Source organism: Paramesorhizobium endophyticum (assembly GCF_014640615.1).
Classification (GTDB): domain Bacteria; phylum Pseudomonadota; class Alphaproteobacteria; order Rhizobiales; family Rhizobiaceae; genus Paramesorhizobium; species Paramesorhizobium endophyticum.
In genome coordinates, this window is the sequence record NZ_BMHH01000025.1 from 1 (window position 1) to 57,671 (window position 57,671).

At 62.5% G+C, this 57,671-nt stretch carries 48 protein-coding genes, 1 tRNA gene and 1 pseudogene (1 of these 50 running past the window's edge); 21 read left to right on the forward strand and 29 right to left on the reverse strand.

What is annotated here, in order from left to right; genetic code table 11:
• Positions 1-137: 137 nt before the first annotated feature.
• Positions 138-1,043, reverse strand: a complete 906-nt coding sequence (locus IEX53_RS20395; RefSeq protein ID WP_188826028.1) for an MBL fold metallo-hydrolase — start codon at positions 1,041-1,043, stop codon at positions 138-140.
• A gap of 134 nt (positions 1,044-1,177) precedes the next feature.
• On the opposite strand from IEX53_RS20395, the gene IEX53_RS20400 reads away from it, so the two are divergent.
• From IEX53_RS20400 to IEX53_RS20415, 4 genes are all read left to right on the forward strand, one after another.
• Complete coding sequence (locus IEX53_RS20400; RefSeq protein WP_188826029.1) at positions 1,178-1,777, forward strand: biotin transporter BioY; 600 nt, start codon at positions 1,178-1,180, stop codon at positions 1,775-1,777.
• A gap of 127 nt (positions 1,778-1,904) precedes the next feature.
• Positions 1,905-3,260 carry a DUF2793 domain-containing protein gene (locus IEX53_RS20405; RefSeq protein WP_188826030.1) on the forward strand — a complete coding sequence of 452 codons (1,356 nt, stop codon included), beginning with the start codon at positions 1,905-1,907 and terminating at the stop codon, positions 3,258-3,260.
• 171 nt (positions 3,261-3,431) lie between these two features.
• Positions 3,432-3,506: transfer RNA gene (locus IEX53_RS20410), tRNA-Gln, on the forward strand.
• A 281-nt stretch (positions 3,507-3,787) separates the two neighbouring features.
• Entirely contained in the window at positions 3,788-4,243 is a 456-nt protein-coding gene (locus IEX53_RS20415) for a translation initiation factor 2 (RefSeq protein ID WP_188826031.1), read from the forward strand.
• A 51-nt stretch (positions 4,244-4,294) separates the two neighbouring features.
• Here the strand turns inward: IEX53_RS20415 and IEX53_RS24190 are convergent, their stop codons facing one another.
• Complete coding sequence (locus IEX53_RS24190; RefSeq protein WP_188826069.1) at positions 4,295-4,600, reverse strand: DUF2293 domain-containing protein; 306 nt, start codon at positions 4,598-4,600, stop codon at positions 4,295-4,297.
• Positions 4,601-4,793: 193 nt separating this feature from the next.
• On the opposite strand from IEX53_RS24190, the gene IEX53_RS20425 reads away from it, so the two are divergent.
• Both IEX53_RS20425 and pbpC read left to right on the forward strand, forming a co-directional pair.
• Positions 4,794-10,319 (forward strand): alpha-2-macroglobulin family protein, encoded by a 5,526-nt coding sequence (locus tag IEX53_RS20425; protein ID WP_188826032.1) that lies wholly within the window; start codon positions 4,794-4,796, stop codon positions 10,317-10,319.
• A gap of 193 nt (positions 10,320-10,512) precedes the next feature.
• Positions 10,513-12,816 (forward strand): penicillin-binding protein 1C, encoded by a 2,304-nt coding sequence (pbpC, locus tag IEX53_RS20430; RefSeq protein WP_188826033.1) that lies wholly within the window; start codon positions 10,513-10,515, stop codon positions 12,814-12,816.
• 294 nt (positions 12,817-13,110) lie between these two features.
• Here the strand turns inward: pbpC and betB are convergent, their stop codons facing one another.
• From betB to betI, 3 genes are all read right to left on the reverse strand, one after another.
• The gene (gene betB / locus IEX53_RS20435) at positions 13,111-14,574 is read right to left on the reverse strand and encodes a betaine-aldehyde dehydrogenase (RefSeq protein WP_188826034.1); all 1,464 of its coding nucleotides are present in this window, start codon (positions 14,572-14,574) and stop codon (positions 13,111-13,113) included.
• Between the two features lie 217 nt (positions 14,575-14,791).
• Complete coding sequence (gene betA, locus IEX53_RS20440; protein WP_188826070.1) at positions 14,792-16,441, reverse strand: choline dehydrogenase; 1,650 nt, start codon at positions 16,439-16,441, stop codon at positions 14,792-14,794.
• Positions 16,442-16,446: 5 nt separating this feature from the next.
• Entirely contained in the window at positions 16,447-17,025 is a 579-nt protein-coding gene (gene betI / locus IEX53_RS20445) for a transcriptional regulator BetI (RefSeq protein WP_188826035.1), read from the reverse strand.
• Between the two features lie 241 nt (positions 17,026-17,266).
• Between betI and IEX53_RS20450 the strand changes: the two genes are divergently transcribed.
• Together IEX53_RS20450 and IEX53_RS20455 are read left to right on the forward strand one after the other, a co-directional pair.
• Positions 17,267-18,289 carry an asparaginase gene (locus tag IEX53_RS20450; protein ID WP_188826071.1) on the forward strand — a complete coding sequence of 341 codons (1,023 nt, stop codon included), beginning with the start codon at positions 17,267-17,269 and terminating at the stop codon, positions 18,287-18,289.
• A 105-nt stretch (positions 18,290-18,394) separates the two neighbouring features.
• On the forward strand, positions 18,395-21,751 hold the full coding sequence (locus tag IEX53_RS20455) for a DEAD/DEAH box helicase (RefSeq protein ID WP_188826036.1): 3,357 nt from the start codon (positions 18,395-18,397) through the stop codon (positions 21,749-21,751).
• A 574-nt stretch (positions 21,752-22,325) separates the two neighbouring features.
• Here IEX53_RS20455 and IEX53_RS20460 read toward each other — a convergent pair.
• From IEX53_RS20460 to IEX53_RS23680, 11 genes are all read right to left on the reverse strand, one after another.
• Positions 22,326-22,706, reverse strand: coding sequence for a type II toxin-antitoxin system death-on-curing family toxin (locus IEX53_RS20460; RefSeq protein ID WP_188826037.1), 381 nt, complete (start codon positions 22,704-22,706; stop codon positions 22,326-22,328).
• A complete protein-coding gene (locus IEX53_RS20465) occupies positions 22,703-22,933 on the reverse strand; it encodes an AbrB/MazE/SpoVT family DNA-binding domain-containing protein (protein ID WP_188826038.1) in 231 nt (76 codons plus the stop codon). Before IEX53_RS20465 ends, IEX53_RS20460 begins: the two co-directional genes overlap by 4 nt.
• Positions 22,934-23,099: 166 nt before the next feature.
• Positions 23,100-23,510 carry a GFA family protein gene (locus IEX53_RS20470; protein ID WP_188826039.1) on the reverse strand — a complete coding sequence of 137 codons (411 nt, stop codon included), beginning with the start codon at positions 23,508-23,510 and terminating at the stop codon, positions 23,100-23,102.
• A 39-nt stretch (positions 23,511-23,549) separates the two neighbouring features.
• Positions 23,550-23,825: a DUF4282 domain-containing protein gene (locus tag IEX53_RS20475; RefSeq protein ID WP_188826040.1), complete on the reverse strand. Its 276-nt coding sequence runs from the start codon at positions 23,823-23,825 to the stop codon at positions 23,550-23,552.
• Between the two features lie 108 nt (positions 23,826-23,933).
• Positions 23,934-24,926, reverse strand: coding sequence for a magnesium transporter CorA family protein (locus IEX53_RS20480; protein WP_188826041.1), 993 nt, complete (start codon positions 24,924-24,926; stop codon positions 23,934-23,936).
• 106 nt (positions 24,927-25,032) lie between these two features.
• A complete protein-coding gene (scpA, locus tag IEX53_RS20485; protein ID WP_188826042.1) occupies positions 25,033-27,174 on the reverse strand; it encodes a methylmalonyl-CoA mutase in 2,142 nt (713 codons plus the stop codon).
• Between the two features lie 235 nt (positions 27,175-27,409).
• Positions 27,410-28,846 carry a methylmalonyl-CoA mutase family protein gene (locus IEX53_RS20490; RefSeq protein ID WP_188826043.1) on the reverse strand — a complete coding sequence of 479 codons (1,437 nt, stop codon included), beginning with the start codon at positions 28,844-28,846 and terminating at the stop codon, positions 27,410-27,412.
• 50 nt (positions 28,847-28,896) lie between these two features.
• Complete coding sequence (locus IEX53_RS20495; RefSeq protein ID WP_188826044.1) at positions 28,897-29,715, reverse strand: hypothetical protein; 819 nt, start codon at positions 29,713-29,715, stop codon at positions 28,897-28,899.
• A 403-nt stretch (positions 29,716-30,118) separates the two neighbouring features.
• Positions 30,119-30,490: a DUF2267 domain-containing protein gene (locus tag IEX53_RS20500; protein WP_188826045.1), complete on the reverse strand. Its 372-nt coding sequence runs from the start codon at positions 30,488-30,490 to the stop codon at positions 30,119-30,121.
• A 95-nt stretch (positions 30,491-30,585) separates the two neighbouring features.
• Positions 30,586-30,681 carry a type II toxin-antitoxin system YafQ family toxin gene (locus tag IEX53_RS20505; RefSeq protein WP_188826072.1) on the reverse strand — a complete coding sequence of 32 codons (96 nt, stop codon included), beginning with the start codon at positions 30,679-30,681 and terminating at the stop codon, positions 30,586-30,588.
• A 44-nt stretch (positions 30,682-30,725) separates the two neighbouring features.
• Positions 30,726-30,953: a hypothetical protein gene (locus IEX53_RS23680; RefSeq protein WP_210311677.1), complete on the reverse strand. Its 228-nt coding sequence runs from the start codon at positions 30,951-30,953 to the stop codon at positions 30,726-30,728.
• A 504-nt stretch (positions 30,954-31,457) separates the two neighbouring features.
• Between IEX53_RS23680 and IEX53_RS20515 the strand changes: the two genes are divergently transcribed.
• On the forward strand, positions 31,458-32,963 hold the full coding sequence (locus tag IEX53_RS20515) for a helicase HerA-like C-terminal domain-containing protein (RefSeq protein WP_188826046.1): 1,506 nt from the start codon (positions 31,458-31,460) through the stop codon (positions 32,961-32,963).
• A gap of 62 nt (positions 32,964-33,025) precedes the next feature.
• Here IEX53_RS20515 and IEX53_RS20520 read toward each other — a convergent pair whose 3' ends face one another.
• Positions 33,026-33,760: a L,D-transpeptidase gene (locus IEX53_RS20520; protein ID WP_188826047.1), complete on the reverse strand. Its 735-nt coding sequence runs from the start codon at positions 33,758-33,760 to the stop codon at positions 33,026-33,028.
• Positions 33,761-34,108: 348 nt separating this feature from the next.
• Between IEX53_RS20520 and IEX53_RS20525 the strand changes: the two genes are divergently transcribed.
• The 3 genes from IEX53_RS20525 (at position 34,109) to IEX53_RS20535 (ending at position 36,519) form a co-directional block, all read left to right on the forward strand.
• Positions 34,109-34,711 (forward strand): superoxide dismutase, encoded by a 603-nt coding sequence (locus tag IEX53_RS20525; protein WP_188826048.1) that lies wholly within the window; start codon positions 34,109-34,111, stop codon positions 34,709-34,711.
• Between the two features lie 179 nt (positions 34,712-34,890).
• Positions 34,891-35,328, forward strand: coding sequence for a c-type cytochrome (locus IEX53_RS20530; protein ID WP_188826049.1), 438 nt, complete (start codon positions 34,891-34,893; stop codon positions 35,326-35,328).
• 252 nt (positions 35,329-35,580) lie between these two features.
• Positions 35,581-36,519, forward strand: coding sequence for a cytochrome c (locus tag IEX53_RS20535; RefSeq protein ID WP_188826050.1), 939 nt, complete (start codon positions 35,581-35,583; stop codon positions 36,517-36,519).
• A gap of 229 nt (positions 36,520-36,748) precedes the next feature.
• Here IEX53_RS20535 and IEX53_RS20540 read toward each other — a convergent pair whose 3' ends face one another.
• The 3 genes from IEX53_RS20540 to msrB form a co-directional block, all read right to left on the reverse strand.
• Positions 36,749-37,075 (reverse strand): metallophosphoesterase, encoded by a 327-nt coding sequence (locus IEX53_RS20540; RefSeq protein ID WP_188826051.1) that lies wholly within the window; start codon positions 37,073-37,075, stop codon positions 36,749-36,751.
• A 375-nt stretch (positions 37,076-37,450) separates the two neighbouring features.
• Positions 37,451-39,571: a S9 family peptidase gene (locus IEX53_RS20545; protein ID WP_188826052.1), complete on the reverse strand. Its 2,121-nt coding sequence runs from the start codon at positions 39,569-39,571 to the stop codon at positions 37,451-37,453.
• 272 nt (positions 39,572-39,843) lie between these two features.
• On the reverse strand, positions 39,844-40,263 hold the full coding sequence (gene msrB / locus IEX53_RS20550) for a peptide-methionine (R)-S-oxide reductase MsrB (protein ID WP_188826053.1): 420 nt from the start codon (positions 40,261-40,263) through the stop codon (positions 39,844-39,846).
• A gap of 563 nt (positions 40,264-40,826) precedes the next feature.
• Here msrB and IEX53_RS20555 point away from each other — a divergent pair.
• Positions 40,827-41,255: a Ros/MucR family transcriptional regulator gene (locus IEX53_RS20555; protein ID WP_188826054.1), complete on the forward strand. Its 429-nt coding sequence runs from the start codon at positions 40,827-40,829 to the stop codon at positions 41,253-41,255.
• 139 nt (positions 41,256-41,394) lie between these two features.
• Here IEX53_RS20555 and IEX53_RS20560 read toward each other — a convergent pair whose 3' ends face one another.
• On the reverse strand, positions 41,395-41,670 hold the full coding sequence (locus tag IEX53_RS20560; protein WP_188826055.1) for a cytoplasmic protein: 276 nt from the start codon (positions 41,668-41,670) through the stop codon (positions 41,395-41,397).
• 271 nt (positions 41,671-41,941) lie between these two features.
• Here IEX53_RS20560 and IEX53_RS20565 point away from each other — a divergent pair, with 271 nt between their 5' ends.
• The gene (locus IEX53_RS20565; RefSeq protein WP_188826073.1) at positions 41,942-42,400 is read left to right on the forward strand and encodes a helix-turn-helix domain-containing protein; all 459 of its coding nucleotides are present in this window, start codon (positions 41,942-41,944) and stop codon (positions 42,398-42,400) included.
• A gap of 23 nt (positions 42,401-42,423) precedes the next feature.
• Positions 42,424-42,942, forward strand: a pseudogene (locus IEX53_RS20570) (DUF6456 domain-containing protein); the annotation flags it as partial.
• 119 nt (positions 42,943-43,061) lie between these two features.
• Here the strand turns inward: IEX53_RS20570 and IEX53_RS20575 are convergent.
• From IEX53_RS20575 to IEX53_RS20585, 3 genes are all read right to left on the reverse strand, one after another.
• Entirely contained in the window at positions 43,062-43,499 is a 438-nt protein-coding gene (locus IEX53_RS20575; RefSeq protein WP_188826057.1) for a SufE family protein, read from the reverse strand.
• Positions 43,500-43,698: 199 nt separating this feature from the next.
• Positions 43,699-44,058 carry a DUF5330 domain-containing protein gene (locus IEX53_RS20580; RefSeq protein ID WP_188826058.1) on the reverse strand — a complete coding sequence of 120 codons (360 nt, stop codon included), beginning with the start codon at positions 44,056-44,058 and terminating at the stop codon, positions 43,699-43,701.
• 98 nt (positions 44,059-44,156) lie between these two features.
• Complete coding sequence (locus IEX53_RS20585; protein WP_188826059.1) at positions 44,157-44,444, reverse strand: hypothetical protein; 288 nt, start codon at positions 44,442-44,444, stop codon at positions 44,157-44,159.
• Positions 44,445-44,480: 36 nt separating this feature from the next.
• On the opposite strand from IEX53_RS20585, the gene IEX53_RS20590 reads away from it, so the two are divergent.
• The 5 genes from IEX53_RS20590 to IEX53_RS20610 all read left to right on the forward strand — a co-directional run bounded on the left by IEX53_RS20590 (position 44,481) and on the right by IEX53_RS20610 (position 50,414).
• Positions 44,481-46,262 (forward strand): ATP-binding protein, encoded by a 1,782-nt coding sequence (locus tag IEX53_RS20590; protein WP_188826060.1) that lies wholly within the window; start codon positions 44,481-44,483, stop codon positions 46,260-46,262.
• Complete coding sequence (locus IEX53_RS20595) at positions 46,237-47,145, forward strand: peptidoglycan-binding domain-containing protein (protein ID WP_188826061.1); 909 nt, start codon at positions 46,237-46,239, stop codon at positions 47,143-47,145. The genes IEX53_RS20590 and IEX53_RS20595 overlap by 26 nt, the downstream gene beginning before the upstream one ends.
• A gap of 406 nt (positions 47,146-47,551) precedes the next feature.
• Positions 47,552-48,766: a multidrug effflux MFS transporter gene (locus IEX53_RS20600; protein WP_188826062.1), complete on the forward strand. Its 1,215-nt coding sequence runs from the start codon at positions 47,552-47,554 to the stop codon at positions 48,764-48,766.
• Positions 48,767-48,969: 203 nt separating this feature from the next.
• The gene (locus IEX53_RS20605) at positions 48,970-49,314 is read left to right on the forward strand and encodes a DUF1491 family protein (protein WP_188826063.1); all 345 of its coding nucleotides are present in this window, start codon (positions 48,970-48,972) and stop codon (positions 49,312-49,314) included.
• Positions 49,315-49,517: 203 nt separating this feature from the next.
• The gene (locus IEX53_RS20610) at positions 49,518-50,414 is read left to right on the forward strand and encodes a DMT family transporter (protein ID WP_188826064.1); all 897 of its coding nucleotides are present in this window, start codon (positions 49,518-49,520) and stop codon (positions 50,412-50,414) included.
• On the opposite strand, the gene IEX53_RS20615 is transcribed toward IEX53_RS20610, so the two are convergent.
• The 5 genes from IEX53_RS20615 to IEX53_RS20640 form a co-directional block, all read right to left on the reverse strand.
• The gene (locus tag IEX53_RS20615; RefSeq protein ID WP_188826065.1) at positions 50,411-51,688 is read right to left on the reverse strand and encodes a serine hydrolase domain-containing protein; all 1,278 of its coding nucleotides are present in this window, start codon (positions 51,686-51,688) and stop codon (positions 50,411-50,413) included. The two genes, IEX53_RS20610 and IEX53_RS20615, sit on opposite strands and share 4 nt — an antisense overlap.
• A gap of 212 nt (positions 51,689-51,900) precedes the next feature.
• On the reverse strand, positions 51,901-53,019 hold the full coding sequence (locus IEX53_RS24305; protein ID WP_308429162.1) for a DUF2336 domain-containing protein: 1,119 nt from the start codon (positions 53,017-53,019) through the stop codon (positions 51,901-51,903).
• A 372-nt stretch (positions 53,020-53,391) separates the two neighbouring features.
• On the reverse strand, positions 53,392-53,928 hold the full coding sequence (locus IEX53_RS20630) for a DUF1254 domain-containing protein (RefSeq protein WP_188826066.1): 537 nt from the start codon (positions 53,926-53,928) through the stop codon (positions 53,392-53,394).
• Entirely contained in the window at positions 53,921-54,517 is a 597-nt protein-coding gene (locus IEX53_RS20635) for a DUF1214 domain-containing protein (protein ID WP_188826067.1), read from the reverse strand. The genes IEX53_RS20630 and IEX53_RS20635 overlap by 8 nt, the downstream gene beginning before the upstream one ends.
• Positions 54,518-54,743: 226 nt before the next feature.
• The gene (locus IEX53_RS20640; RefSeq protein WP_188826074.1) at positions 54,744-56,903 is read right to left on the reverse strand and encodes a transglycosylase domain-containing protein; all 2,160 of its coding nucleotides are present in this window, start codon (positions 56,901-56,903) and stop codon (positions 54,744-54,746) included.
• 326 nt (positions 56,904-57,229) lie between these two features.
• Between IEX53_RS20640 and IEX53_RS20645 the strand changes: the two genes are divergently transcribed.
• Positions 57,230-57,671: the 5' portion of a hypothetical protein gene (locus tag IEX53_RS20645; RefSeq protein ID WP_188826068.1), read on the forward strand. The gene runs 20 nt beyond the window's last position; only the first 442 of its 462 coding nucleotides appear in the window; it begins with the start codon at positions 57,230-57,232; the stop codon falls past the right edge of the window.

Below are 57,671 nucleotides of genomic sequence, written 5' to 3' on the forward strand. Positions count from 1 at the left end.
TCAGGGCAGACCCCGAAAATATTCCCCTCAGCCACAAACGGCTCAAGGCAAGATGGGCCGACCAGGATTTCCTCACCCTCATTACTCATATGCGATAGCCCTACCGCAAGGGGGAGGGAGGGCGCCAAGCGGCCCCATCACCCCACCCAGAACACCCCATCCAGCGCCACCACTCCCTGCGTCGCCACCAGCCCGCGCGCGACAAGATCTTCCAGATGCGCCAGCACCGAAAGCCCCGCTGCCCCATGCAGGCGCGGGTCGGTGTCGCGGTAGATGGCCTTCACCATATCCGGAATCGTCCGGTCGCCACTCCGCACGCGCTCCAATATCGCCCGCTCGCGCATGCGGCGGTGGGTGCGCAGGCCGTGCAGGAAGGCTTGCGGGTTTGTCACCGGCCCGCCATGGCCGGGGAGATAGATTTCGTCGTCGCGTTCGAGCAGCCGGTCGAGCGAGGCCATGTAATCCGCCATCGCCCCATCGGGCGGCGCGACGATGGTGGTCGCCCAGGCCATGACATGGTCGGCGGAAAAGACGATGCCGGTGCCCTCGAGCGCTAAGGCCATGTGGTTGGCCGTATGCCCCGGCGTGTGGATGCCCCGGAGCGTCCAGCCGTCGCCATCGATGACCTCGCCATCGGCAAGGCGGATGTCCGGCGCAAATTCCGTGTCAGCGCTGGCGTCGAGCGCGTTGACCTCGCCGACATGCAGCGGGCGGGCAGGGCGGTGCGGGCCTTCCGCGGCGATTGTCCCGCCGGTCGCCTGCTTCAGCCGCGCGGCGAGGGGGGAATGGTCGCGATGGGTGTGGCTGACGAAGATATGGCTGACCGGCCGTCCGGCGATGGCCTTGAGCAGCGCCGCCAGATGGGCCTCGTCCTCCGGCCCCGGATCGATCACCGCCAGCGTCTCCCGCCCCACGATATAGCTGTTGGTGCCGTGGAAGGTGAACGGCCCCGGATTGTTGACCGTCAGCCGCTTCACGCCGGGCGCGACGTCCACTGCATGGCCGTATTGGGGGATAAACGAATTGTCGAAAACGAGCGTCATGGGATGAGTACTCTTTACCGCAGGGCTATTTCCCTAATATACCTTTAGCGAAATGAAGCCGCATGATCTTGTCCAAAAAGTCTGCAACTTTTTGGGATCATGCTTATGCTAACAGCCCTCTGGAGAACGAGCCCATGAATCCTGCCCGCACCCCCGCCGCGACCGCCTCCCTGGCGGAACGCTTTCTTCCCGAGGGCCAGCTTGCCCGCGCCTTCACGCTCGTCTCGATGGCGCTCGTCGGCACGGCGCTCCTGACGCTCGCGGCCAAGACCAAGGTCGATCTGGTCTATGTCAATGTGACGATGCAGACCCTCGCCCTCTTCGCCATATCGGCCGCCTATGGCTCGCGCCTCGCGGTTGCCACCGTGGCGCTCTACCTGCTGGAAGGCGCCCTCGGCCTGCCGGTCTTCACCGGAACGCCCGAAAAGGGCATCGGCCTTGCCTACATGGTCGGCCCGACGGGCGGCTATCTCCTCGGCTATCTCGCCGCCGCCTGGATCGTCGGCCGCGCCGCGGATAGGGGCTTTTCGCGTAATCCCTTCGCGCTTTCCGGCTTCATGCTGGCGGGCGAAGCGGTACTGCTCGGACTGGGTGCGCTGTGGATGGTCTATCTCTTCGGCCTCGAAAAGGGCCTGACCTACGGCTTCGGCATGTTCATCGTCGGCGACCTCGTCAAGCTGGCGCTCGCCGCCTGCCTCATCCCGGCGCTGGGCGCGCTCTTCAAGCGCCGCTGAGCCCCATCAAGACCAAACAAAAAAACCGGGCCTCGCGCCCGGTTTTTTGTATGGGGCATGGAGTTATCCCACAGCACATCAGTTCTCTTAATTTTCCAGGGCGCAATCACGCGAAAGGAGCGCCCCGATGGAAAACACCCCCAATCTCAAACTCCCCTACATCCTGCCGAGCCAGGCACAGAAGCATGTGACGCATAATGAGGCGCTGCAGCGTCTCGACACGGTCGTGCAGCTTGCCGTTCTCGATCGGGATATCGCCACGCCGCCGGCAAGCCCGGCCGAGGGCGCACGCTATATCGTCGCCGCGGGCGCGGCCAGCGACTGGGCCGGGCACGAAGGCAAGATCGCCTGCCTTCTCGACGGGGCCTGGGAATTTACCGCCCCGGCGGAAGGCTGGATCGCCTGGGTTGCCGACGAGGGCGTGCTTCTGGCCTGGGACGGCTCGGCCTGGAGGGCTGTGTCGAGCGGCGACGGCGTCACGCTTGAAGAGCTGGCCGACGGCACGGTCAAGGAAATAGGTATCAACACGGCGACGGACGTGAACAACCGTCTCGCGGTCAAGGCTGATGGCGTCCTGTTCAGCCATGATGACGTGACGCCCGGCACCGGCCATATGTGCGCAACGCTCAACAAGGCGGATGCCGCGAAGGATGCCGGTTTCGTGTTCCAGACGAACTGGTCGACGCGGGCGCTGTTCGGCACGCTTGGCGACAACAGCTTCAGTCTCAAGGTTTCCCCTGATGGCAACAGCTTCAATACGGGTTTCAATGTCCGGCCCGATGATGGCCATGTCGGGCTTGCAGGTTATACCGCCGACGCCAACAACGATCTTGGTGTCAAGGGCACGAATGTTCTGTTCGACCGCCGAGCCAACCATATGCGCATCAATATCAACAAGAACGCATCCGCCAACGATGCTTCTATCGGCTTCCAAAGCGGATATTCGGCCCGCGCGCTTGCCGGGCTTCTGGGCAATAATAATTTCACGGTGAAAGTATCCCCCGATGGAACGAATTATTTCACCGGCCTGACGGTCGACGGCACCAATGGCGTTGTTTCGCAAAACAACCTGCCCAGGGCGGTGGCTGGGATGAATTTCAATCAAACCGTTCCACCCGGCGATGCGCACCTGATCTCGCTCAATAGCTCTATCAGCAACCCGATGAATATGTTCGATCCTTCCAGGAGTCGCATTACAGTTCCCGTGACAGGACTGTATCTGGTAAACTATACGGGTTACTTTTACGTCGAGGCCGGAACCACCATACAAACTCTGCAATTATATAAAAATGGTGCTCCGACTTCGCCAAATGCCGCCGCGATTGGAGGGGGGGTCTACATAACGTTGGCATCTTCGATGGGAATACCTCTCAACGCCGGAGACTTTCTCGAATTGCATGGTGGAAGCAGCGGCGTTCAGTCCGTCGCGATGGGGAGTAATTTTTGCTTTTCGGTAATATATGTAGGGCCGTCGGCGGTGTGAGGAATAATAGGAAGGGGCGGGCATGCGGCCCCTTCCTATTTCAAAGGCATGAGCGTCTGTGGGAAACCGCGGATCATGGTGTTGGACAAAGCAAGACCTCCATTGCGCGAATCCATGTGAGCGGTTATAAGCCGCCCACCGCTGCGGTGATAACATCCTGGCAGCGGCCGTTGGGGCGTAGCCAAGCGGTAAGGCAGCGGTTTTTGGTACCGCCATTCCCTGGTTCGAATCCAGGCGCCCCAGCCATGCCTGTTTTCCCTTATTTTTCAATGACTTAGCAAGCATTAGAAAATGCTGAGTGTTACGGTCTTGTGGATGATCCACATGGGGCGGATGCGCCCGATATGGCGACGTTCGCTACCATTGCGAATCACGCGCTGTGCCGGGCGTCCGGCCGGTGATCTTCAGGCGCGTGAGAAAGCATGTTGTTAATATCCCCTTCTGTTTGTGTTTCCCCTCTGGACAGCCTTGGGTTGCTCATATTGTTAGCCGCTCGTAAGAAAACTTCTGGGCAATTTGGGGCCAACATGAAACTGAGAATATTGATGGCAGTTGCTGCCATGTCTGTCCTGTCGGGCTGCGGGTCGATCACGCGTGGAACGACGGAAAACGTAACCATTACATCCAGGCCGGACGATGCAAAAATCAGCACGTCCACCGGGCAGTCCTGCCCGCGTTCTCCGTGCACGATCGAAGTCAAGCGGCGCACCGAGTTCACGGCATTTGCCGAGAAAGAGGGCTACAAGAAAGGCTCCGTCGAGATCAAGACGAAGGTAGCCGGCGGCGGTGCGGCAGGTCTTGCCGGAAACGTTCTGGTTGGCGGCGTCATCGGAGTGGGCGTCGATGCGGCAACCGGCGCGGCATTGGATCATTATCCGAACCCGGCCCATATCGAACTGGTCCCGCTTGAAAAAAGCGCCCCTGCAAAGGCAACCAAGCCGAAAAAGAAAAAGAGCGCGAGCAAGGCAAAGCCGTCCGTGTAACTCTGGTTGCGATAGAAAAACCCGCCGGTGAAGACCGGCGGGCTTTGTGCTTCAGGTGGGACGCTTCTTCCATGCCGCTATCACAGCATCCAATATCGGTTGCACTCTATGGCGAGCCTCTTTTCGCCGAACGCCAACCAACAGCATTTGGTCGTATTCGGTGAATTGGTGGCGAATGGTGTTCTGCATTGACTGGTCAACAGCCTCTTCTATCGACACGCCTCGCCAGTTCTTCGGCGGGGTGCAGACATAGAGCGCGAGATAACGAACGGCAAGTTCAGGACACGCGGGAAGCGGTATTCGTCGGTGCCTCCATCGACAAGCAGGCGGTTCTGCTGAGAGACGCCGGTCACGCATATCCTGAAAATCATGCGTGTCGCGCCAGTCTTTTCCCTGCTTTTCTTCATGATGCCGCCCCAATTTCTCCCTATACTTCGACAATTACCACAATAACTCGCGATTGACATCCATGCCCCGCTGGTTTCCTATCGGGGCGGCAACTTTCGCCGGGGTGTGGAAGCTCAAAGATTGATTGCCTGGGAGGGATGGCATGCCGGTTCGCGTCGCTAGTCGGTTGGCCCTGAGTATCGCGGCTGCGTTCATGATCGCCACCGGCTCGCTTGCGGCTGAGCGGCAGGTCATCACCACGAAGGATTCAGACTATATCGGCGCGGACCTCCGCACGGTCCAGAATGTCACGCTGGAACAGTGCGAAGCGGCTTGCCTTGGCGAGAAGGCCTGCCGCGCCTTCACCTATAACACCAAGGCCCAATGGTGCTTCCTCAAGTCCGACTTTTCGAAGCTGAACCCTTTTCCGGGCGCGATTGCCGGGAAGGTGGTCGAAGCAGGGGCAGGGGCGGCGCCGGATATTGGCGCGCCGCCGGCCCTGACTTTCCTGCCCGCCATGGTGACGGACGAGGCGCGGCAGGACCGGCAGCGCATCGTGGCGCTCGATACTTCGGGTTCCCCGAGCCCCGTTCTCCCGGACCGGACGCAGCCGCGCGTGCTGCCCCGGCCGGGCGAAGTGCATCCGGCGCCGCTTGAGCCGCGCCTTCCCGGCCTTCCGCTGGGCGGCCCGCTCGACGGCTATATCAACTCCGTTTCGAAGGCTCCTGATAATGTCGCCCTGTGGTTGGCGCTGGCCAGTGAGGCGCTAACAGTCCAGCCCCCGGCGGGAACGCCGCCCGTCTCCTATCAACGGCTCGCCACCTCCGCCGCCTATAATGCCTATCAGCTGTCGCGAACGGCGCTTTCGCGGGCGAGGGCGCTCGCCTTTCTGGCCGATGGGCTGCAAAAGCGCGAGTTCTACCGTCCCGCGCTTGAAGCCTATAAGGCGAGCCTTGCATTGTCGCCTTCGCCCCAGGTGCAGGCCAGCTATGACGATTTGAAAGCCCGGCAGGGTTTCCGCGTGCTCGACAACACTATCGATTCCGATAGTGCAAGCCCCCGCGCCTGCGTCCAGTTTTCCGAGCCGCTGGCGAAGGCGGGCGTCGATTATTCCCAGTTCGTCACGCTCGACAACGCCGCGCCAAAGGCGGTGGATGCGGGCGACCGGCAGATCTGCATCGAGGGCTTGCAGCACGGCCAGCGCTATGCCGTCACCTTCCGCGCCGGCCTGCCGGATGCGGCTGGCGACAAGCTGGAAAAGCCGGTCACGCTGAATCTCTATATCCGAGATCGCGCGCCGTCCGTCCGCTTCACCGGCGAGAATTTTGTGCTGCCGTCCTCCATGCGGCGCGGCATTCCGCTCGTCTCGGTCAACACGCCGGCGGCTGATTTGAAGCTCTACCGCGTCAATGACCGCTCGCTGGCCGAGCTGATGACCGGCTCGCAATTCCTGAAGCAATTGAGCAGCTACCAGATCCAGAACATCGAGGACCAACTCGGCGAGCCGGTCTGGCAGGGCAAGCTCGACATTGCTGAGGACCGCAACAAGGATGTGGTGACGAGCATCCCCATCGATACGGCGCTGCCGCAAAGAAAGCCCGGCGTCTATGTGCTGACCGCTCTGCCCGATGGTGCGCGCGACGATGGCGGTGCGCGTGCAACGCAATGGTTCGTGGTGTCGAACATCGGCCTTGCCACCTATGCCGGTGAGGACGGCCTTACCGTCTTCGCCCGCTCGCTGGCGAGCGCCAAGCCGCTGCAGGGGCTGGCGCTCACCCTGCTTGCCCGCAACAATGAGGTGCTGGGGTCAGGCACGACGGATGCGGATGGCCGCGTCACTTTCGCCCCCGGCCTCACGCGAGGCAGCGCCGGGCTTGCTCCCGCCGTGCTCACCGCCAAGGATGGCGAGAGCGATTATGTCTTTCTCGACCTGACCCGCACGGGCTTCGACCTCTCCGACCGCGGTGTGGCGGGCAGGCCCGTGCCGGGGCCCATCGACGTGGTGGCCTGGACCGAGCGCGGCATCTACCGCCCCGGCGAAACCGTCCATGCCACGGCGCTCGCCCGCGACCACGCGGCGATGGCGGTGGAGAATTTGCCGCTGACCTTCATCTTCGCCCGGCCCGATGGCGTCGAGGATCGGCGCATGGTGAGCCCCGGCGCTGCGCTGGGCGGCCATGTGGTGGAACTGCCATTGCCGAAAAATGCCATGCGCGGCACCTGGCACATGCGCATCCATACCGACCCCAAGGCCGCGCCTATCGCCGACATTGCCTTTCTGGTGCAGGATTTCGTGCCTGATCGCATCGAGTTCGACCTGTCGAGCGCCGAGCCGGAAATCGCCATTGGAAAGCCTGCGCGGGTGAGCGTCGATGGCCGCTATCTCTACGGCGCGCCCGCCGCCGGTCTGGCGCTGGAAGGGGAGGTGCGGCTGAAAACATCGCGCGAGCGCGCGGGCTATCCGAACTATCTCTTCGGCCTTGCCGATGACGAGTCGGAGGAGGCAAGCCGCATCGACCTGCCTGACCTGCCGGTGCTGGACGCCGGGGGCAAGGCAAGCTTCGACGTCAATATCGACGACGCGCCTTCCACCACCCGCCCGCTCATCGCCGATGTGGTGGTGCGCATGCGCGAGATGGGCGGCCGCGCCGTCGAGCGCACGCTTGAACTGCCCGTAGTGCCGCAGTCGCCGCAGATCGGCATCCGCCCGGAATTTGCCGGGCAGCAGGTTCCGGAAAATTCCACTGCCGCCTTCAAGGTGATCGCCATCGACCCCACGGGCAAGCGCGAAGGCCTCGCCGGGGCGAAATGGTCGCTCGTCCGGCTGGAGACGAATTACCAATGGTACCGCAATGGCGACCAGTGGAAATATGAGCCGGTGACCTACACCAAACAGGTCGCCAACGGCACGCTGGCGCTCGATCCGGAAGGCGATGGCGCGCCGATTTCCTTCCCCGTCACCTGGGGTCGCTACCGGCTGGAGGTCAACACCGACGACGCGGCAGGCCCGGCGAGCAGCGTCGAGTTCGACGCGGGTTGGTATGTCGCCGCGCGCTCCACCGAGACGCCCGACGGCCTCGAAATCGCCCTCGATAAGGAGAGCTATGCCCCCGGTGATGTTGCAAAGCTTCAAATCTCGCCGCGCTTCGCCGGAGAGGCGCTGATAACAATCGGCGCGGACCGGCTGCGGATGGTGAAGACCGTCAGCGTGCCGCAGGGTGGCGCGACCGTCGATATACCGGTCGGCAATGATTGGGGCGCGGGGGCCTATGTGACCGCGACGCTCTTCCGCCCCGGCGACGCGCAGGCAACCCGCATGCCGATGCGCGCCATCGGCATCAAATGGCTGAAAATCGATCCGGGCGCGCGCAAGCTCGCCGTAAACCTGGGTACGCCAGAGAAGACGCAACCGCGCCAGCCTTTGGCTATCCCTATCGAGGTGCCCGGATTGAAAGCAGGCGACACGGCCTATGTCACCGTCGCCGCCGTCGATGTCGGTATTTTGAACCTGACCAAATATCAGGCCCCGGACCCGGACGGCTGGTATTTCGGCCAGCGCCAGCTGGGGCTGGAAATCCGCGATCTCTATGGCCGGTTGATCGACGGCTCGCTCGGCGCCATGGGCAAGATCCGCACCGGCGGCGATGGCGGCGGCATGCTGGCCGAGGGCAGCCCGCCGACCCAGAAGCTGGTCGCCTTCTTCTCCGGCCCGGTCAAGCTGGACGCCCAAGGCAAGGCCAATGTCAGCTTCGACATGCCGGAATTCAACGGCACGGTCCGCGTCATGACCACGGCGTGGACAAAAAGCGGCGTCGGCCATGCGGTGAAGGACGTGATCGTCCGCGATCCGGTGGTCGTCACCGCGAGCTTGCCGGAATTCCTCGCCCCCGGCGACAAATCGCAATTGCGCCTCGACATAGCCAACACGGACGGCCCTGCGGGCGATTATGTGCTGGGCGTGGATGCGCAAGGCCCGGTCTCGGTGGATATGGCGAATGCGCCGAAGAGTGTGCAACTGGCGCAAGGCGGCAAGGCGAGCCTCACCATTCCCCTGGCCGCGAGCGCGGTGGGCGCGGGAAGCCTCGCCGTGCGGCTCACCAATGCCGATGGCGTCCATGTCGGGCAGACGCTGAACCTGCCCGTCCGCCCCGCGACCATGCCCGTGGCGACCCGGCGCGAGGTGACGTTGAAACCCAATGGCGGCAGTCTCACCATCAACCGCGAGCTCCTGGCGTCGAGCCTCTTGGAGGGCGCTTCGGTGGGTGTCAGCGTCTCGCGCTATCCCGGCTTCAATATTCCGGCATTGCTCGCCGCGCTCGACCGCTACCCCTATGGCTGCGCCGAGCAGGTGACGAGCCGCGCCATGCCGCTGCTCTACCTCAACCAATTGTCCGCCATCGCAGGGATGGCCCGGACGCCTGACGTGAAAAAGCGCATCGACGACGCGATAGCGAGCGTGCTTTCCTACCAATCCTCCACCGGCAGCTTCGGCCTCTGGAGCCCCGGCTCCGGCGACCTGTGGCTCGACGCCTATATCACCGATTTCCTCACCCGCGCGCGGGAGGAGGGCTATACGGTGCCGGACGAGGCGATGGGGCAGGCGCTCGACAACCTCCAGAACGCGCTCGCCTACGATACCAATGTGAAGGACCAGGGCAGCGGCATCGCCTATGCGCTCTATGTGCTGGCGCGCAACCGCCGCGCCAATGTGGGCGATCTGCGCTATTACGCCGATACGCAATTGAACAATTTCCGCTCGCCGCTCGCCCGCGCGCAACTGGCCGCCGCCCTGTCGCTCTACGGCGATGCGCCGCTTGCGCAGAGCACTTTCAGTTCCGCCTATCAGCTGGCGCTTTCCACCCCCTCCGACCCGGCCCGCGCCGATTACGGGTCCGCCCTGCGCGACAGCGCAGGCATGCTGGCGCTCGCGGCGGAGAGCCGCCCCGTGCCGAACCAGGTGCCGCAGATGATCAATCTCGTCCAGTCGCTCCGCAACCAGACAACGGCCCTGAGCACGCAGGACGACGCGTGGATGCTGCTTGCCGCCCGCGCATTAAAAGGCAACGACAAGACGATCTCCATGCAAGTCAACGGCCGGAAGCAAACCGGCAATTTCGCCGAATCATTGTCCGGGCAGGACGTGCTCGATGCGCCGCAGACCATCGTCAACAGGGGCACGAAACCGGTGCAGGCGGTGGTGACGACGCTTGCCGCGCCGAAAGACCCGCTCCCCGCCGGCGGCAATGGCTTCTCCATCACGCGCAGCTTTTACACGCTCGACGGCAAGGAGGCGGACGTGATGCAGGCGAAGCAGAACGAGCGCTTCGTCGTGGTGCTGAAGGTAACGGAGAACAATGCTTGGTCTTCGCGCGTGCTTGTCACCGACCTCCTTCCGGCAGGCTTCGAGATCGACAATCCGAGCCTTGTCTCGAGCGCCGATTTGCAGAATTTCGAATGGCTGGGTCAAACCGACACCGCCCACAGCGAATTCCGCACCGACCGCTTCGTCGCCGCCTTCGACCGCACGAACTACAGCCCCCGGGAGTTCACGGTGGCCTATGTGGTGCGGGGGGTGAGGCCGGGGACCTATGCGCTGCCTGCGGCGAGCGTGGAGGATATGTACAGGCCGGAGCTTTCAGCGCGGACGGCGGCGGGGATGATGGAGGTGGGGGGCGCGCCACAGCCATGAGAGCGATGCGCCAAGCCACCCCCCTCTGCCCTGCCAGGCATCTCCCCCACAAGGGGGGAGATTACGCCTTCATGACCGCTCGGCACCAATCGCGAACGATGAAAGATGAGAGGCGTGGCGCATGTCAGCCGATCTCCCCCCTTGTGGGGGAGATGTCCGGCAGGACAGAGGGGGGTGGCCTGGCGCCACGACCATGAAAAAAGCTACCCTCCTCACCGCCGCGACGTTCCTGACCCTCGCCGCGCTCCTCCTCGCAGCCCTCACCTTCGACCGCCTCCACCCCCCACCACTCACCCCCGCCCTCTCCACCGAAGTGCTCGACCGCAACGGCCATCTCCTGCGCGCCTTCGCCACCAAGGACGGCCGCTGGCGGCTGAAAACCACGCTTGACGATGTCGACCCGCGCCTCGTCAAAATGCTCGTCGCCTATGAGGACCGCCGCTTCTGGTCGCACCACGGCATCGACCCGCTGGCGCTCCTCCGCGCGGCGGGGCAGCTCGTCACCCATGGCCGCGTCGTCTCCGGCGGCTCGACGCTTTCCATGCAACTCGCCCGCCTCATAGAGCCGCGCCCGGAGCGCAGCCTCACCGCCAAGCTGCGGCAGATGGCGCGGGCGCTCCAGATCGAGCGGCGGCTCACGAAGCGCGAAATCCTCGAACTTTACCTCACCCTCGCGCCCTATGGCGGCAATCTCGAGGGGGTGCGGGCGGCGAGCCTTGCCTGGTTCGGCAAGGAGCCGCGCCGTCTCACCATCGCCGAGGCGGCGCTCTTGGTCGCCCTGCCGCAATTGCCGGAAAAGCGCCGCCCCGACCGCAATCTCCCCGGCGCCCGCGCCGCCCGCGAGCGGGTGCTAAAGCAAGTCCAGGAAAAGTGTGAAGCGGTTTTCCGTCCGGACTTGCGCACGAATAAATGCATGGCCGCAACCGGCCTGATAGACGCGCGTGAGATCGAACGCGCCTCGGCGGAAACAATCCCCTCCACCCGCCGCGCTTTGCCTGCGCTTGCCGCCCATCTGGCAAATGACGCGGTGCGCGCCAACCCGGCGCCCCGCGTACACAAGGTCACGCTCGACCGCCGCGTTCAGGAGGGCCTCGAAAGCCTGGCGAAAAACGCCGCCGCCAGCCTCGGCCCGAAGCTCTCCATCGCCATGGTGCTGGCCGACGCCGCCACTGGCGATATATTGGGACACGTCGGCTCGGCGGATTATTTCGACGATAGCAGCTGGGGCTGGATCGACATGACCAAAGTGCCGCGCTCGCCCGGCTCGACGCTGAAGCCCTTCATCTACGGTCTCGCCTTCGAGGACGGCCTTGTGCGGCAGGAGACGATCATCGAAGACCGCCCCGCCAGCTTCTCCGGCTACCGCCCGCACAATTTCGACATGAGCTATCAGGGCGATGTGACGATCCGCGAGGCGCTGCAACTATCTCTAAACGTCCCCGCCATCCGCCTGCTCGACGCGGTCGGGCCGGCGCGGCTGATGGTCAGGTTCAGGCGGGCGGGCGTCGAGGCGCAATTGCCGAAGGGAGAAGCACCGGGGCTGGCGATAGGGCTGGGCGGCGTAGGGCTGACATTGCGGGATTTGGTGCAGCTTTATGCCGGGCTCGCCAATGAGGGGAGGGTGGTGCGGTTGCGGGATGGGGTGGAGGATGAATGTCGGCGCGAGACACCCCCCTCTGCCCTGCCGGGCATCTCCCCCACAAGGGGGGAGATTGGCCTTCATGGACGTTCCCGCCAATCGCAAACGTTGAAGGTTGGCGGCATGGCCCATGCCAGCCAATCTCCCCCCTTGTGGGGGAGATGCCCGGCAGGGCAGAGGGGGGTGCCTGACGGCTCCGCCAACCTACAATCTCTCTCGCCCCTCCTGACCCCCGCCGCCGCATGGACCGTCGCCGACATCCTCTCCGGCGTGCTCCCGCCCAAGGGCAGCCCGAAGCGTGGCATCGCCTATAAGACCGGCACGAGCTATGGCTACCGCGATGCGTGGTCGGTGGGCTATGACGGAAGGCATGTGCTGGGCGTTTGGGTTGGCCGGGCCGACAACGCCGCGACACCTGATATCACCGGTTACGCCACCGCCGCGCCGATCCTGTTCGAGGGCTTCGCCAAATCCGGCCGCGCCCCCGTGCCGTTCCCCCGCCCGCCCGCGGGCGCTGTCCGCATGGCGCGCGACGAACTGCCTGTCAGCCTGCGCCGTTTCTCCCCCGACGGGCTCGTCGCCGCCGGTGCCCGCGAGGCCGCGCCGCAGATCGTCTACCCACCGGAAGGCGCGCGGGTTGAGCTTCTCTCCGGTCAATCCGGCGAGCCCGCGCCCCTGATGCTGAAACTGCAAGGCGGCCGCGCCCCGTTCCGCTGGCTCGCCAATGGCCGCCCGCTGCCCGAGCCCTCCCGCCGCCGCACCACCGCCTGGACGCCGGATGGCGCGGGATATTCGACGCTGACGGTGATCGATGCGGCGGGGAGGGCGGCTACTGTGAAGGTGTGGATCAGTAAGTGAGATAGTGAGTAGTGATTTCATTATCATTTTAAGATCGAATGAGCGGCACGTTCAATATCGTAGCGGCAGTGTCGTTGTAGAGGCATGGATCCCAGTGACAAGCACTGGGATGACGGGGTGGAGATGTTTTTCCACTATCGGATATGCTTCTGCCAAGCGGAGCAGCGAAGAGTTTGTCGCCAACAGCAAAAGCAACCCGTCATCCCAGTGCTTGTCACTGGGATCCATTCCTCAACCGCTCATGACAACAACGATTTCAAAACCGTGTAGGCGGTTCCGTCAGGGATGAACCGCTCAATACGGGCTCTCCACCCTTCCCATCTCCACATACACCGTCTTGATCTGGCTATAATGCTCCAGCGCGGCGATGCCGTTTTCGCGGCCGATGCCGGATTGCTTGTAGCCGCCGAAGGGGACTTCCACAGGCGTCAGGTTATAGGCGTTGATCCAGCAGGTGCCGGCCTTGATCTGGCTGATCGCGCGATGACCGCGGGCGATGTCGGCGGTAAAGACGCCCGCCGCGAGGCCGAATTCGGTATCGTTCGCCCGCGCGATCACCTCATCCTCATCATCGAAGTCGAGGATGCTCATGACCGGCCCGAAGATTTCCTCGCGCGCGATGGTCATTTCATCGGTGACATCGGTAAAGATCGTCGGCTCGATGAAGAAACCCTTCTCTAAGCCCTGCAGATGCGGCACGCCGCCACCGCAGGCAAGCGCGGCACCTTCGGTCTTGCCCATTGCGATATAGCCCAGCACCTTCTCCCGCTGGGCGGCGCTGATGAGCGGGCCCATTTGCGTTGCCTCGTCCATGGGGTCGCCGATGCGAATGGCGCGGGTGCGCTCGAGGAGCCGAGCGACAAACCGCTCGCGGATGCTCTTATGCACGAAAACGCGCGTGCCGTTCGAGCACACTTGCCCGGTGGAATAAAAATTGCCGAGCATCGCGCCGCCGATGGCGCTCTCAATGTCGGCATCCTCGAAGACGATCAGCGGTGACTTGCCGCCGAGCTCCATCGTCACATGCTTGAGGCTGGCTCCGGCCTGCGCCATGATGCGCTTGCCTGTCGGCACCGAGCCGGTGAGCGACACCTTGGCCAGCAGCGGATGGTCTACCAACGCCGCCCCGACATCGCCGAAGCCCTGCACCACATTGAACAGCCCGTCCGGCAGTCCCGCTTCCTTGTAGGCTTCCGCCAGCGCCAGCGCCGAGAGCGGCGTGTTCTCGGACGGCTTGAAGATGAAGGCATTACCCATGGCAAGCGCGGGAGCGGATTTCCACGCCGCGATCTGGATCGGATAGTTCCACGCGCCGATCCCGACGCACACGCCCAGCGCCTCGCGCCGTGTATAGGCGAAGGAGCCGCCGAGATCGACATATTCGCCATTGAACCCGGCGATGATGCCGCCAAGGAATTCCAGCGCATCCGCCGCCGAAGCCGCATCCGCCACCAGCGTTTCCTGCAGGGCCTTGCCGGTATCGAGCGTTTCGAGCTCGGAAAGCTCCCGGTTCTTGGCGCGCAGGATCTCCGCCGTGCGCCGCAGAATGCGCCCGCGCTCGACGGGCTTCAACGCCGCCCATGCGGGTTGGGCCTTAGCCGCAGCGTTGACCGCCTGCTCGATGATATCAGGGGTGGCGGAGTGGAGCCGCGCGATGGTTTCGCCGGTCGCGGGGTAGATGACGGGGAGTTCCTTGCCGGATTTGTCCTCCACGAATTCGCCGTTGATGAAGTGCGAGGCTTTCGGTTGTGCGCGCATGAAAAGGCTCCTGATATTGAAAACATAGCGGCTGCGATACCCCCCTCTGTCCTGCCGGACATCTCTCCCACAAGGGGGGAGATTGGCTGTGAGAGCTGCTTTCGCTAATCACGAACGCAGCAGAATAAAGTACCGTCACCCATGCAGGCCAATCTCCCCCCTTGTGGGAGAGATGCCCGGCAGGGCAGAGGGGGGTGTCCTGGCACCGCCGCCGGCCTCACCGATCCGACACCCGCCACCGCGGATTATCCCATGGCTCCTGGTTCGACCGCGGCAATGGATCGACCCCCAGAATATGGTCCGCCGCCTTCTCGCCGGTCATGATCGAAGGCGCGTTCAGATTCCCATTGGTGATGCGCGGGAAGATGGAGGAATCCGCGACGCGCAAGCCTTCCACCCCGATCACCCGGCATTCCGGATCGACCACGCTCATTGGATCATCAGCCGCCCCCATCTTGCACGTGCCGCAGGGGTGAAAGGCGCTTTCCGCGTGCTCACGGATGAAATCGTCGATCTCCTCGTCGCTCTCAACATGCGCGCCCGGCTGGATCTCCCGGCCCCGATAGGGATCGAATGCCGCTTGCCCGAAAATCTCCCGCGTCAGCCGCACACAATGGCGGAAATCGCTCCAGTCGTCCGGATGCGACATGTAGTTGAAGCGGATGACGGGTTTTTCCATCGGGTCGGCGGAGCGCAGGGTGACGGAGCCGCGCGATTTCGACCGCATCGGCCCGACATGCGCCTGGAAGCCGTGCCCGTCCGCCGCTGCCTTGCCGTCATAGCGGATGGCGACGGGCAGGAAATGATACTGAATGTCAGGATATTCCACCCCCGGCTTCGAGCGCACGAAGGCGGCGGATTCGAAATGGTTGGTCGCGCCGTGACCGTTCTTGAAGAACAGCCACTGCGCCCCGATCAGCGCCTTGGAGAACAGGTTGAGCCGGGAATAGAGCGTGATCGGCTCTAAGCATTCCTGCTGGATATAGACCTCCAGATGGTCCTGCAAATTCTGCCCCACGCCCGGACGGTCGGCGACCACCTCTAGGCCATGCTGCCGCAAATGCGCGGCGGGGCCGATGCCCGACAGCATCAGCAGCTTCGGCGAGTTGATGGACGAGGCCGAGACGATCACCTCGCGCCGCGCCTTGACGATCTGGATTTTCCCGCCGCTCTGCACCTCGACGCCGGTGGCGCGCCCGTTCTCGATCACGATCTTCCGCGCCAGCCCCCTGATGAGATTGACATTCGGCCGCTTCAGCGCCGGGCGCAGATAGGCATTGGCCGCGGACCAGCGCCGCCCCTTGTAGATCGTCTGCTCCATGGCCCCGAAGCCTTCCTGCTTCGCGCCATTATAATCCTGTGTCACCTCGAAGCCCGCCTGCCGCCCCGCTTCGACAAAGGCATGGAACAGCGGGTTGCGTCGGCTGCCGCGCTGCACATGAAGCGGCCCATCCGCACCGCGCCAGCCTTCCTCGCCGCCATGCGAATGTTCCATCCGCTTGAAATAGGGCAGCACATCCGCATACGCCCAGCCGCGCGCGCCCGCCTCCGCCCAATGGTCGAAATCACGGGCATGGCCGCGCACATAGACCATGCCGTTGATGGAAGAGGAGCCGCCGATCACCTTGCCGCGCGGCGTGACGAGACTGCGCCCGCCAAGGTGAGGCTCCGGCTCCGAGGCGAAGCCCCAATCATAGGCCGCCATGTTCATGGGGAATGAGAGAGCGGCGGGCATCTGGATGAGCGGCCCCATATCCGTCCCGCCATATTCGATGACGATGACGGAGTGCCTGCCATTGTCAGACAGGCGATAGGCCAGCGCCGAACCTGCCGATCCGGAACCGATAATGACGAAATCCGCTTCCATCCGGCTCATGCCTTCAACTGAACAATGATGTAATCTTCGACAAGCGCCACCGCCGACGCCGCATCCGGCGCGCCATCCCCCAGCGCGTGGCGGATATAGAGCCCGTCGATCATCGCGCCCGCGCCTTCGGCGATGCGCGTGGCCTTCTCCCGCCCGCAAAGCTGAGCGAGCGCGTCGGCGAGGTTGGAATGCAGCCGCCTGGCATAGACCCGCAACAGCCGCCGCGTTTCATCCGATTGCTGCGCGTGGACATAGAAGGTGAGCCAGGCCGCGACGGTATGCGGCGCGAATTGCTTGGGCGAGAAATTGACCGCTATGATGGCCGACACCCGTTCGCGTGGGCCGGACGCCTCCCGCAGCGCCGCGCGCAAATCCTGCCCGAGTTCGGCAAGGAGATGCCGCATCGTGGCGAGCAGCAATTGCTCCTTGCCGCCGAAATAATGATGCGCCAGCGCCGGCGAAACGCCCGCCTCATGGGCAATCTGCGCTACTGTCACATCGAGCGAGCCGCGCTCCCCGATCGTGCGTATCGCCGCATCGATCAGCTCCCGCCGCCGCATGGGCTCCATTCCGATCTTGGGCATAGGTTGGGTCCAGATTGTTGTGCTGGCGGCAATTTAGGTTTGATTGACTAATCAATCAATAAAAAAGCTGGGAAATGTCAGCGGGACAGAGGGGGGCGACGTAGAGCGCCAGCGTTTCCATTCATCGTTGAATGCTTTCAAGCGCAACATACAATAGTGCCAGTGCTTGTCCCTTATTCCCCTCCACCCCCATCGCCGCTATACAGTTCCCCGAACAAACTCCGAAAATACGAAAGCGCGCATTATGAGCAATCCTGAACTCGTCGAGGTTTATCGTGGACCCGTGGTGGAAAGCCGCCATCGCGGGGCGGTCGCGGTGGTCGATGGCGACGGGCGCACGGTGTTTTCGCTGGGCGATGTCGAGCGGCCCGTCTTCCCGCGCTCGGCGATCAAGGCGATTCAGGCGCTGCCGCTGGTCGAGAGCGGCGCGGCGGATGTCTTCGGCTTCGACAACAAGGACCTCGCCATGGCCTGCGCCTCGCATTCCGGCGAGCCGGAGCATGTGGCGCGTGCCGCGTCGATGCTCGAGCGAGCCGGGCTGGATGCCTCGGCGCTCGAATGCGGCGTCCATTGGCCGTTCGAACTGCCGGTGACCTTGAAGCTCGCCAAAAGCGGGCAGGAGCCGACGCCGCTTCACAACAATTGCTCCGGCAAGCATTCCGGCTTCCTCGCCACCTGCATGCATTGCGGCTTCGAGACGAAGGGCTATGTCGCGCTGGGGTCTCAGATTCAGGAACTGGTGCGCGAGACCATGGAGTCCGTCACCGGCGCGCCCCATGCCGTCGATCTCTGCGGCACCGATGGCTGCTCGATCCCGACCTATGCCATCCCGCTCGTCGCGCAGGCGCGGGGCTTTGCCCGTATGGCGACCGGCAACGGCCTCGCCCCCGAACGGGCGAAGGCGGCGCGGCGGCTGGTGGAAGCTTGCATGGCCGAGCCATTCTATGTGGCCGGCTCGAAGCGCGCCTGCACGGCCATGATGAACATGGCCCCCGGCCGCGTCTTCGTGAAGACGGGCGCGGAAGGCGTCTTCACCGGCGCGGTGCCGGAACTCGGCCTCGCCTTCGCGCTCAAATGCGATGACGGCGCGACGCGGGCTTCCGAATCCATGGTTGCAAGCGTCCTCTCTCGCATCTTCGCCGCCGAACCGGACTTGAGCGCAAAGTTCGACCGCTTCGCCACCCGCGAGTTGAAGAACTGGAACGGCATTCCGCTTGGCACCGTCGCTTCCACGGAAGCATTGACGGGCGCGCGGATCGGGTAAAGGCGCTTTTTCCAGACGTCCTTCTCGGGACAAGCCCGAGAATGACGGCGAGGGGTTGTTTCATGCTGGTTCTAGCAACTCTGGGATGAGAGAGGGATGGTCTGAATGAGCGGTGAGACGATCGATCGGGAGCGGCTGCTGGCCATTCTGGAATACTGGCACCGGATAGAATTCTTTATTCCGTTCGATTTGTCCGCCTGCGCCGAACCGCGGGACGGGCGTGCTCCCTTCTGGATGCATGCCGAAACGCTTGAAAATGATACAGCCTATCTGCGACGGCCGAATATCCCCGAGGGCAAGGAACTCACGGGGATAAGGCTCTTCTTCGGGGTGTTCGACAAGTCGCAGATGACGGATTCTATTCTGCGTTATTGTGCGCCGGCGAGCGGACTGGCCGCGTTCGAGGACGTGGAGCGCGGCGACCTCGAAGGCGATACATGCTTTGCCAGCCTTGATCTCGATGCCAACGGTGTTCCGCTTTTCGACCGGTTTTCCATTTCGACCTTGCCATGGGCGCTGGGGCGTATAGCGAAGGGCGGGCTCATGGCGCTTTCGCTCGGCGCCTTTGCCGAAAGCATGAAGAAGCTGAAGGAGCTACTGGAGAATTTCAGGGCGCAGCGCCATCTCGATCGATCCGGAGAGGCGGACGGTGCAGAGGCGATCACCCCGGCGGAGATACTTGCCCTGAATGACCTCCTGCAGGACTGGGCGGGTTTCAAGCCGGAACCTGGCCGTCCGGTCGCCCTGGCTGAAATCCGGTTTCGCGAGAAGCTGGAGACATCCGTCAGGCAATTGGAGGCGCCTCAGATTATTGACATGATCCCCGCCGAGGGCGATGAGGACGAGGAGGATGACGAGCCGGAGGTCGAGCAGGAAATAGGCATCCTCAACAGTTTCTATCTCGAGGACATCGAAAAGGCGATTGCCTGCGTCCGTGACGGCGTCGTGCCGGAGGCCATCAGGCAATATCTGACGCCGCTCGAGGCGAATGAACGTCTCGATCTTTATTCCGATGCGGGACGCCTCGCGATACTGGAAAAGCTCCATCCGAGCCGTGTCAATCGCGGCCGGTGGCCGAGCGACCCCAGCCATGCCATGAGCCTCATGCAGCAATTCGCCATCAATGCGGCTGGCGAGCTTGGCGGCAAAGACGGCCTATTTTCTGTCAACGGGCCTCCCGGCACCGGTAAAACGACATTGCTGCGGGATGTGATCGCCGACAACATCGTCAAGCGCGCCCGCGTCCTCGCCGCGCTCCCATCGCCCCGGGACGCCTTCACGGGACGCGGCAAGAAGATGGAGTTCGCCGACGGCGCCACGGCGACCATTTCAATCTTGAAGCCGGAATTGACCGGTTTCGAGATGGTGGTGGCGTCCTCGAACAACACGGCTGTCGAGAACATTTCCAAGGATTTGCCGAAACGCAAGTCCATTTGGGACCTGTCGTCGGTCGATTATCTGCAACCGGTTGCCCACAAGGTCGCCGCACAAACGAAGAAAGGCGGCTTTCAACCTTGCAAGGGGGAGGAGCAGCCTTGGGGCCTCATCTCCTGCGTCCTCGGAAATTTCGCGAACCGCAGGTCATTCGGCAACAAATTCGCCTTCAAGCCCAGGATGAATGGGGAACACACGACGTGGAAGGACGGCCATGTGTTCCAGAGCATTTACGGTTGGCTGGACAATTATGAGGGGCCATCCTTTGCCGAGGCCGTCGAAGCGTTCAGGCGCGCGGAGGCGGAGGTCGATGCCGGTATCGCGCGCCACGCACGATATGCGGATCTGTTCGGCGAAGTGGGACTACGGTCGCAAGACGACTATTGCCGGGCGGCGTCGGCGCAAGCGAAGTCTGCCGCCGAGGCGTTGGAAACCAGCGGGCGCGCGCATGACGGCATCGGGTTTGAGCTGCAGGCGACCGAAGCCAGGCTTTCCGGACTGAAGGAAGAGGAGCGTCTCCTCGATCGGACCAGCCCCGCATGGTGGCATCGATTGTTCCGGACCAGGGCGGGGCAGGAATACCGGGCGAGCATGGTGGAGAACGCGAAGGCGCAGCTCTCCGTCCGAGGCCGGCAGTCCCTGTTGCGCGAAACGCTGGCAAGCCATGCCGCCGAGATGCAGCGGGCGAGCGCGCGGCTTCAGCAATGCGAAGCCGCCCTTGCCGCCCGGCAGCATGAATGGAAGCAGAAGCGGGCGGAGCTGGAGCAATTGGGGGAGGCTCTGGGAAACCCCGCAATTCCCGGGTCATTGAGCGATCTCGAAACCGACCGGTTCCAGATTTCCGGCCTGTGGCATACCGAAGCGATGGCCACCCTGCGGTCCGCTCTCTTCGAGGCTGCCTTGCGCCTGCACGCCGCATGGCTTGCCGAGGCGGGGCGCAGCGGTGGAGGTTTCCGCGGCAACATACCCGCAATCAGCAAGCTGCTTTCGGGCAATTTGCCGGTCGAAAAGGCAGCCATCGCCAGTATCTGGCAAAGCCTGTTCATGATCGTGCCCGTGATATCGACGACCTTTGCGTCCTTCACCCGCCTGTTCAACGGGGTCGAAGCAGGCGGGATCGGCTGGCTTTTCATCGATGAAGCGGGGCAGGCGGTGCCGCAGGCGGCAGTGGGCGGGCTGATGCGGGCGCGGCGCGTCATGGCCATCGGCGATCCGCTCCAGATCGAGCCCGTCTTCACCCTGCCGGCGGCCTTCATCAAGGCGCTTGGCGAACTCTCGCCCCACACGGCCGGCGGAGATTACTCACCGGCGCGCACCTCGGTCCAGACCCTTGCCGACGCCGCCAACCGCTTCGGCACGGCGGTGGCTACCGACGCAGACGACGATCCACTTTGGATCGGCAGCCCCTTGCGCGTGCATCGCCGCTGCATCGACCCGATGTTCAGCCTCGCCAACCGGATCGCCTATCACGGCAAGATGGTGTTCGCGGCGAGGGGACCTTCAGAGGATTTCGCGCCACTTCACGACAGCGCCTGGATTGATATCCGCGGGCGGGTTACGGGCAAGCAGACGGTGCGGGAACAGGTGGAGTTCATGGTGCGCGTCCTCCTTGCGACTTACCGCAGCGAGGGCCGTCTGCCGGGCGTCTATATCATTTCCCCTTTCAAGGAAACCAAGGCTGCCCTCAGGCAGGCGATTGAAAAGGCGTACTGGATCAATCCAGACGGTCGCCACGAGCAACCGAAGGGGCTGGATGATTGGTTGAAAAACCGGATCGGCACGGTCCACACCTTCCAGGGCAAGGAAGAAGACACCGTCTTCATGGTTCTGGGAACCGATGCCGAGCACCGCGGCGCCGCCGTCTGGGCCGCATCGAAGCCGAACCTGCTTAACGTCGCGGCGACGCGGGCGCGCTACCGGCTGTTCATCATCGGCGACAGCACGCTCTGGAGCGGCCTGCCCTATTTCAGCGACGCCGCCGACATGCTGCCGGTTGTGCAGGAGGAGGATTTTCTGGCGCGGCTATGAGCATTTCTATTGAGACGGAACCAACTGTGCGCCGAAAATTGAGCACTTCACGGTTTGATGGAAACTGTGCGATGGCGATCCCCTTACCCCCGTCCTTCGAGGCTCGCTTCGCGAGCGCCTCAGGACGAGGGTAAGGGGCGTTGCGCTTCAGGTAAGGGGAGGAGCACAGCGTCTCGGGAGCCCTCATGGTGAGGTGCGAATGGAGCGCAGCGGAATTCGCCTCGAACCACGAGGGCGCTTGGCGCTGATTCCAGCAAAACAAGAATTGCTGTAGCCCATCAGGTCAGTTGTTGAGGATGAAGGGATGTTGCGGCCAAACAAGTGCATGCCGTGGAATGCCCCTCACCCTTACCCTCTCCCCGCACGCGGGGCGAGGGGGACATCCGCGTTGCTGCCTCTCCCTTGTTCCCTGCACCTGGCAGAAAGATTAGGCGAGAACGGTCGTGTCCCCCTCTCCCCGTAAATCACGGGGAGAGGGTAAGGGTGAGGGGCTATCCATGACATTCCAGCAACCCTCATCCTGAGCTTGTCGAAGGGCGAGGCGGCTTGGCGATTCCATCAAAACAGGAACTACTCAGATTTTGACTGTGAAATCCCGAAAGAAAGCCGCCGCGCCGTCCTCATCGATCTCACCGGCGGCAACCATGGTGATGAGGAGGATCACATCCTCATTGGTCGCTTCCAGGCTCAGCCCGTTGAAATAAAGGAAAAGATCGGCTGCGGCAAAACCGGTCCGCTTGTTGCCGTCAATGAAGGGATGGTTTTTTACGATCTTATAAAGATAGGCTGCGGCGAGTTCATAAAGGTCCGGCGCTTCATAAGCATGCTTGTTCAGCGGCCTGCCTAGTGCGGATTCGAGCGCATCTTCGTCCCGCAAGCCAGCTGCGCCGCCGTGGAGGCGCAACTGCTCGTTATGCATAGCCTCCACGAACTCCCGCGAGTGGAATTCGATCATTTGGCGAGAACGCGATAGGCTGCCTCGTATTTCTTCATGCGCTCGCGGGCGATCTGCATTTTCTTTACGAATTCTTCCGGATTTTCCGTGAGCGGGCGCAGCTTCAGCCCGTCGGCCTCCTCGATGAGAAGCACCGTGTCGCCAGCATGGATATTATGCCGGTCGAGCACTTCCTTCGGCAGGATAACACCTTCCGAATTGCCGATTTTGCGAACAGTAAGGTTCATGGCGATGTCCCCGTTTCGGCAAGCTTTTGCAGTGCGGCCCTGTATTGGTCCATGACCTCACGCGCGGCCTGCATCTGCCGCTCGAAATCATCGGGGCGTTTCAGGGCAGCGACCATGTCGACCTCACTTGTTATAACGCATGATATAACATGGGAAGCGGCAGGTTTCAATCGTTGGTATCATTCCCCGGCAACCCCTCGAAAGCCTTCGCCGCCCAAGGCGCCGCCGAGCGGCACCAGATCTGCCGCTTCGGTGCGAATTCCCGGCGCTGGTCGATGCTGCCCCAGCGGATGCCCCAGGGCGCGTTTTCGGTGTCCTCGCCGCTGGTGAAGAGGGGCGAGCCGCACTCCGGACAGAAATATTGCAAGCGTTTTTTCCCGCTTGTCCCCGTCTTCAGATAAACCTTGGGCGCGTTGCCGGTCAGCCGGATGCCGCCGGGAGAGGCTCGCACCGTTACGCGATAGGGCGACCCGGTCAGCCGCTGGCAATCGGTGCAATGGCAGATGGTGATCCGCTCCGGATCGATCTCCGCCTCATAAGTGACATGCCCGCAATGGCATTGCCCAGTAATTTTCATCGTCGGCACCTTTCAGGACGCGCTGCTGCGGGAGCCCGACTACTGCTTCGGCAGGCCCTGATCGCGGATTTCAGTCAACCGGTCGTAGATTTTGAATAGCAGGATCAGGCTCTCGCAGAAAACGCGCCATGCTATCAGGGTCCCGACGAGCATAAGGAGGCTCCCGACGATATTGGGAAGCGTGGCGTCCGAAAAACTCCTTTGGTAAGCGAATATGGGTACAAGCACGACGCCAGCCACGCCGACCCAGAAGACGATCTTGACCAGTACGGGCGTCAGGAATTTTTCAAAGACAAAGAAATCCTTGATTGCCATGGAGCTACCCTCCGCAAAAACAATCGCAACCTGCAATATAGGTCAGGAAAATGGCAGGTCCATGCAAAACATGATCGAGAGTTGCAGGCCTTGGGAATTATGCGGCGATTAAAGCCATCCCTTCTTGCGGAAATAGACGAGCGGAAGGATGGCGGAGATTACCATCAAGATGAGGGCCATCGGATAGCCCCATGTTTCCTTGAGCTCCGGCATGAAATGGAAGTTCATCCCGTAGATCGAGGCGATCAGCGTCGGAGGCATGAAGCCGACCGCAGCCACCGAGAATATCTTGATGATCGCGTTCTGTTCGACCGAGATGAGGCCGACCACCGTATCGAGCAGGAAATTGATCTTGTTCGAGAGGAAATCGACATAGTTTTCCAGCGATTGCGCGTCCCGCTCCAGCGACTTGATCCAGGCTCTCTTGTCCTTGTCCGCGCCGCTCGCCGGCAAATTGGTGGTGACATAGACTAGCAGGCGGCCGATGCCGGCCAGGCTCTCGCGCACCTTGGAGAGAAACGCCCCCTGGCCGCCGATATGCGTCAGGAGCAGGCGGAAATCCTTGTTGGTCATCGGGCGCTCATGGGCGCGTATGTGAAAGATCGACTGCGATTCCTCCTCGATCTTCTCCGACACCGCCTCCAATATGTCGGCCAGCCGGTCCGTCGCCGCTTCCAGAAGGCCGAGCAGGATCGCAAGGCCGGAACATTTCGCATCGATCAGCCCATTGCCCGGCTTCATCGCGCGCTCGATATAGAGCCCGAACGCCCTGGGTTCACTATAGCGGGCCGTGACCAGCAGCTTGCCCGAAAGCACGAAGGAGATCGGCGCGGTTTTACGATGATCCTTGCCCACGGTATAAAGAATGGGCGCGGTCAGATATTGCGCGCCGTTCTCCATGTAGAACCGGCTCGATTCGGCGATATCTACCATGTCCGCATGGGTCGGAATATCGGCCCCGATCCATGTTTCGACCGTCTTTTCCTCGTCCGGCGTCGGATTGAGCAGGTCGATCCACACGGCATTGATGGGCAGCGAGCTTCCCGCTTCCTCCTCGACCAGTATCAGATGGTCGGTATCCAGGCAGTAGATTCGGATCATGGTTTCTCGCGAATGATGGAAGCGGGAGTCTATGCCTGCAACGCTTTAAAATGGAATAATGGCGAGATCATCGAAGGCAGTGGCGAGGCGGCCGGCAAAATTCCAGCTATTTGCGGTCAGGAATCCCCTCCAGCAGCGCATCCATCAGCCTCTCCGCCGCCTCGCCGAGGACAGTGCCCGGCGGGAAGATGTCAGTGGCGCCGGCTTGTCTCACCGCCTCGTGGTCCTGCGGCGGGATGACGCCGCCCACGACAATAAGGATATGATCGCCGCCGCGTCCCTTAAGCGCCGCCTTCAGCTCCGGCACCAGCGTCAGGTGGCCCGCCGCAAGGGAGGAGACGCCGAGAATATGCGCGCGGGATTTGACCGCGAGATCCGCCACCTCCTCCGGTGTCTGGAACATCGCGCCCACGGTCACGTCGAAGCCAAGGTCACCGAAGGCGGTGGCGATTACCTTCTGCCCTCGGTCGTGCCCGTCCTGCCCCATCTTGGCGATGAGGAGGCGCGGGCGCTCTCCGGCACGCTTCTCGAATGCCGCCACCTTTTCAAGCACCCGCTCCGCCGCCTTGTTCGGCCCCAGCGCCTTGCGGTAGACGCCGGAGATGGTGCGCACCTCGGCCACATGCCGGCCGAACGCCTTTTCGAGCGCCAGGGAGATTTCGCCCACTGTCGCCTTGGCGCGCGCCGCATGGATGGCGAATTCGAGGAGGTTGCCTTCGCCCGATTGTGCCGCCGCCGTCAGCCGGTCAAGGGCGGCCTCCACCGCGCCCACATCGCGCGTGCCCTTCAACGTCTGCAATTTGGCGAGCTGGCGGGCGCGCACTTCCGCATTGTCGATCTTGAGCACGTCCACGGCAATGTCCTCAGCCGGTCGGAACATATTGACGCCGATGACGGGCTGCTCACCGCTGTCGATGCGCGCCTGCGTCCGCGCAGCCGCTTCCTCGATACGCATTTTCGGAATGCCGCGCTCGATGGCCTTGGCCATGCCGCCGAGCTTTTCAACCTCCTCGATATGCTGGAGCGCCCGGACGGCTAGATCATGCGTCAGCCGCTCCACATAGGCCGAGCCGCCCCAGGGATCGATAATGTCAGTCGTGCCGGATTCTTTCTGCAGCAGAAGCTGCGTGTTGCGGGCGATCCGCGCCGAATGGTCCGATGGCAGCGCCAGCGCTTCGTCGAAGGCGTTGGTGTGCAGCGATTGCGTGCCGCCGCCCGTCGCCGCCATCGCCTCCACCATCGTGCGGATGATATTGTTGTGCGGGTCCTGTGCGGTGAGCGACCAGCCCGAGGTCTGGCAATGCGCCCGCAAGGCCAGCGAGCGCTCGTCCCTTGGGTCGAAATTCTTCTTCATGAGCAGCGCCCAGAGCAGCCGCGCCGCCCGGAGCTTCGCCACCTCCATGTAGAAATTCATGCCGATGGCCCAGAAGAAGGACAGCCGCGGCGCAAACTTATCGATATCGAGCCCCGCCGCCAGCCCCGCCCGCGCATATTCGATGCCGTCGGCGAGCGTGTAGGCCAGTTCCAGATCGGCGGACGCCCCCGCCTCCTGCATGTGATAGCCGGAAATGGAGATGGAGTTGAATTTCGGCATATGCTTCGCCGTATAGGCGAAAATGTCCGACACGATCCGCATCGAGGGCGCGGGCGGATAGATATAGGTGTTGCGGACCATGAACTCCTTGAGAATGTCGTTCTGGATGGTCCCGACCAGTTGCTCCTGCCCGACGCCCTGTTCCTCCGCCGCCACGATGAAAAGCGCCAGGACAGGCAGCACCGCGCCGTTCATGGTCATGGAAACGGTCATCTCACCGAGCGGAATGCCGTCGAAGAGCTGGCGCATGTCGAGAATGGAGTCGATCGCCACCCCCGCCATGCCGACATCGCCCGCCACGCGCGGATGATCGCTGTCATAGCCGCGATGGGTGGCAAGATCGAAGGCCACCGACAGGCCCTTCTGTCCCGCCGCGAGGTTGCGCCGGTAGAACGCGTTCGATTCCTCCGCCGTCGAAAACCCCGCATATTGCCGGATCGTCCACGGCTGCTGCACATACATGGTGGGGTAGGGGCCCCGGATGAAGGGCGGCATCCCCGGATAGGTGTCGAGATAGGGCAGGGATTTGAGATCGGCCTGCGTATAGGCGCGCTTGATCCTGATACCCTCGGGCGTTTTCCACCTGTCCGCGCCGGGTTTGGGCGCTTTGGCTTTCGGGTCGGCCCAGGGGATTTGGGTGAAATCGGGGATCATGGTGCCTCCTCCATGAGCCGGAGTATTTTATTCTCAACGGAAATGCCGGCTCCAGGCACCCCCCTCTGCCCTGCCGGGCATCTCCCCCTCAAGGGGGGAGATTGGCTGTCAGTTCCGCTTTCGCTAATCGCCAACGCAGAAAAATAGAGTGCCGTCATCGATAAAGGCCAATCTCCCCCCTTGTGGGGGAGATGTCCGGCAGGACAGAGGGGGGTGAAATCGAAGAGCGCCTTCATCAATCGCTTCCCACCATCTCATCCAGCCGCGTAAAAACCAGCGGCTCGCAATGCACCGCTCCATCATCCGGCAATGTCCTGCGCTCCGCATCGAGCACCGTCACCGGGTAATCCTCCTTGAGCGCATGCACGGTCGTGCCGACGATTTCGCGCTCGCCGCTGCGATAGGCCTCGGCCCGCTTTTCCCGGCATTCGGCGATCCGCGCCTGAAAATGGCCGTTGACGAGGCTTTTCAAAATGCCGCCCTCGCGCTCAAGCGCCTGGAACGCATTCCATGCCGCCTCGCAAAGGCATTCGGTCAGCATCTCGACCCCGCCCGACCCACTGGCGGGATCGCCGACGAAGCCGAGATTGGATTCCCGGGAGAGGATCAGTTGCGTGTTGCGGGCAAGCCGCCGCGCGGCCGGATCGGGCAGGCCATGCGTGATGGTGTGCGGCAGGATGGAGATGCCGTCCGCTCCGCCGATCGCCGCGGCAAAGCCGGCAATGGTGGTGCGCAGGATGTTGGTTTCGACGTCCCGCGCGCTCATCATCCGCATCGAGGTTTCCGCGTGGATCGCGGCAGGCGAGGGCGGGATGCCGCATGCCTCCTGCAGCCGCGCCCACAGCCGCCGCAAGGCGCGCAGCTTGGCGATGGTGACGAACTGGTCCTGGTCGGCCGAGATGGCAAAGCCGATATGCGGCGTTGCATAGACGACCGGCTGGCGCGCCTCCTCGAACATCCTGAGATAGCTGACAGCGACGGACAGCATCGCGCCCAATTCCTGCGCCTCGCTCGCGCCCGCATTATGATAGGGCCGCCCATCGGCCTCCAGCACGATGCCGGGCAGGCCGGTGGCGAAGAAATTGCCGAGCGCCTGCGGCAGCGACGCCTTCAGCGCCTCAACGCTCATGCGCAGCCATCCGCATGAGGCAAGCGTCGCGGTAGGGTCGATGCCTAGGGAAAAGCTCGTGCGGGCCGGATCGATGCGCCGGAAGCGCAGATAATCCGCCAGCCACTCCGCGCAGGCGCGGCTGTTGGGATGCGCATCCATCCGCAGATGCAGGCCATCGAGCTCGATATCCTCGAACAGGCGGTCGATCGTATCGGGACCGGGGGGAAGGCCGAAGCCGAACGCATTCTGCGCGCCCTCGAACACCAGCGCCACGCCATTGGCGCCGTTCTCGATATCGTCCCTGAGCTGCCGGTTGGCGCGGGCCGGATCGGGATCGTCCGCCCGCTGGATGATGCGCCATGGCCGGTCCGGTGCCGCGCGGAGAAGAGGCTGCGCATTCCTGTCCCGCTCATAAAGCGGCTCGATGACAATGCCGTCACCGGTTTGCGAGGTCAGCGCCTCCTCGAAGCTTTCGCCCTTCAACGCCTTTTCGGCGAGCCTGACCCAGCGGTCGTAATCTTCAGGCGGGAAGAGACCTTCCTTCAATATGCTCGGATCCATGTCTACACCTCCGTAGCGTTTGGTCCCCCAGCCATTTGGCCGCCAGAGTATCAGAAGCTGAGCGCAGGGGAAGCCCATGCCGGGCCGCGGCGTTCTTCTTCCTTCAAGCTGTTCGATCCGAAATGCACCCGAAGCCCGGTGAGGACGCGGTGGGCGGTCAGCGGATTTGAGTCTTCCACCGTGGCCCTGTCATAGCGATAGCCCGCGAAAGCCGTGACGGGCGTGCCGGTAAAGCGATAATTGGCGATGGCAGAGAGCGAATAGAGATCGGCGTCTACGCCATAGGCCGACAGCCGGTTGAACGCGCCCTCGAAATCATAGCGCGTGTCGTCATTGGCATAGACGCGCGCCCCAAGCGCCGCCGTCAGATGATCCGCTTCGATATCCGAATAGGACACCCGGCCATAGCCGGCCCGTCCGTAAAGGGTGGCGTCGCTGGTATAGACCGCGCCTTCGAGGCCGCCGATGAGGTCGGTCGCATATTTGTCGGCATCGAGATAGTCATGCAGCAGGTTGAACGCGGTCGAGCCGAACCGCGAGGCGGAGACGAAACCGCCAAACGCGAAGGCGTCCGGTTCGCGGTAATAGGCGTGAAGCGTGCCGCCCAGCGTGTTGGCCTGCCCGAGATCGCTGATGTCGCCCCTGTTATACCCGGCATCCACCTGCGTGTTGAACCCGGTGCCGAGATCCGCATTGACCGAGCCGCGCAAGGCCCAGGACCGGATGTTCGCGCTATCGTCCCCTGCGCTTGCCCGGCCATAGGAGAAGCTGCCTTCGGCAAACCCCGAAACGCCGGAAATGCCCGCCGCCGGTTCCTCGGGCATGTAGACGATATCCTCCGCCGGCTGCCCGAAGATCGGGCTGTCCATATCGGCAGCGCTGGCGCCGGAAGAGACTAATACAGTTGTCGCTAATAATAGAAGATAAGACTGACGATACGTCATGATGCCCGCTACCCCCACTTGGTAAATCAGCATATGTGTAAAAACACATAGTTAACCGTAGGTTTAAGAGGGATGGTTTTTCTCAACCCGGTTTGGGGGAAGTACATTCGGCTGTCGGCGGAAACAGTATTTCTCTCTATCTCTGCCGAAGAAAGGCTCGCGCCTTCCCTCCCCCTTGCGGGGAGGGTGGCCCGAAGGGTCGGGTGGGGGTGGTGACGTTTACGCCATTGTCTCCAGCAAAAGCGCAAACGTCACCACCCCCATCCGCCCGCTGACGCGGGCACCTTCCCCGCAAGGGGGAAGGAGGGGCGCTAAACCGTCCTGCTGATCAGACGAACTGCCCCAGCCCGGGGATCGAATTCACCACATCGTCCACCGGACCCGCGCCGGCCTTCTCCCGCGCATAACCGATGGTCTGCTTGGAGACGCCGGAAATCTCGCTCATGCCGAGGCCCATGCCCATCAGTTGCGAGCCGAGGCCCATGACGCCGCCCATCATGCTGGAGAGGAACCCGCCACCGCCTTCAGCCTGCGCGGCGGCAACCGCCTCGCGCGCGCCGGGAATGGCGTCGATGAGGGCGGAAACCTTGTCCGCCGGGCCTTCCTTTTCCAGGAAAGCGAGAATAAGCCCGACCGCCTTGGTGGCCGTGGCAGGGTCGATGCCGACATTCGAGCTGATGCGCGCGATGAGTTCGTCCATGGGGAATCCTCCAGAATTTGACGTTTACGTAATATGCATTTGGGGCGATGGAATGCAAGCGGGTCTGAGAGGGGCTTTTCGGTTGCCGTTAACACTCAACGGAACAGATTGGAATGCGTGCCGGTGCGCTCGAAATGGACGCTCCTGCCATCCAGTTTGTAAATCAGCAGCCAATCCGGCTCTATGTGCAGATCGCATCACGGCGGAACTCGCTGGAATAGGACGGCTCGCGCACTCAGATGCTCAATTGTCTGAACAAATCTTCGGCGTCGCTGGCTTTGTGGACGTCCCCGCCACACGCTGTCTTCTCCATGGTCTCCACAGTCAAGGTATTAAGCACCTTCACCAGCGGGGGAAGGTCGCTGTAGTCGATTTCGCTATCCGGCCTTTCCGCCAACGCCCTGAGTTCCGCCTTGCGTTCTTCCGTCAGCGGAGGCAACTCGCTTCTTTTATATCTAACCATGCTCATAGCGTCTCCGTTCCTTTCGGTCATCCCACTCGGAATATCGCTCCATTCGATTATTGTAGCACTCTTTTGAAGCCGTAGGCGCAATGCTTTTGTTGCACTGGCGATTCACGTTATTGCATTTAATTTTATATGGAAACGCTGGCGGGACAGCGCCCCCCTCTGCCCTGCCGGGCATCTCCCCCGCATGGGGGGAGATTGGCTGGCACCGCTTGCTCCGCCCATTCTGCAACGGTGGCGATTGGCGCCGCGGGTCGATGAAGACGCAATCTCCCCCCTTGCGGGGGAGATGTCCGGCAGGACAGAGGGGGGCGCCTCGCGATTATATCAAAACATGAGCCGCTATAGCGTTAAGGGTGTCAAAGCCGGATTGGTTCGCCGATTGGCGGCTTGCACGACGGGCGCGCGCCTATCGCGGAAGCAGAATATTCTTCATTGTCCGCATCCCCGGCTCCCACTATACCATCCCCATGGCCCTGCGATGACGAAATGAGGACGCCCATGCCCGCCGACAGCATATTTCTTGGCGCAAGCCGCAAGCCTGACGATAGCTATCAGCAGCCGGAGCATCTGTTGCTGAAATATGGTAACCGCCACGGCCTCGTGACCGGCGCGACGGGCACCGGCAAGACGGTCACCCTCCAGGTGCTGGCGGAAGGCTTTTCCGCTGCCGGGGTTCCGGTCTTCTGCGCCGATATCAAGGGCGATCTCTCCGGCATCGCGGCGGAAGGCGAGGTCAAGGAGGGGCTCATGCAGCGGGCGGACGATGTCCGGCTCACCGAATATGATCTTCTGCCGATGCCCGTCATCTTCTGGGATATTTTCGGCGAAAAGGGCCATCCGATCCGCGCCACCATCACCGAAATGGGGCCGCTGCTCCTCTCGCGCCTCATGAATTTGACGGAGGCGCAGGAGGGGGTGCTCAACATCGCTTTCCGCCTTGCAGACGAGGAAGGGCTTCTCCTGCTCGACATGAAGGATTTGCAGGCGCTGCTCGCCCATATGGCGGAGCGCTCCTCCGAACTGTCAGGGCAATATGGCAATGTGACGAAGGCCTCGGTCGGCGCGATCCAGCGCTCGCTCCTGGTGCTGGAGCAGCAGGGCGGCGATAAGTTCTTTGGCGAGCCGGCGCTGAAGGTTTCGGACATTATGCGCACCACCTCCGATGGCCAGGGCGTGGTCAATGTGCTCGCCGCGGACAAGCTGATGATGAACCCGCGGCTTTATTCGACCTTCCTGCTCTGGCTCCTGTCCGAGCTTTTCGAGGAACTGCCGGAGGTGGGCGATCCGGAAAAGCCGCGCCTCGTCTTCTTTTTCGACGAAGCCCATCTTCTCTTCAACGAAGCCCCCAAGGCCCTGCTCGAGCGCGTGGAGCAGGTGGTGCGGCTCATCCGCTCGAAGGGCGTCGGCATCTATTTCGTTTCGCAGAACCCGCTCGACGTGCCCGAGACGGTGCTCGCCCAGCTCGGCAACCGCGTCCAGCACGCCTTGCGCGCCTATACGCCGCGCGAGACCAATGCGGTGCGGACGGCGGCGGAGACGTTCCGACCCAACCCGGACTTCGACACTTTCAAGGCGATCACAAGTCTCGGCACCGGCGAGGCGCTTGTCTCTACCTTGCAGGAAAAGGGCGTGCCCTCCATGGTCCAGCGCACGCTCATCCGCCCGCCCGCCTCGCGCATCGGCCCGCTGGAGCCGCAGGAGCGGGCGCAGATCATGGCCGCCAGCCCCGTCGCCGGGCTGTATGACCACGCGGTCGATCCGGAATCCGCCTACGAGATCCTCCAGCGCAAGGCGCAGGAGAGCGCCAAGGTGCAGGAGACCGAGGAGGAGGGTGGCAATGGCTGGGGCGGGATGCTGGGGGACGTGCTCGGCACCGGCGGCGGCAGCCGCCGTTCGGGCCGCCAGTCCGTCGTGGAAGCGGCGATGAAATCCGCCGTCCGCTCCGCCGCCTCGTCGCTGGGCCGTGCGCTGGTGCGCGGCGTGCTGGGAAGTTTGAGACGGTAGTCAGTAGCGAAATAGTGAGTAGTGAGATAGTTTTTCTAGCTCACTACTCACTACTCACTATCTCACATCACCAGCACCGGCGTCTTCGCCGGCACGCGGTCGTAGAGATCGATGATGTCCTGGTTGATCAGGCGCACGCAGCCGGAGGACATGGCCTTGCCGATGGACCACCATTCCGGATTGCCGTGCAGGCGATAGAGCGTGTCCTCGCCATTCTGGAAGAGGTACATCGCCCGCGCGCCGAGCGGGTTCTTGAGGCCGGGGGCCATGCCGCCATTGGCGGCGCTGTATTGGACGAGTTCCGGCTGGCGGGCGATCATGTCGTCGGGCGGCGTCCAGCGCGGCCATTTGCGCTTGTACTGGATGACGGCGCGGCCCGACCAGGCAAAGCCCTGGCGTCCGATGCCGACGCCGTAGCGGATGGCCTGCCCGCCTTCGCGGACGAGATAGAGGAAGCGGTTGGCCGTATCGACCACGATCGTGCCGGGTTGCTCGCCCGTGGGATCTGGAACGATCTGGCGCAGATATTTGGGGTCCATCTTCTGGATCGGAATGGCCGGAAGGTCGAAGCCGCCGTCCTGCATCGGCCCGTACATCGCCGCATAGGAACCGAGCGCGGAAGCGGTCTCGGGCGAGGGTTGTACCGGGGCAGCGGGCGGCCTCGGCGCAATCGGTAACCCGTCGGGGCCGATATCGATGATCGGTACATTCCTGGCGACCGTGGTACAGCCGGAAAGGCCGACGGCGGCTACGGCGCCCAAGGCCAGAAACGAACGGCGGGAAAGTTTGTTATCCATTCTTGAACCAGACTTTTTCTTGGGGGGAGGCTTTTATAAGCTTCTTTTGGTTAAGGAACTCCAATGAGCTGCGAACGGGCTCTTAACGCATGACGAATATGGCCACGACTGGTTAACAATCGGGCGCAAAAATGGCTTCACGGCGCTGTGATACTCATGCAACAGTATAGAGAACGCGCATGCTTCGTAAGCGAAGCCGTCTGTTCACAACTCGGTGAAAAAGGGCGGGGTTTTTAAATTAGGTTCCTATTCCTCTCTTAAGCATTGCCCGCTGCCGCCGGTCGGCCTATGTAACCTGCGTGATCGTTTTCGGGCTGGTCCGTTCAGCCCCATCAGAGGAGAGTTCCCATGGCTTTCGAATTGGCTCCGCTGCCATATGCCTATGACGCGCTTGCGCCCTATATGTCGGCCGAGACGCTGGAATACCACCACGACAAGCACCACCAGACCTATGTGACCAACCTCAACAAGCTGGTGGAAGGCACCCCGTTTGCGGGCAAGCGCGTCGAAGAGATCGTCAAGGAAAGCTACGGCACGAACCAGGCCGTCTTCAACAATGCCGGCCAGGACTACAACCACAACCATTTCTGGAAGTGGATGAAGAAGGACGGCGGCGGCAACAAGCTGCCGGGCAAGCTGCAGGCGGCGATCGATTCCGACCTCGGCGGCTACGACAAGTTCCGCGCCGACTTCATCGCCGCCGGCACGGCGCAGTTCGGCTCCGGCTGGGCCTGGCTGGCGTTCAAGGACGGCAAGCTTGAGATCACCAAGACCCCAAACGGCGAGAACCCGCTCGTCCATGGCGGCACGCCGCTCCTGGGCGTCGATGTGTGGGAGCACTCCTACTACATCGACTACCGCAACGCCCGCCCGAAATATCTGGAAGCCTTCGTCGACAATCTCGTGAACTGGGAATATGTCGAGGAGCTCTACGAGAAGGCGGCTGGTTGATCGCTTCTCAGTGCGTTCATGTGAAAAGCCCCGACATCGGGGCTTTTCCTTTAATATGATAATTTTATTCAGTTTTATCACAACTATGTGAGAACGGGTTTCCGTTCGGCCTTCGCTCTATGCCTCCCCATGGCCTTCGATCATATTCAGGCGACTTGCCAATCTTTCGAGGGGAAATCATGCGTAAACTGGTCGCTGCCGCCGCTCTGTTCATCGCCACCGCCGGTCTTGCCCATGCCGATGTCGTCGCCGACCGCGAAGCCATCATGAAGGGCCTGGCGAGATCCGTGGGCCAGCTCGCGCCGATGGTGAAGGGCGCCAAACCCTTCGACGCCGCCGCTGCCTCCGACGCGCTCTCCCAGCTCAACGACTACGCCCAGAAGCTCGATGTCGATGCGCTGTTCCCGAAGGGTTCCGATACCGGCGAGACGGAAGCCTCGCCGAAGATCTGGGAAAACATGGCCGATTTCAAAGCCCGGAACGAGAAGTTCAAGACCGATGTAGCGGCCGCCGTTGCCGCCAAGCCGCAGGATCTGGATAGCCTGAAAGCCCAGTTCCAGGTGATCTCAGCCAATTGCGGCAGCTGCCACCAGCAATTCCGGGTGAAGAAGAATTAGGTTTGATACGGTTTTGATGGAAGCGCGAGGCGCCCCCCTCTGTCCTGCCGGACATCTCCCCCGCGAGGGGGGAGATTGGCTGATGGGTCCATCGGCCTCTACCTTGCAACCTCGGCGATTAATGCCGAGCGCCGATGAAGGCGTGATCTCCCCCCTTGTGGGGGAGATGCCGCCCTTCGACAGGCTCAGGAGGGCAGAGGGGGGTACTGTCCCGCCGGCATCTCCATCGAAAAACAAAAGGCGCTGACGGCCATGCTCCGCAAGCTCACCGTCCTTGCCCTAGTCCTGATAGCCCTCGCCTCGGCGGGCTTCTGGTTCCTCACCGCGCCGCAGCGGGTCGATGCGAAGGTTCTGGCGAATCTCGCGCCCGGTGATGCCGCCAATGGCGAGCGGATGTTCTGGGCGGGCGGCTGCGCTTCCTGCCATGCCGCGCCGGGAGCGGAGGGGGATGCGAGGCTCGTGCTGGCGGGCGGAGGCGAAATCCTCTCTCCCTTCGGCGCTTTCGTCGCTCCCAACATCTCGCCTTCGCCGCAGGGCATCGGCGCTTGGGAATTCGACGACTTCGCCAACGCCATGCTGCGGGGCGTCGGGCCGGATGGGAGCCATCTCTACCCCTCCTTTCCCTATACGTCCTATATCCGCATGAAGCCGCAGGACGTGGCGGACCTCTTCGCCTATCTGAAGACTCTGCCGCAATCCGACAACGTCGCGCCCCCGCACCGGCTCGCCTTCCCCTATAACATCCGGCGCGGCATCGGCTTGTGGAAGCTTCGCTATCTCTCGCCCGATCCGGTGGTCGCGCTCGATAATCCCCCGGACACCGTCAAGCGCGGGCAATATCTGGTGGAAGGACCGGGCCATTGCGGCGAATGCCATACGCCGCGCGATATGTTCGGCGGGCTGGAAAAATCGCGCTGGCTGTCAGGAGCCGTTTCGCCTGAGATCGGCGAGGACGGCAAGCAGGGCATCGTCCCCAACATCACCAGCGGGGAGGGCGGTATTTCAAGCTGGAGCGAGGGCGATATCGCCTATTCGCTGGAAAGCGGCTTCACGCCCGATTTCGATTCGCTCGGCGGTTCCATGGCCGATGTGGTGGCGAATATGAGCAAGCTCCCCGCCAGCGACCGCGAAGCTATCGCGGCGTATCTGAAGGCGATTCCGGGGCATGGGGATGGGTATAAGGCGAAATAGGGGGTGTAGGTTTAAAGTGGAACGCTGGCGGGACGGGCTCGCACCCTCCTTCCCCCTTGCGGGGAAGGAGGGTGCGTTAGCGGGCGGATGGGGGTGGTGACGTTTGCGCTACGGTCTTCGAAGCAAGCGCAAACGTCACCACCCCCACCCGACCCTTCGGGTCACCCTCCCCGCAAGGGGGAGGGAGGGTGAGAGCCGTCCCGCGCCGGCGTTTCAATTCATAAAGAACTTACCGCACCCGGCAGAATGCCGCCCGGGGTGCGCCGAAGTCACCATATTTGCTCTGCATCGTATAGAGCCAGCCCCGGCATTCCTCCATCGAGGTGAAGCAGCGGAACCGGTCGACGGGCACACGGGCATCGTCATCGCTGATGAAGGGCGATTCCTTCTCGCCGCTGAAGATGCCGACGATCACGCCGCTGCCGGCAGGGGGCGTGTTGCAGCGCTGCCCGGCATTCTCAGGCACATTCTTGAGCACGGCAGCCTCCGCCGCAACCGAAGCCGCGAACAGCACCGCCGCCGCGCCGAGAAAAAAGGCAAGAACGATCTGTTTCATGATCCTGGAGCCTCTACTGTCGAATCACAGGATAACCGCAATCGAGCCGGATTGTTCCTGTTTTGCCGGGCATGGCTAATGTCTTCTTAGGGTTTGCTGGAAGCGCGAGCCACCCCCTCTGTCCTTCTGAGCTTGTCGAAGGGCGGGTATCTCCCCTCACGAGTTTGCACCTTCATAGACGCGCGCAACCGACTGTGCGCCCTTCACCCCCGTGGTTCGAGGCTCCCCTTCGACAAGCTCAGGGTCGCACCTCACCATGAGGGTGAAGGGTTGGAACGCCGCAGTAGCCCTCATCCTGAGGTGCGTAGTGAAGCGCAGCGGAACGAAGCCTCGAAGGGCGAGGGCCTTGGCGGTTCCATTAAAACAAGAACTACCTTAAGCCACCTCCGCAGCCTTCACCCCCGTCTTCCCCGTCACCTTCAGCACGAAAGCATAATTATGCGCGATTTCCTCCAGCCGTGAGAAACGCCCCGACGCGCCCGCATGGCCTGCATCCATGTTGATGCGGAAGAGGACCGGGTTGTCGTCCGTTTTCAGCTCGCGAAGCTTCGCCACCCATTTCGCCGGCTCCCAATAGGTGACGCGCGGGTCGGTGAGGCCGGCGACTGCCATGATGGGGGGATAGGCCTGGGACGAGACATTGGAATAGGGGCAATAGGAAGCGATATAACGGTAATCCGCCTCCGAGGTGGCCGGGTTGCCCCACTCAGGCCATTCGAGCGGCGTCAGCGGCAGGGTCTCATCGAGGATCGTGTTGAGCACGTCCACGAACGGCACCTCGGCGATGATGCCACCGAACGCGTCAGGAGCCATGTTGGCGACCGCGCCCATCAGCAAACCGCCCGCCGAGCCGCCCTGCGCGACGATGCGGTCATGGCCGGTGAAGCCTTCCGCCACCAGATGCCTCGCCGCGGCGATGAAATCGGTGAAGGTGTTCTTTTTCCTGTCGCGCTTGCCGTTCTCGTACCAGGCAAAACCCTTGTCCTTGCCGCCGCGGATATGCGCGATGGCATAGACGAAGCCGCGGTTCACCAGCGACAGGCAATTGGTGTTGAAGCTCGCCGGAATGGTCATGCCATAGGAGCCGTAGCCGTAAAGCAGGCAGGGGGCCGAGCCGTCGAGCGGCGTATCCTTGCGATAGAGGATCGAGACGGGGACCAGTTCGCCGTCAGGCGCGGGCGCGAGCAGCCGCCGCGTCACATAATCCGCCGGATTGTGCCCTGACGGCACCTCCTGCGTCTTCAGGAGCGTGCGCTCGCGCGTGCGCATATTGTAGTCGAATTCCTGCGCCGGGGTCGTCATCGAGGAATAGGTGAAGCGGATGATTTCGGTGTCATATTCCGCGCTGCCGACGAGGCCCAGCGAATAAGCTTCTTCCTCGAAGGCGATGGCGTGTTCCTCGCCGGTTTTGCGGTCGCGCACGATGATTCGAGGCAGCCCTTCCGCGCGCTCCAGCCAGACGAGGAAATCGCGATAGGCCGAGTGGCTCAGGATGATCGTGCCGGGCTTCTCCGGCACCACTTCGGTCCAGTTCTCACGCTCCGGGCGATCGACCGGCGCGCTCATGATCTTGAAATCCTTCGCGCCGTCCGCATTCGTCAGGATGTAGAAGACATCCCCGCCTTCGGTGAGGCTGTATTCCACGCCGGTTTCGCGCTTGGCCACCAGGCGCGGCGGGGTGAGGGGCGCGTTCGCCGGAACGATCCATTCCTCCGACGTTTCATGGTCGCCAATGGAGATAAATATGAAATCGTCGAGGGCGGACCCGCTGACGCTCATGAAGAAGCCGGGATCGGGCTCCTCGAACACCAGCCGGTCGTCCGCCTGCGGCGTGCCGACCTTGTGGTAATAGAGTTTTGAAGGGCGATGGTTCTCGTCCACCCGCGTGTAAAAGAAGCCCTCGCTCGCCGCGTCCCAGACGCCGCCGCCGCTGGTGTCGAGAATGGCGTCGTCGAGATCAACAAGCGTGTCGAGATCGCGCACCTTCAGCGTATAGAATTCCGATCCCTTGTCGTCGAATCCCCAGGCAAGCCGCCGGTGATTGGGGGAGTGGTCGGCGGAAGAGAGGCGGAAATAGGTCTTGCCCTCCGCTTCCTTGTCGCCGTCGAGCAGCACGGTCTCCTCACCGCCCTCGCGCGGAAGCCGGAAAAGGCGCGGCTGCTCGCCGCCGATGCGATAGGACGAGCCATAGGCAAAGGGGCCGTCCTTGTAGGGCACCGACGAATCATCCTCCCTGATTCGCCCCTTCATTTCCGCGAACAGCGCCTCGCGCAGCTCCCGCATGTCGTCCATCATGCCTGCGTAATAGCTGTTCTCGGCGTCGAGATGCGCGCGGATATCGGGGGCGAGCAGGGACGGGTCCTTGAACACCTCCTGCCAATTGTCTGCGCGGAGCCAGGCATAATCGTCGGTGCGGGTGATTCCGTGGCGGGTGTTGCTGACGGGGTGTTTGGCGGCGATGGGGGCGGCGAGGGTGGGGTAGGAGGGTTTGGTCATGGGGGTCTCTGGGGTGGGGGGTATCTATAGTGAAAGGGGCGCCGGTTCGCGCCCTCCTTCCCCCTTGCGGGGATTGAGGAGCGTTCGGCCGAAGGCCGAGGAAAAGCCAACGATTTGGCTTTTCCAGCGACGAACCCCGCGTTAGCGGGCGGATGGGGGTGGTGACGTCCGCGCTTGCTTCGAAGACCGTGGCGCCAAGCGTCGCCACCCCCACCCGACCCTTCGGGCCACCCTCCCCGCAAGGGGGAGGGAGGGTGCTAAACCATTAACGCTCAATCCTCATCAAACACCAGCGCATGTCCGTTCATGCAATAGCGCAGGCCCGTTGGCGGCGGGCCATCGGGGAAAAGATGGCCCAGATGCGCGTCGCAATCGGCGCAGCGGATTTCCGTGCGCACCATGCCGTAGGAAAGATCCTCGAAGGCCTCCACCGCGTCCGGCTCGATCGGCTGGTAGAAGCTGGGCCAGCCGGTGCCGGACTCATATTTCGCCTCCGAGCGGTAGAGCGGACGCCCGCAGCAGACGCATTTATAGGTGCCCTTCAGGCTGCTGTCGAAGTTGGGGCTGGAGAAGGCGCGCTCGGTGCCGTGCTGCCGGGTGATCTGGTACTGGATCGGAGTCAGCTGCTCGCGCCATTCGTCATCGCTCTTGACTATTTTCAGCGGCTTTCGCCGGGTCTCGGTCGCGCTCATGGCTGTTCCTTTCCAAGATGGGAGCGCCCCATATTTATGTGCCGGAGGCGGCTTCGGCAACGGCAAGCATGCGCTGCGCTGTTTCTTATTGTCGCATCCGCGCTCTCATTGTCCCGTCACAATCATTCGGAGTGCGTTTTGGCGGGAATTATTTTCACTTCGCCAGAAATTTGACGTAATGATCCGCTTTTTCATGGAAGCTACATCGACTGTTGGAGGCTGCGCTTAACCGATCCCACCGATTCACTTGAAAATATATTAAATAGATTTTGGATCAAATATTGGGGTAACTTCTATGTTATATTCCAGCGATATCCCATGGATACATGAATAGTTATGAAATTAAGGATATATAATTTTACTTTATTAAATATTGGAAAGAAACGCAAAGTTGTAGTACAAATTAATTGACAGATTGGTTTTCCTTGGCGATATGGTCGCCTCGCGCGGGATGGGCTAGGCACAGCCAAACGAATTGATCTGCTGCCAGCATTCGAAGAGTGGATGCCCTCGGCGGAAATGTCTTCGGATATTTCCAATGGGTGTATAATGAGGGAAGATAGATGGAACATCTTGAAATTAACGAAGCTGCTGAGGACGTACTGCTCGGTCTGACCGCAGAAGTTGTTGCTGCCTATGTCAGCAACAACTCAGTGAGAGCAGGGGAATTGCCTACACTGATTGCGGAAGTTCATGCCGCGTTTGGTCGTGTCGGTACCCGCGAAGAAGCGATGGCGGTGGTCGAGAAGCCGAAACCGGCCGTCAATCCCAAGCGGTCTATTTTCGACGACTATATCATCTGCCTGGAAGACGGTAAGAAGTTCAAGTCGCTGAAGCGTCACCTGATGACGCATTACGGCATGACGCCGGAACAGTACCGCGAGAAGTGGGATCTGGATCCGAGCTATCCGATGGTCGCGCCGAACTACGCAGCTGCCCGTTCGCAGCTCGCCAAGAACATGGGCCTCGGCCGCAAGCGCAAGCGCGCCTGAGCCACGCCCCATGGCAACGACTTAAAAAACGGCGCTTCGACGCCGTTTTTTATTGAGTGAGTAGTGAGATAGTGAGTAGTGAGATAGTGGGGCGGGCCATCTTTTCACTACTCACTACTCACTACTCACTACTCACTACTCACTGTCTTATCCTCTCCATCGCCTGCTTCAGCGCGATATGCCGGTTGAGATCATAGCTCCAGTGGCCTGATGTGCCCTTGAGCCGTTCGCGCTCGATGAGGCGCTTCAGCCGGCGGATGGCCGTGCGTTTTTCCTCTTGCGATGCGGCGAGAACGGCGTCCAGATCGATGCCGCAAAGGATTTGCAGCGCCGCGCGCTGCATGGCTTCTCCGCGCTGCTTTTCCTTCAGTGTAAGAAATTCCCGGGCTTGCCTGACAAGATGATGAGAGGTCATGAGGTCCGTCCGTTGGAGCAAGTCCAGGAAAAGTGCAAACCAGCTTCCGTTTGAACTTGCGAAAGTGAAGTGTTGGACAAACAGTTTGACGCTGTCGGGCAATGTGGAGGATTAATTCCTACTTCTGCTTCTTCCCCCAAAGAAATAATCCTTGCTGCACAAAAGCTTAATTAGAATTCGCGCGAGAATTAATAAAAAATTTATCCTCGCAATGCTCATCGGTTGTATAAGAAGATATTCCTAGTTCCAGCAGGGGGAAATGAGAATGTCTTTGGGGGTTTCCGGTGTGATCCATACGCAGTCCGAGGCGATCGACGCGCTTGTGACGCTGGCTGTCAGGCATGGGCGTTCGCTGGCCATCGACCGGCCTCCGGCGATGGGGGAGAGACGGCGAAGGCACGTTCCGCGGGGGCGGATGGTCGAGGTCTGCGATGCTTTCATCGACATCCTCGCCGCTTTTTACGGGGTTTCCGGCCATGAGCTGCGCTCGGGCGAGCGCTGCCGGCGCGAGGTGGCGCGGGTGCGGCAGATCGGCATGTATGTGGCGCACACGCTCTTCGGCATGTCGATGACCGAGGTGGCGCGAGGCTTTGGACGCGACCGTTCGACCGTCATGCATGCCTGCCACCTGATCGAGGACGCGCGAGAGAGCAAGGAGTTCGACCTGGTCGTCGCGGCCTTCGAGCGCCTGGCCGCCGCCACCTTCCTCAATGAAGGGAGGAACGGATGATGAAACGGGATGTGAGCGTCTTCACCATCGAGATCGACGGGGAAAAGCAATCCGTCGCGGTCAATCTCGCCGAGTCGCCGCTGAGCCAGCTCTACCGGCGCAAGGGCGCGGACGGAAAGCCATTTCTCGCGGCGGAGGAGTTCGTGGCGGGAGAGCGGCTGCGCGCCGATTTCACGCGGGGTCAGCTTATGCCGCGCGTAAGCGCCAATTGGGAAACCAGCGTGGCCGGGCGAGGCCGCACCGGCGCCAACGGCACGGCAGACCTGACCGACGCGGCGCTTGCCGCGCGGTTCCGCGTGGAAAAGGCGATTGAGAGCGTCGGGCCGGAGCTGTCGGGCGTGCTCGTCGATGTCTGCTGTTTCCTGAAGGGCCTCGAAACCGTCGAGCGCGAACGCCACTGGCCGGTGCGCTCGGCAAAGCTGCTGCTGAAAGCCGCCCTCGGCGCGCTCGACCGGCACTACCACCCGCCGGCTGCCGCAAGGCAAGGCCGCCCGCGCATCCTGCAATGGGGCATGGAGGATTATAGGCCGGAGATAAGGTAGTTACCCGGTAACGTGGCGGCCGGCAGATCAATCCGGGGTAACGCGGTGACTGTGAGATCACCCCCTCTGCCCGGCAGGGCAGAGGGGGTGATCAAGGGCGCCTGCCCTCAACCCTTGCCTCAACGCGCCGCTGGTTCCCCCGCCAGCGCCCCTTGCGCCTCGGCGCGGATACGGGCGATCATGGCGCGCAGGCCGTTGGAGCGCTGCGGCGTCAGATGTTCGTTGAGCCCGAGCGTTTTGAGAATACTGTCGGGATCCACTGCGAGAATCTCCGAAGCCCTGCGCCCCGAATAAAGCGCCAGCACGATGGCGGCGAGCCCACGCACGATATGCGCGTCGGAATCGCCGAGGAAGGTGATCACCGGATCGGCTCCCTCGCCGATGTCGGTCTTGAGCCAGACCTGGCTGACGCAGCCCTGCACCTTGTGCGCCGCATCGCGGGCGTCGTCAGGATAAGGTTTCAGTTCGCGCCCGAGGTCGATCACATAGCGGTAGCGGTCTTCCCAATCGTCGAGAACGTCGAAATCGGCAATGATGTCGTCAATGGTCTGAGTCATGGGCTTCATATAAGCATTTTGCAGGCAGGTGGAAATATAAATGCGACGTAGTGGTCCCTTCCCCCTCGTGGTTCGAGGCTCATTCCGCTTCGCTTCAATCGCACCTCACCACGAGGGGGAAGGGACCACTACGTCGCAGTAGCCCTCATCCTGAGGTGCGGAGTGGAACGAAGCCTCGAAGGACGAGGGCGCCTGGCGCTTAATTATGACCAGCTTTTTCCGCGGCCTCACGCAATGTTGGCACGGGAACCCCGCCATCTGCCGTCTTCGCCGCCTCGTTCCCGAGATTCTGGATCGCATTCGAAATCGCGGACTTGCCCGTTTCGCAAAGCAGCGGATTCTTTTCGCAGAACGTGGTGAGGTCGGCGAGCTTCTCCTTGGCCGTAGACAAGGTCTGGATCGCCTTCTCAGCAGTCTTGTCCGGTTCGGTCGCCGGATTGCCGATGGGCTCGGCGCTCACCCACTGATCCATCTCGGCCTTCAACCCGGCGAGCGGCGTGTGCGGCAGCACCACGAATGCCAGCGTCAGCCAGAAGACCGTCTTTAGAAGAAACCGCATATGTCTGCCTTTATTCTCAATTACGCGGATACCATGCCAGAGGCAGAAAAAGATCGGATTGAAAATGCCGGGCAGTTTTGATTCAAATTTGAATGAAATTATGTCCGGTGGAAGGCAATGAGCCGCGATATCGCCGCATTCTCCGCCGTCTGGACAACCCTCTGTTTACCATAGGCTAAAAAGCGCCGCCCCCGCCCATCAAATCCGCCGTTGAGGGCGGCCAGGGCCTCGTACTTTATCCTTTCCTTAAAGCCTCCCGCGCCAATCTCCGACATACGAGCCGGAATCGTCTCAAGCATCTTGATTAGGTGCTGTGGCAATCCGGCGAGCACAAAACGCATTGTAGTGAGTACGGCAGAGTGCACGCCATCCTTCTGAAATCCCATGAATTCGCAGGCGCTTTCGCGCGTGGCTGTGCACGCATGTTCGATAGTCTTTGCCGCCGCTGGGCGCCCTCGGGCGATGCCGCGCTGCGGCGCATGATCGCCGTGTTCTGGGCCATGCCCTTCGCGCTGCTGGCCGCCTTCGTCGTCAGCGGCGCAGTGAAGGGTCCGCTGGAAGCGGGGCTGGCCTTCGCCATCTTCGCCGGTGTGGCGATGATCCTCTCAGCACTCGCCTCGCTGTCGCCCCGTCCCTGGCTCGTCGCCCTTGCCGGGCTTGCCGTTTATGGCGGGGGGCTTGGCCTCGCCGGTTTCAATGCCGCCGCCAATCCGGCGCTCTGGGTCATGGCCGCTGCGATCCCCTTCGAGTGCTGGTTCGTCGCGCGCACCGCGCGCAGCATGAATGCCGGCTTCGTTGTCAGCGCATTGGTGTTGGCTGCGTTCCTCGCCAGCGTCCATGCCGCGCCCGCCGCGTCCATGACGATGGCGGCAGGCCTCACCTTCGCCTATGCCGCCTCGCTCCTTATCCGCGCGATGACCATCCTCGGCTCCAAGGCTGAAAAGGCCGCGCCCGCCTCGGACAGCGATATCGAGAGCGCCATCGACGGCGTGGTGATCCGCCTTTCGCCTGATGGCGTGGTGCAGTCGCTTTCGCCGCAGGCGCCTGATGTCTTCGGCGTGCCGCGTCAGGTGATGCAGGGCACCCAGCTTCTCGACCGGGTCCATGTCTCGGACCGCGTGCAGTACATGGCCCTCCTCGCCGATCTGCGCGAGCATGGCCGCGCCGCTGATGTTGAGGTGCGCCTGCGCCGCGTCGATGTCGATCCCGAAACCGGCGTGCGTTCCGTCGCGTTCCGTCCGTTCCGCATCAATGCCGTGGCGGCTCCTGCAGGCTTCACCCTCATCGCCCGCGACATATCGCTGGAGGAAGCCACGCGTGAGGCGCTGCAGAAGGCGCGGGAAGAGGCCGAGAGCCTGGAGCTGGCGCGCACCCGCTTCCTCGCCGCGACGAGCCATGAGCTGCGCACGCCGCTGAACTCCATCATCGGCTTCTCAGACGCGCTGCTGCACGAAATGCCCTGCCGCTTCCAGAACGAGACGCAGCGCGAATATGTCGGCCTCATCCATCAGGCGGGCACGCACCTCCTCGACGTGGTCAACGCCATTCTGGAAATGTCGAAGCTGGAATCCGGGGCCTATAGCATCTTCCCCGAGGCCTTCCCGTTCCGCGAGGCGGTTGATCTGTGCTGCGGCGTGATGGGCCGTCAGGCAGCGCAGAAGGGCGTGATCCTCGGCGAGCGCATCAACGCCCATATCGGCGATCTCGTCGCCGACCGGCGCGCGGTGCAGCAGATCCTGTTCAACCTCGTTTCCAATGCGGTGAAGTTCACCGACAAGGGCGGCTGCGTCACCATCGACGCCGGGGTGCAGGATATGCGCGGCCAGCGCATGCTGGTCTTCTCGGTCTCCGACACCGGCATCGGCATGGCGGCGGACGATCTCGTGCGCCTGTGCCGCCCGTTCACCCAGCTCGACAATGCCTATACCCGCGCCCATGAGGGCACCGGCCTCGGCCTGTCGCTGGTCAAGGGGCTGGTCGATTTGCACGAAGGCACGATGGAAATCGCCAGCCGTCAGGGCGAAGGCACCATCGTCACCGTGCGGCTGCCGCTCGACGGGCCGCTCTCGCATCGAAACCAAAACCAGAAGGAACAAGCCGGAACGGTGATCGATATCCACCGCATCCAGGCGGAAAGGCGTCATGAAGCAAGCGAAAACGACAGCCAAGGGGAGGTCTATGCGCAAACCCGCAAAACGGCGTAGCCTCGGTCGCCGCATCGTCGACGCGCTGTTCGCGACCGTCTCCGCCATGGCCATCGTGGCGGGCGACTTCATCGCGCGCAATCCGGTGGCCACCGGCGGCGCCATCGCCTTCCTCATCACTCTCGGCTTCGTTTCCGCCAATGCGCTCTGGTACCAGCCGGAGGCGCATCAGGGCGTGTTCTTCAAGACGCGGCCCGAACTGGTCTACAAGCCGTCGCCGCGCGCGCAGACGCTGATCGGCGAGAGAGCGGCGGCAGCGCCTGCGCCCGCCGCTCCCGCGGTCGAGCAAAATCAGGCCGCCGCACCCGCACCCACACCCACGCCGGTGGCAACGGAAATGCCCGCGCCCGCGATTACGCTCGGCCCGGGCGGCGACCCTGAGGTGGCAAGGCTGCAGCAGAAGCTCGCCGCGCTCGGCTTCTACGAAGGCCCCGTCGATGGCATGCCTGGCCCGCAAACGCGCAAGGCGCTGGAAACCTGGCGCGACGTGCAGGCAAGGGCAGGCATCGCACCCGCGCCTTCGCCGGTGGAAGGACAGGCGGAATCGCCCGTCGTCATCCCCGGTACGAGGCCCAAGCGCGCCGAGCAGGAGATCGACCGCACCACCACCACCGCCACCGCCACGCAGCGCCCGCCCGCCGAATTGAAACCCCAGCCGCAGCCGGCAATGCCGGTTTCATTCTCGGCTTCGTCGGAGGATATCATCAAGGTCCAGGCGGGGTTGAAGGCCTTCGGCAACGATCTTATCACCGTCGACGGCGTCCCCGGCAAAAGCACGCAGGATGCGATCCGCGAATTCCAGAAGCTCTTCCGCCTGAAGGTGACGGGGCAGGTGGACGCGGAGCTGATTGCAAAGATGCGCGAGATCGGGTTGATAAGTTAGTAGGGAGCCCCCTATATCCTGCCGCCCTTCTCCGGCTTGTTCCCGAGAATTTGCCATAAGGAAAGATAGAAGCGGTGGCTACTTTTTATTGTTGCGGCCAGGCCACTGTAGAGGAATGGATCCCAGTGACAAGCACTGGGATGACGAGATGGAGATGTTTTTGCCACTACCGGAAACGCTTCTGCCAAGCGGAGAGGGGTAGGTTTGGCTTGCCAACAGCAACGCAGCCCGTCATCCCAGTGCTTGTCACTGGGATCCATTCCTCTACGTCTCCACGACAACAACAGTCCCAAAACGAAATTCAGGCGATTCATCAAAACAGCAGCACTTCCAGATCCACGGCAGATTCTCGGGGACATCCTCGGGCTTAACTCGAGGACGAGAATGAGGACCGGAGGGACACACCATGACCATCTCACCCAGCTTCCGCGAACGTATCGTTCTCTATGCCCTGCTGACCTCTGTGACCTCCATCAGCATCGACGCTCTGCTGCCGGGTTTGCGTGTGATCGGCGCGGAGGTCGGCGTCTCTCCGCCGCTTTCCACCCAGCACATCATTTCCCTGTTCATCTTCGGCATGGTGTTCGGGGAATTGCTGCTCGGTCCGCTCTCCGACGCCATGGGAAGAAAGCGGGCTCTCCTCCTCGGCCTCGCAGTCTACTGCGCCGGAACGGTGATCGCGATGCTGGCAGGCTCGCTGGAAATGGTGATCCTCGGGCGCTTCCTTCAGGGCGTCGGGGTCTCCGGTCCGAAAATCGCGACGCGCGCCATGATCCGCGACCAGTTTGAGGGCGATGCCATGGCGCGCGTGATGTCGTTCATGTTCACATTGTTCATTCTGGTGCCGATGCTCGCGCCGGCCCTGGGGCAAGCCATCATCGCCGCCGGCGGATGGCGCAGCATTTTCGGCCTCTACCTGGCCACGGCCTGCCTGGCCGGCCTGTGGCTGGTGCTGCGCCAGGCCGAAACTTTGCCGCCCGAGCGCCGCATTCCTTTCCGGCCGCGGCTCCTGGTGCTGAATGGGCTTCGCATTCTCGGCAATCGGCGCGTGGTGCTGTTGATCGCGGCGACGGGCTTCGTTTTCGGCGCGCAACTGCTTTACCTCAGCACGGCTGCCGATTTGTTCCTCGACGCCTACGGTATCGAAGAGACCTTCCCGGTCTATTTTGCGCTCCTCGCCGCGAGCATAGGGCTTGCCTCCTTCCTCAATGCCAGGCTCGTGCAGCGGTTCGGCATGGATGCCATGGCCCGCGCCGCCTTCATCGGGTTAAGCATGGCGGGGTTGGCGATGCTGCTCGCGGCGTTACTCTGGGGCGGGCGCCCGCCGCTTGCTGTCCTCATGATAACGGGATTTGCCGCGTTCTTCGCAATCGGCGTGCTGTTCGGAAATCTCAACGCCATGGCCATGCGGTCGCTTGGCCAGGTCGCCGGACTGGGGGCATCGCTGATCGCCTCCGGTTCGAGCCTCGTCGCTACGCTGTTCGCGGTCGGCATGGGCCATTTCTACGATGGCACCCCGCTCAATCTGGCTTCCGGTTTCTTTCTGGCAGGCGCCGTTTCGCTCGTCCTGTCGGAGATTTCGGCGCGTGGCTCTGCCGGGCCGGTCGATGCTGTCCGATAGGCACTTGGAATGTAAGAGTTGCCCCTCACCCTTACCCTCTCCCCGTGAAGAACGGGAGAGGGGGACACGACCGTTCTCACCTTTTCTTTCTGCCAGGTGCAGGGGAAGAAAAGGGATGGCAACGATGATGTCCCCCTCGCCCCGCTTGCGGGGAGAGGGTAAGGGTGAGGGGCAATCGCGGCCGGCTACTGAAAGGATTGCCCTTGCGCCTCACATCCGATTTCTGGGTCTCCGCACTCATCCGCCGGGTAAATGGCGAGGGCGGCTTTGCGCATCTGGCGCGGCGCGGTTCGGCGGAGGCGGGGGCTATTTTCATCAAGCTGCGCAAGCCGGATGGCGCATATGACCTCTACGGCCCCGCGCCGCAAATCGCCTATGACGCGGCCAAGCCCGATGAGCGCGTGTTCACCCCCATCGCCCGCGACCTGCCCGAATGGGAGGCGGACGACAGGGTTCGTGGCGAAGCGCGGTTCGACTCCGACCTCTGGCTGGTCGAGATCGAAGGGCCAATGGTGGCGGAGACGCTTTTCACGGTTGTGGAGTTTTAGAGCGGATTAGAATTTGTAAGGACTCGCGCGCCCTCCACGCCGTCATTCTCGGGCTTGTCCCGAGAATCTACCGCGGTCTAATTTGTCAGGACGGTACTCCGGCAATCCACCTGCAAGCATAGCGCGAATGGCGCGCTATAGTTTCAGCCCGGCCTATACTGTAAAGGAAGTGGTCTCCTCCTCGCCCCATGTGATTCCCGCCCATGAAGCCCCGCGATCTCGCCGTCTACATCTTCCTTTCCCTCGCCTGGGGCCTTTCTTTTCTTGTCGTGCTCAAGGTCGTGGCCGCTTTCGGCTTTGTGGCGGCGGTGGCGGTTCGTGCGCTCATTGCCAGCGCGACGCTGTTCCTGATCGCGCGGGCCATGGGGCGGCGGCTGGATTTCTCAGTGGGCTGGGCGCCGTTCTTCGTCGTTGGTGCCACCACAGTCGCCGGGCAGCTGCTCGGGCTTTCCTATGCCACGCCGCTGATCGGAACTGCGATGGCGGCTATCCTCGTAGCCTCGATCCCGCTTTTCTCCATGGTCATCAGCCAGATCTGGGGTCTGGAGCGGATGCGGCCGAGCGGCCTCGTCGGCCTCATTCTTGGCGTGGCGGGCATCGTGCTGCTTGTCGGCTTTCCGGCGGTGCCGGTGACGGGAGAGTTCATCTTCGGCTGCGCCGCCACGCTCGTCGCCTGCTTCTCCGCCGCCTTCGGCAGCAATTACGCCAGCCACAAGCTGAGATTTGCCGGCTCCTGGGAAGTGACGATCGGCTCCTTCCTGTTCGGCGGGCTCATCGCTGCGCCCTTCCTCTTCTTCGTGCCGATTCCGGGCATGCCGGCTCCGCTCGACATACTCTATCTGCTCATCTCCGCCTGCGTGATGAGCGCCACCACCTATGTGCTCTATTTCCGCCTCGTCGGCTCCATCGGCCCGACCAAGGCGATCAGCGTCGAATTCGCCGTCACCATCGTCGCCGTGCTGGTCGGGGCGCTGCTTTTGAAAGAGCCGTTGTCGCCGCTGCAATTCGCCGGGGCAGGGGTGATTATTCTCGGCTGCATGCTGGTGCTCGGCCTTTTCCCCACGCAGCGCGCCAAACTGGCCGAAGCGCCGCCGTCTTAATCGAGGCCCGCAATGATCGCGTCGAAGGCCGCCAGCGTATAGGCGACCACTTCGTCGCTGTCGGGCAGGGGCAGGCTGGATTGCATGACGATGACAGTCCTCGCCGCCGGATCGATATAGAGCCACTGCCCAAAAATGCCGATCGCCATATAGGCGTTGTGCGCATTGTGGCGGAACCAGAACTGGTCCCGGTAGCTCCAGCCGCTCATGGCGATCTTGCCTTCGGGGCTCCGTGCGAAGGTCTCCCTGTCGCCGCCTTTGAGCAATTCCGCGAAAAAGCCGGGCGGAAGGATACGCTGGCCGTTGAACAGGCCCTCATCCAGCAGCATCTGGCCGATTTTCGCCAGATCGACCGCCGTGGCGTTGAAACCCGCGCCGCATGACGCCGTGCCCGCGCTGTCCACGAGCACATAGGCATCGCGCGCCATGCCCATTTTCGACCAGATGTGCTCTTCGATCATCTTTTCGAGTGGAATGCCGGTGGCGCGCTCGCAAAGCCAGCCGAGCACATCGGTATTGGCGGTCACATAATGAAACGCTCTGCCATGCTCGCACTTCTTCCTGAGCGTGGGCAGGAATTCACGGATGGTCCGGGGGCCTGAATATCCGGTAGGAGAGGGGAAGAAGCCTAGCACCGCGCCGTAGATGGCGACCTCCGATTCCGGATCGGTGTAATCCTCGCAATAGCGGATGCCGACGGTCATATCCATGACCTGACCGACCGTCGCATCTCCATAGGCGGAACCGAGGAGTTCGGGAATAAGATCGCCCACCCTGGCGTTCCGGTCGAGCTTTCCTTCCGCGAGGAGTGCGCCCGCCAGCATCCCCGTGAGGGATTTGGTGACGGACATCATCTGGTGGCGGGTGCGCGGGGTTTGCCCGTCGAAATAGGCCTCATGGACGAGCCTGCCGTCCTTGAGCACGACGAGCGCATCCGCCCGCGTCTCGCGCAACATTTGCGCAAGCGTGCTGGTGCTGACGTCGCCGGTAAGCGGGTCGCGGAACGAAAAGCCGATCTTCTCCTGATCGAACGGGATCCCGGCATCCATGAAAATGAATTCCAGCCCTTCGCCCGCGTCGATCGTCTTCGTCGGGAAGAACTCTTCCATATGCTTGAAAGTGTAGCGGTTCTGCTCCGGCGCGAACATGTTCGCCTTGCCGATGTGAAGCGCGGCCCGCGTTTTGCCTTCGCTCGACATCGCAGCGTCCAGCCCGATGACGGAATCCGCGGCAAGGGCGGCCCCCGAGGGAGCTTCTGTTGCAATCGTCTTCATGGAAAACTCCACTAGAGCGGGTCGCGCTCAATCGTACCCATTGCGCTCGCTCTAGATTCCTAGTTTGTCGCATTGTCGCGGTCGTTAAATGAGGCCATTTAACTGCGAAATGCTTTTATGCCGACGTTATGTTGTAACAGTAAGCTCCGCAAAATAGGGCGTCATTATGGCCGGGTCCCGAGGGCGCGGGGAGGGCGGGCGGCGGAAGGGTGCTACCGCGCCGCCTTGAAGGCTGTGATTCCGTCGCTGTTGGCGGCGTCGAGCACGGGCTCGTCATTCTCCGCCGCCATCTCGCGCAGCTTCTGCCGCAGGAGGGCGGTCATCTCGCCGGCCTTGCCGCGCCGCACAAGGTGCAGCGCGGTTTCGCGGTCGATGGAGCGGTAGAAATACACGAAATCCCGCAGGCTGTGCCGGTCGCTGCTGATAGGGCCGAGCACGGCGGTCATGATGAGATAGCAATCCTGCGCCGAAAGCCCCAGCGCCTTCAGCGCGATGGGCAGCCGCGAATCCGGCCACTGCCCGATGATCGCCTGCGCCTGTTCGAAGCTGACGCCCAGCCTGTCCGCCAGCATGTTGCGGAAGAACACGGGGTCGATGAGAAGCGCGGTGTCGATCATGGAGTCGGCGGGCGAGGGGGCTTGATCTGGGCGCTGGGTCAGTTCGCTCTCGGACGGAAGGGTCGGCGGGACAATACCCCCCTCTGTCCTGCCGGACATCTCCCCCACAAGGGGGGAGATTGCGCTGTCAGTTCTGCTTTCGCCAATCGCCGACGTTGCAAGATAAGCGCCGTCATTAGTGCCAGCCAATCTCCCCCGGCAGGGCAGAGGGGGGCGCCTCGCGATGACGTCTGAAGTATCGGTTTCCCCCAGCCTCCGCCGCACCTCCATCGACCTGTCAATCACCGGGTCCGCAAAACTCTCCAGCACGCTCCCGACGATCCCGTCCAGTTCCGGTCGCCGGGCGATGGCGCGGGCATGGGCGAGGCCGTGTTTTCCGATGATCTCCACCAGATCGTTGGACGTCAGCACGCTTGAGCGCAGCAGCAGCGGCGCGGCGATTTCCACCGCCTCTCCGCAAAGCGCCAGCACCAGTTTTCGCGGCGCGGTATCCAGTTGCGACAGGACGGCGGCCACATGGCGCTTGCCGCGCGGGGTCGCGTTTTCGAGGAGCGGCAGCGCCAGGTCTTCGAGTTGTTGTATCTCGCTGCGAGCCGGGCGCGTGATGCCCGTGAATGCGGTGACGGCGGCTGAAAGAAGATCGTCGGCCTTTCCGCCATCCGCCCAGCCGCTTGCCTGAAGGGTTTCCAGGGCGCGGAACTCATCGTTTGTCACGCAGGTACTCCGGTAATCGCAAGCAACTCGACAGGCGCATGATCCGGAAAAGATGCAGGCTTTTCGGGCAGGATCATGCGACCGGCTAAAGGGAGCAATCGACGCTCCGTTGCCTCAAATTATCGCGGAAGACTTAGAAAGTTGTTAACCATGGAACCGCGCTTTCCCTCCCCCTTGCGGGAAGGGTGGCCCGAAGGGTCGGGTGGGGGTGGTGACGTTTGCGCCACGATCTTCGAAGCAAGCGCATCCGTCACCACCCCATCCGCCCGCTAACGCGGGTTTCGTCGCTGGAAAAGCCAGATCGTTGGCTTTTCCTCGGCCTTCGGCCGAACGCTCCTCAATCCCCGCAAGGGGGAAGGAAGGAGCGTGGCATCACACCGGCAGCGTCTCGCACCCCGCCTCGCTCAGGAACCGCCGCACCGATGGAACCCAGGTCGGGTCCGGCGTGTAGGCGCGGATCAGCACGAAGCCTTCACTCATCTCTTCCTCGGCGAGGATGGAGGCGGCGGCTTCTTCGGGCAGGTCTTTCTTCAGGTTCACCATCTGCAGACGGTTGGCGACGACAAGGTCGAGCTTGCCGTCGGTCGAGGCGCGGTCGTTGACGCTGTAGAGCGTCTCGCCATTGCGGCCATGGACCGACACCGACCAGAACGGCACATTGCCGGTGGCGGTGACCTGCACGGGACCATCGGCGAGATCGAAGCGGCACGCGGCAAGCTGGAAGAGCGGGTCGTGGAAGCCCCCATCCTTGCCCGCATCGAGCACATGGAAGCGGTAGGCCTCGCCCTGCGCCGTGATCCGGCTCCAGGCGTTGCGGTCGGAATAGACAGGCACGAGCAGCAGCACGGCGATATGCACGATGCCCGCTCCGATGAGGCCGAGGCCCAGGGCATAGACGAGCCTACCCATGGCAGCCTCCTTCGCCCGCCACGAGGCTGGCCGAGGGCAGGGTGAGATCGGAAAGCCCGGTGGAGCTGGCGATGGGCGTATCGTAGAATGTCATGACCAGCACGAACGGCCCCGCGCCGGACACGGGCAGCCAGTTGCCGGGCTGGGCCTGCGGCGAGACGGTGATGATGAAGCTGCCGTCCTGATGGCGCAGGAGCTCACGCGAATGGAGCGCGGGCGGCATATCGGTAGGCGAGGGCAGGGGCGAGAGCGAGCGGTCGGCGGCATAGAGCGTCCAGAAGCGCGCGGGCGGCGTATCGCCGGTGATGCTGTAGGTGCAATTGGCCCGCAAGGGCCGTCCTTTAGCGTCGCGGACGGCATGGAAGGTCACGCCCTCCGCCGCGCCCAGTTCCAGCGCGCCGCTGCGGGCTTCCCGCGCCTTGGTATAGGGATCGGCCTGCCCCGTGCCCGCTTCCGGATAGGCAGTCCATTGGCCCGCATGAAGCGCGCCGAAACCCTGCTCCCGGTTGAGCGTATAATAAACGCTCCCCACCCCGCCGCCGATGGCGACGAGGAGAGTCAGGGCCGTGGGGAGGAGGGTTCGGAGCATGGGGAGCATAACAACAAATGGTTGACGATGGCGCGAGGAACCCCCCTCTGCCCTGCCGGGCATCTCCCCCACAAGGGGGGAGATCGGCTGGCATCGCCGAAGGCATTCAGCCTGGAACGTTTGCGATTGGCGGCGTCGTCAATGATAGCGTGATCTCCCCCCTTGTGGGGGAGATGCCCGGCAGGGCAGAGGGGGGTATGCGGGCGCTTCCGTTGAAACATGCGAATCACAGCGCCGAAAGCCTTGTCCGCCCCACAGGCGCGGCCAGCAGCGGGGCGTTGCGGAAGCGCTGGTTCAGTTCGCGCAGGGCGCGGGTGGTGGCGCTGGAGAGGACGCGGGGGCGCTCCACGAGGCTGTCGTGCTGCGCGGCGTCGCCCTTCTCGCCCTCCGCCTTGGCGACGAGCTTCGGATCGGGGAAGGGCTTGTCGATGCCGGGGATTGGCTTCAGCTCGATGTTCTGATGCGCATAGTTCATCATGCGCTGCCATGTCATGGCGGGCAGGATGCCGCCGGTCATCTCCTTGGTCGGGGTGAAATTGTCGTTCCCGTACCAGACCGCCGCCGTGTAATTGCCGGTGAAGCCGACGAACCAGGCGTCGCGATAGCTCTGCGTCGTGCCGGTCTTGCCCGCCACCCGCGTCATCGGCAGCGCCGCGCGGCGTCCCGTGCCCCATTCTGGCACCTGCACCAGCATGGAATTCATCTCGGACGCCGCCTTTTCCGAGAGCACGCGCTTCGGCTCCGGCCCGTCGCGGCCCCAGTCCCACAACACGTCGCCCTTGTGATTCAGGACCTGCGTGAAGGCATGGCGCGTTCCGGCGATGCCGTTGCTGGCGAAGACGTTGAAGCCCGTTGCCTGATCCATGACGGTCATGCCTGAGGTGCCGAGCACCATGGTCTTGTGCGAGGAGATCGGCGATTCGATCCCCATCGCCTTGGTGAGCTTCACGATGGGCGCCGTCGTCAAATGATCCTTGGCGAGCCGCACCGGCACCGTGTTGAGCGACTTCACCAGCGCCGTGGTCAGGTTGACCCGGCCCGCGAAGCTGCGCCCGTAATTGCGCGGCGACCAGTTGCCCCAGCTGATCGGACCGTCGGAAATGACGGTCATCGGCGTCATGCCCGCTTCCATGGCGGCGGCATAGACATAGGGCTTGAACGACGAACCCGCCTGCCGCAGCGCCCTGGTGGCGCGGTTGAACTGGCTCTCGCCATAATCGCGCCCGCCCACCATGGCGCGCACGCCGCCATCATTGGCGAGCACCACCGCAGCCGCCTGCGTCACCTGATATTCCTTGCCATGCTGGCGCAAATGGAACTCGATCGCCTCCTCGGCGGCCTTCTGGATGTTGCGGTCGAGCGTGGTGCGCGCGATCAGCGATTGCGTCGGCAGGTCGCCGGCGATCTTCTTCACTTCCTCGAACGCCCAGTCGAGGAAGTAATCGGGGCTTTCGTTCTCGGCGCGATCGACGACGCTGGCCGGGTTGCGCCGCGCGGCGACCACCTGGCCCTCGGTCATCATCCCGCTCTGCACCATGTTGGTGAGCACCACATTGGCGCGGGCGCGGGCGGCGGGCAGGTTGATATGCGGCGCATATTTGGTGGGCGACTTGAACAGCCCCGCCAGCATCGCGGCCTCCGCCAGCGACACATCCTTGATGTTCTTGCCGAAATAGAATTCCGACGCCGCCGCGATGCCGAAGGTGCCGCCGCCCATATAGGCGCGGTCGAGATAGAGCCGGAGGATCTCCTTCTTGCTCATGTTCATTTCGAGCCAGACGGCCAGGAACGCTTCCTTGATCTTGCGCTCCAGCGTGCGCTCATTGGAGAGGAACAGATTCTTGGCGAGCTGCTGCGTGATGGTCGAGCCGCCCTGCACCACGCCATTGGCGCGCGCATTCTGGGACATGGCGCGGGCAAGGCCGACGAAATCAAGGCCGATATGGTCGAAGAAGCGGCGATCCTCGGTCGCCAGCACCGCCTTCACCACATGGTCTGGCAATTCATCTGTTGGCACCGAATCGCGGTGCAGGATGCCGCGCCGGCCGATCTCGTTGCCATAGCGATCGAGGAAAGTGACGGCGAAATCGTCCTGCGCGCGCCAGTCCTTCTTGGTTTCCTCGAAAGCCGGAAGCGCCAGCGCCAGCATGAGCACGCAGCCGCCCACGCCCAGCGTGAAACCCTCGTCCAGCACTTCCACGACGAGCCGCCGGAGCCCGCGCACGCGGAAGCGGCGGAAGAAGATGGTGGTGTTCTCCCAGAACTCGGCCAGCGAAAAGCGTAAGTTATAGAGCGCGCTGTCGACCCACGCGTCGAGCCAGATCAGCCGCGGGCTGCGGAACGGTCTTTGCGCCGCTTTACGCGGTTTTTTCGGGGAATTGCGCATGATCTCCGCCTTGGTCGAGCGCAGATTCTTCCAATCATCGCGCCGCCGCCCGGGAGTGTGTCGCATTTGAATAAAAACGCAAGGAGCGGGACGAACACAGGGTAACTAATTCCTTACGTGTGACATATGAGAAAATATCTAAGCTAGGAAAAAAGTCCTTGACGCCGTGACGGTGGTTTGGTAGGTTTTTGTTATCGTCGGAAAATTATGGCTGATACAGCGCCAACGCCCTCCCTCCCCCTTGCGGGGGTCCGAAGGACGGGTCGAGACCCGTGGCTCGGCCCCCCGCAAGGGGGAAGGGAGGGCGGCCAACCGGATATCTCCCCATGCCCCCCATTCCCCTTGCGCGCACCCGTGCGGGCTATGACGTCTCGCGTAAATATGGCGTGCCGCATGCCGAGATCGCCACGCTGCTCAACATCAAGGAAGCCACCTATCTGTGCGGCCTGCGCCGGTTGGGGCTGGACCACGATCCGGCGAAATCCGGTCGCCTTCCCGATATGGAAGAAATCCTCTCCCGCGTCCGCACGGAACTCATGCGCCTGACGGAAGGCGGCAGGGTGCCGGACAAGGGGGCGGTCGATGCGCTGGTATCGCTTGCCAAGGCGCTAAAAACGATCATCGATCTCGAGCGCGAGAACGACACGCGCCCCGCGGAAGCCGCTCCGGCGGCGGAAATCAGGCCGGGAGAACTGCGCGAAGCGCTCGCGCTCATCGACAGGAGGATCGACGAACTTGCCACGCTCCGCGCAGCCGAGATTATCAAAG

Bases quoted from the DNA above. Each gene is read 5' to 3' on its own strand.
- IEX53_RS20480 (WP_188826041.1), bottom strand. From the start codon at position 24,926: ATGATCCGAATCTACTGCCTGGATACCGACCATCTGATACTGGTCGAG.
- betB (WP_188826034.1), bottom strand. From the start codon at position 14,574: ATGCGCGCACAACCGAAAGCCTCGCACTTCATCAACGGCGAATTCGTG.
- scpA (WP_188826042.1), bottom strand. From the start codon at position 27,174: ATGATCCCCGATTTCACCCAAATCCCCTGGGCCGACCCGAAAGCCAAA.
- IEX53_RS20540 (WP_188826051.1), bottom strand. From the start codon at position 37,075: ATGAAACAGATCGTTCTTGCCTTTTTTCTCGGCGCGGCGGCGGTGCTG.
- IEX53_RS20585 (WP_188826059.1), bottom strand. From the start codon at position 44,444: ATGGGATTTCAGAAGGATGGCGTGCACTCTGCCGTACTCACTACAATG.
- IEX53_RS20465 (WP_188826038.1), bottom strand. From the start codon at position 22,933: ATGAACCTTACTGTTCGCAAAATCGGCAATTCGGAAGGTGTTATCCTG.
- IEX53_RS20630 (WP_188826066.1), bottom strand. From the start codon at position 53,928: ATGGGTAGGCTCGTCTATGCCCTGGGCCTCGGCCTCATCGGAGCGGGC.
- IEX53_RS20600 (WP_188826062.1), top strand. From the start codon at position 47,552: ATGACCATCTCACCCAGCTTCCGCGAACGTATCGTTCTCTATGCCCTG.
- IEX53_RS20415 (WP_188826031.1), top strand. From the start codon at position 3,788: ATGAAACTGAGAATATTGATGGCAGTTGCTGCCATGTCTGTCCTGTCG.
- pbpC (WP_188826033.1), top strand. From the start codon at position 10,513: ATGAAAAAAGCTACCCTCCTCACCGCCGCGACGTTCCTGACCCTCGCC.
- IEX53_RS20575 (WP_188826057.1), bottom strand. From the start codon at position 43,499: ATGACTCAGACCATTGACGACATCATTGCCGATTTCGACGTTCTCGAC.
- IEX53_RS20635 (WP_188826067.1), bottom strand. From the start codon at position 54,517: ATGCTCCGAACCCTCCTCCCCACGGCCCTGACTCTCCTCGTCGCCATC.
- IEX53_RS20400 (WP_188826029.1), top strand. From the start codon at position 1,178: ATGAATCCTGCCCGCACCCCCGCCGCGACCGCCTCCCTGGCGGAACGC.
- IEX53_RS20580 (WP_188826058.1), bottom strand. From the start codon at position 44,058: ATGCGGTTTCTTCTAAAGACGGTCTTCTGGCTGACGCTGGCATTCGTG.
- IEX53_RS20595 (WP_188826061.1), top strand. From the start codon at position 46,237: ATGCGCAAACCCGCAAAACGGCGTAGCCTCGGTCGCCGCATCGTCGAC.
- IEX53_RS20560 (WP_188826055.1), bottom strand. From the start codon at position 41,670: ATGACCTCTCATCATCTTGTCAGGCAAGCCCGGGAATTTCTTACACTG.
- IEX53_RS20615 (WP_188826065.1), bottom strand. From the start codon at position 51,688: ATGAAGACGATTGCAACAGAAGCTCCCTCGGGGGCCGCCCTTGCCGCG.
- IEX53_RS20405 (WP_188826030.1), top strand. From the start codon at position 1,905: ATGGAAAACACCCCCAATCTCAAACTCCCCTACATCCTGCCGAGCCAG.
- betI (WP_188826035.1), bottom strand. From the start codon at position 17,025: ATGCCCAAGATCGGAATGGAGCCCATGCGGCGGCGGGAGCTGATCGAT.
- IEX53_RS20535 (WP_188826050.1), top strand. From the start codon at position 35,581: ATGCTCCGCAAGCTCACCGTCCTTGCCCTAGTCCTGATAGCCCTCGCC.
- IEX53_RS20590 (WP_188826060.1), top strand. From the start codon at position 44,481: ATGTTCGATAGTCTTTGCCGCCGCTGGGCGCCCTCGGGCGATGCCGCG.
- IEX53_RS20640 (WP_188826074.1), bottom strand. From the start codon at position 56,903: ATGCGCAATTCCCCGAAAAAACCGCGTAAAGCGGCGCAAAGACCGTTC.
- IEX53_RS20525 (WP_188826048.1), top strand. From the start codon at position 34,109: ATGGCTTTCGAATTGGCTCCGCTGCCATATGCCTATGACGCGCTTGCG.
- msrB (WP_188826053.1), bottom strand. From the start codon at position 40,263: ATGAGCGCGACCGAGACCCGGCGAAAGCCGCTGAAAATAGTCAAGAGC.
- IEX53_RS20460 (WP_188826037.1), bottom strand. From the start codon at position 22,706: ATGATCGAATTCCACTCGCGGGAGTTCGTGGAGGCTATGCATAACGAG.
- IEX53_RS20610 (WP_188826064.1), top strand. From the start codon at position 49,518: ATGAAGCCCCGCGATCTCGCCGTCTACATCTTCCTTTCCCTCGCCTGG.
- IEX53_RS20520 (WP_188826047.1), bottom strand. From the start codon at position 33,760: ATGGATAACAAACTTTCCCGCCGTTCGTTTCTGGCCTTGGGCGCCGTA.
- IEX53_RS20490 (WP_188826043.1), bottom strand. From the start codon at position 28,846: ATGGATCCGAGCATATTGAAGGAAGGTCTCTTCCCGCCTGAAGATTAC.
- IEX53_RS20500 (WP_188826045.1), bottom strand. From the start codon at position 30,490: ATGGACGAACTCATCGCGCGCATCAGCTCGAATGTCGGCATCGACCCT.
- IEX53_RS20545 (WP_188826052.1), bottom strand. From the start codon at position 39,571: ATGACCAAACCCTCCTACCCCACCCTCGCCGCCCCCATCGCCGCCAAA.
- IEX53_RS20455 (WP_188826036.1), top strand. From the start codon at position 18,395: ATGAGCGGTGAGACGATCGATCGGGAGCGGCTGCTGGCCATTCTGGAA.
- IEX53_RS24190 (WP_188826069.1), bottom strand. From the start codon at position 4,600: ATGCGTGACCGGCGTCTCTCAGCAGAACCGCCTGCTTGTCGATGGAGG.
- IEX53_RS20515 (WP_188826046.1), top strand. From the start codon at position 31,458: ATGCCCGCCGACAGCATATTTCTTGGCGCAAGCCGCAAGCCTGACGAT.
- IEX53_RS23680 (WP_210311677.1), bottom strand. From the start codon at position 30,953: ATGGTTAGATATAAAAGAAGCGAGTTGCCTCCGCTGACGGAAGAACGC.
- IEX53_RS20425 (WP_188826032.1), top strand. From the start codon at position 4,794: ATGCCGGTTCGCGTCGCTAGTCGGTTGGCCCTGAGTATCGCGGCTGCG.
- betA (WP_188826070.1), bottom strand. From the start codon at position 16,441: ATGGAAGCGGATTTCGTCATTATCGGTTCCGGATCGGCAGGTTCGGCG.
- IEX53_RS20555 (WP_188826054.1), top strand. From the start codon at position 40,827: ATGGAACATCTTGAAATTAACGAAGCTGCTGAGGACGTACTGCTCGGT.
- IEX53_RS20495 (WP_188826044.1), bottom strand. From the start codon at position 29,715: ATGGACAGCCCGATCTTCGGGCAGCCGGCGGAGGATATCGTCTACATG.
- IEX53_RS20395 (WP_188826028.1), bottom strand. From the start codon at position 1,043: ATGACGCTCGTTTTCGACAATTCGTTTATCCCCCAATACGGCCATGCA.
- IEX53_RS20475 (WP_188826040.1), bottom strand. From the start codon at position 23,825: ATGGCAATCAAGGATTTCTTTGTCTTTGAAAAATTCCTGACGCCCGTA.
- IEX53_RS20470 (WP_188826039.1), bottom strand. From the start codon at position 23,510: ATGAAAATTACTGGGCAATGCCATTGCGGGCATGTCACTTATGAGGCG.
- IEX53_RS20530 (WP_188826049.1), top strand. From the start codon at position 34,891: ATGCGTAAACTGGTCGCTGCCGCCGCTCTGTTCATCGCCACCGCCGGT.